At 56.6% G+C, this 57,108-nt stretch carries 58 protein-coding genes and 1 pseudogene (2 of these 59 only partly in view); 20 read left to right on the top strand and 39 right to left on the bottom strand.

Annotation, left to right across the window (positions count from 1 at the left end):
* Positions 1-779, top strand: partial view of a LacI family transcriptional regulator gene (locus ASF69_RS18525; protein ID WP_062589906.1) — the 3' portion only. It extends 283 nt beyond the left edge of the window; the window shows 779 of its 1,062 coding nt (coding positions 284-1,062); its start codon lies beyond the left edge, outside the window; the stop codon is at positions 777-779.
* A gap of 46 nt (positions 780-825) precedes the next feature.
* On the opposite strand, the gene eno is transcribed toward ASF69_RS18525, so the two are convergent.
* The 3 genes from eno to ASF69_RS18540 form a co-directional block, all read right to left on the bottom strand.
* Complete coding sequence (gene eno, locus ASF69_RS18530; RefSeq protein WP_062589671.1) at positions 826-2,100, bottom strand: phosphopyruvate hydratase; 1,275 nt, start codon at positions 2,098-2,100, stop codon at positions 826-828.
* A 224-nt stretch (positions 2,101-2,324) separates the two neighbouring features.
* A complete protein-coding gene (gene kdsA, locus ASF69_RS18535) occupies positions 2,325-3,173 on the bottom strand; it encodes a 3-deoxy-8-phosphooctulonate synthase (protein ID WP_062589672.1) in 849 nt (282 codons plus the stop codon).
* 2 nt (positions 3,174-3,175) lie between these two features.
* Entirely contained in the window at positions 3,176-4,048 is an 873-nt protein-coding gene (locus ASF69_RS18540; protein WP_062589673.1) for a VOC family protein, read from the bottom strand.
* A 197-nt stretch (positions 4,049-4,245) separates the two neighbouring features.
* On the opposite strand from ASF69_RS18540, the gene lexA reads away from it, so the two are divergent.
* Both lexA and ASF69_RS18550 read left to right on the top strand, forming a co-directional pair.
* Positions 4,246-4,962 (top strand): transcriptional repressor LexA, encoded by a 717-nt coding sequence (gene lexA, locus ASF69_RS18545; RefSeq protein WP_062589674.1) that lies wholly within the window; start codon positions 4,246-4,248, stop codon positions 4,960-4,962.
* A gap of 393 nt (positions 4,963-5,355) precedes the next feature.
* Positions 5,356-6,042, top strand: a pseudogene (locus tag ASF69_RS18550) (glutathione S-transferase family protein).
* A gap of 23 nt (positions 6,043-6,065) precedes the next feature.
* On the opposite strand, the gene ASF69_RS18555 reads toward ASF69_RS18550, so the two are convergent.
* Positions 6,066-8,549 carry a ComEC/Rec2 family competence protein gene (locus ASF69_RS18555; protein WP_244475516.1) on the bottom strand — a complete coding sequence of 828 codons (2,484 nt, stop codon included), beginning with the start codon at positions 8,547-8,549 and terminating at the stop codon, positions 6,066-6,068.
* 261 nt (positions 8,550-8,810) lie between these two features.
* Here ASF69_RS18555 and gltA point away from each other — a divergent pair, with 261 nt between their 5' ends.
* Both gltA and ASF69_RS18565 read left to right on the top strand, forming a co-directional pair.
* Positions 8,811-10,100, top strand: coding sequence for a citrate synthase (gltA, locus tag ASF69_RS18560; RefSeq protein WP_062589675.1), 1,290 nt, complete (start codon positions 8,811-8,813; stop codon positions 10,098-10,100).
* Positions 10,101-10,207: 107 nt separating this feature from the next.
* Positions 10,208-10,561 carry a cupin domain-containing protein gene (locus tag ASF69_RS18565; RefSeq protein WP_062589908.1) on the top strand — a complete coding sequence of 118 codons (354 nt, stop codon included), beginning with the start codon at positions 10,208-10,210 and terminating at the stop codon, positions 10,559-10,561.
* Between the two features lie 8 nt (positions 10,562-10,569).
* On the opposite strand, the gene ASF69_RS18570 is transcribed toward ASF69_RS18565, so the two are convergent.
* The 19 genes from ASF69_RS18570 to ASF69_RS18660 form a co-directional block, all read right to left on the bottom strand.
* Complete coding sequence (locus ASF69_RS18570; protein WP_062589677.1) at positions 10,570-11,301, bottom strand: amino acid ABC transporter ATP-binding protein; 732 nt, start codon at positions 11,299-11,301, stop codon at positions 10,570-10,572.
* Positions 11,279-11,938 carry an amino acid ABC transporter permease gene (locus ASF69_RS18575; protein ID WP_062589678.1) on the bottom strand — a complete coding sequence of 220 codons (660 nt, stop codon included), beginning with the start codon at positions 11,936-11,938 and terminating at the stop codon, positions 11,279-11,281. The genes ASF69_RS18570 and ASF69_RS18575 overlap by 23 nt, the downstream gene beginning before the upstream one ends.
* Positions 11,935-12,606 carry an amino acid ABC transporter permease gene (locus tag ASF69_RS18580; RefSeq protein WP_062589680.1) on the bottom strand — a complete coding sequence of 224 codons (672 nt, stop codon included), beginning with the start codon at positions 12,604-12,606 and terminating at the stop codon, positions 11,935-11,937. Before ASF69_RS18580 ends, ASF69_RS18575 begins: the two co-directional genes overlap by 4 nt.
* Before the next feature lie 71 nt (positions 12,607-12,677).
* Positions 12,678-13,463, bottom strand: a complete 786-nt coding sequence (locus ASF69_RS18585) for a transporter substrate-binding domain-containing protein (RefSeq protein ID WP_062589682.1) — start codon at positions 13,461-13,463, stop codon at positions 12,678-12,680.
* A gap of 10 nt (positions 13,464-13,473) precedes the next feature.
* Positions 13,474-14,178 carry a GntR family transcriptional regulator gene (locus ASF69_RS18590; protein WP_062589685.1) on the bottom strand — a complete coding sequence of 235 codons (705 nt, stop codon included), beginning with the start codon at positions 14,176-14,178 and terminating at the stop codon, positions 13,474-13,476.
* A gap of 148 nt (positions 14,179-14,326) precedes the next feature.
* A complete protein-coding gene (lpxB, locus tag ASF69_RS18595; RefSeq protein ID WP_062589687.1) occupies positions 14,327-15,520 on the bottom strand; it encodes a lipid-A-disaccharide synthase in 1,194 nt (397 codons plus the stop codon).
* Position 15,521: 1 nt separating this feature from the next.
* On the bottom strand, positions 15,522-16,382 hold the full coding sequence (locus tag ASF69_RS18600) for an LpxI family protein (RefSeq protein ID WP_062589689.1): 861 nt from the start codon (positions 16,380-16,382) through the stop codon (positions 15,522-15,524).
* A gap of 3 nt (positions 16,383-16,385) precedes the next feature.
* A complete protein-coding gene (gene lpxA / locus ASF69_RS18605; RefSeq protein ID WP_062589691.1) occupies positions 16,386-17,198 on the bottom strand; it encodes an acyl-ACP--UDP-N-acetylglucosamine O-acyltransferase in 813 nt (270 codons plus the stop codon).
* Entirely contained in the window at positions 17,195-17,662 is a 468-nt protein-coding gene (gene fabZ, locus ASF69_RS18610) for a 3-hydroxyacyl-ACP dehydratase FabZ (RefSeq protein WP_062589693.1), read from the bottom strand. Before fabZ ends, lpxA begins: the two co-directional genes overlap by 4 nt.
* Complete coding sequence (gene lpxD / locus ASF69_RS18615; protein WP_062589696.1) at positions 17,655-18,719, bottom strand: UDP-3-O-(3-hydroxymyristoyl)glucosamine N-acyltransferase; 1,065 nt, start codon at positions 18,717-18,719, stop codon at positions 17,655-17,657. The genes fabZ and lpxD overlap by 8 nt, the downstream gene beginning before the upstream one ends.
* Before the next feature lie 49 nt (positions 18,720-18,768).
* The gene (gene bamA, locus ASF69_RS18620) at positions 18,769-21,093 is read right to left on the bottom strand and encodes an outer membrane protein assembly factor BamA (protein WP_062589698.1); all 2,325 of its coding nucleotides are present in this window, start codon (positions 21,091-21,093) and stop codon (positions 18,769-18,771) included.
* Between the two features lie 200 nt (positions 21,094-21,293).
* Positions 21,294-22,427: an RIP metalloprotease RseP gene (gene rseP, locus ASF69_RS18625; RefSeq protein ID WP_062589701.1), complete on the bottom strand. Its 1,134-nt coding sequence runs from the start codon at positions 22,425-22,427 to the stop codon at positions 21,294-21,296.
* Positions 22,428-22,450: 23 nt separating this feature from the next.
* A complete protein-coding gene (locus ASF69_RS18630; RefSeq protein WP_062589703.1) occupies positions 22,451-23,284 on the bottom strand; it encodes a phosphatidate cytidylyltransferase in 834 nt (277 codons plus the stop codon).
* Positions 23,284-24,027 carry an isoprenyl transferase gene (locus ASF69_RS18635; protein WP_062589705.1) on the bottom strand — a complete coding sequence of 248 codons (744 nt, stop codon included), beginning with the start codon at positions 24,025-24,027 and terminating at the stop codon, positions 23,284-23,286. Before ASF69_RS18635 ends, ASF69_RS18630 begins: the two co-directional genes overlap by 1 nt.
* 62 nt (positions 24,028-24,089) lie before the next feature.
* On the bottom strand, positions 24,090-24,647 hold the full coding sequence (gene frr / locus ASF69_RS18640) for a ribosome recycling factor (protein ID WP_062589707.1): 558 nt from the start codon (positions 24,645-24,647) through the stop codon (positions 24,090-24,092).
* Positions 24,648-24,711: 64 nt separating this feature from the next.
* Complete coding sequence (gene pyrH, locus ASF69_RS18645) at positions 24,712-25,434, bottom strand: UMP kinase (RefSeq protein WP_062589909.1); 723 nt, start codon at positions 25,432-25,434, stop codon at positions 24,712-24,714.
* A 195-nt stretch (positions 25,435-25,629) separates the two neighbouring features.
* Entirely contained in the window at positions 25,630-26,556 is a 927-nt protein-coding gene (gene tsf, locus ASF69_RS18650; protein WP_062589709.1) for a translation elongation factor Ts, read from the bottom strand.
* Positions 26,557-26,807: 251 nt separating this feature from the next.
* On the bottom strand, positions 26,808-27,575 hold the full coding sequence (gene rpsB / locus ASF69_RS18655; RefSeq protein ID WP_062589711.1) for a 30S ribosomal protein S2: 768 nt from the start codon (positions 27,573-27,575) through the stop codon (positions 26,808-26,810).
* Between the two features lie 195 nt (positions 27,576-27,770).
* Complete coding sequence (locus ASF69_RS18660; RefSeq protein ID WP_062589712.1) at positions 27,771-28,613, bottom strand: cell envelope integrity EipB family protein; 843 nt, start codon at positions 28,611-28,613, stop codon at positions 27,771-27,773.
* A gap of 115 nt (positions 28,614-28,728) precedes the next feature.
* On the opposite strand from ASF69_RS18660, the gene ASF69_RS18665 reads away from it, so the two are divergent.
* From ASF69_RS18665 to ASF69_RS18680, 4 genes are read left to right on the top strand one after another with little or no spacing between them, the layout of a single operon-like run.
* The gene (locus ASF69_RS18665) at positions 28,729-29,199 is read left to right on the top strand and encodes a RidA family protein (RefSeq protein ID WP_062589714.1); all 471 of its coding nucleotides are present in this window, start codon (positions 28,729-28,731) and stop codon (positions 29,197-29,199) included.
* Positions 29,196-29,936, top strand: coding sequence for a glycerophosphodiester phosphodiesterase (locus ASF69_RS18670; RefSeq protein WP_062589717.1), 741 nt, complete (start codon positions 29,196-29,198; stop codon positions 29,934-29,936). Before ASF69_RS18665 ends, ASF69_RS18670 begins: the two co-directional genes overlap by 4 nt.
* Positions 29,933-31,123 (top strand): GNAT family N-acetyltransferase, encoded by a 1,191-nt coding sequence (locus ASF69_RS18675; protein WP_062589719.1) that lies wholly within the window; start codon positions 29,933-29,935, stop codon positions 31,121-31,123. Before ASF69_RS18670 ends, ASF69_RS18675 begins: the two co-directional genes overlap by 4 nt.
* Before the next feature lie 27 nt (positions 31,124-31,150).
* Positions 31,151-31,567, top strand: coding sequence for an HIT family protein (locus tag ASF69_RS18680; RefSeq protein WP_062589721.1), 417 nt, complete (start codon positions 31,151-31,153; stop codon positions 31,565-31,567).
* A gap of 30 nt (positions 31,568-31,597) precedes the next feature.
* Here ASF69_RS18680 and ASF69_RS18685 read toward each other — a convergent pair whose 3' ends face one another.
* The 7 genes from ASF69_RS18685 to ASF69_RS18715 form a co-directional block, all read right to left on the bottom strand.
* Entirely contained in the window at positions 31,598-32,545 is a 948-nt protein-coding gene (locus ASF69_RS18685) for a phosphatase PAP2 family protein (protein WP_062589722.1), read from the bottom strand.
* Between the two features lie 61 nt (positions 32,546-32,606).
* Positions 32,607-32,954, bottom strand: coding sequence for an AzlD domain-containing protein (locus tag ASF69_RS18690; protein ID WP_062589723.1), 348 nt, complete (start codon positions 32,952-32,954; stop codon positions 32,607-32,609).
* Positions 32,951-33,703 carry an AzlC family ABC transporter permease gene (locus ASF69_RS18695; protein WP_062589724.1) on the bottom strand — a complete coding sequence of 251 codons (753 nt, stop codon included), beginning with the start codon at positions 33,701-33,703 and terminating at the stop codon, positions 32,951-32,953. Before ASF69_RS18695 ends, ASF69_RS18690 begins: the two co-directional genes overlap by 4 nt.
* Before the next feature lie 73 nt (positions 33,704-33,776).
* Entirely contained in the window at positions 33,777-36,275 is a 2,499-nt protein-coding gene (gene clpA, locus ASF69_RS18700; protein WP_062589725.1) for an ATP-dependent Clp protease ATP-binding subunit ClpA, read from the bottom strand.
* A gap of 10 nt (positions 36,276-36,285) precedes the next feature.
* Entirely contained in the window at positions 36,286-36,639 is a 354-nt protein-coding gene (gene clpS / locus ASF69_RS18705) for an ATP-dependent Clp protease adapter ClpS (protein ID WP_062589726.1), read from the bottom strand.
* A 183-nt stretch (positions 36,640-36,822) separates the two neighbouring features.
* The gene (locus ASF69_RS18710) at positions 36,823-37,467 is read right to left on the bottom strand and encodes a helix-turn-helix transcriptional regulator (RefSeq protein WP_062589727.1); all 645 of its coding nucleotides are present in this window, start codon (positions 37,465-37,467) and stop codon (positions 36,823-36,825) included.
* A gap of 163 nt (positions 37,468-37,630) precedes the next feature.
* On the bottom strand, positions 37,631-40,225 hold the full coding sequence (locus ASF69_RS18715; RefSeq protein ID WP_062589728.1) for a PAS domain-containing sensor histidine kinase: 2,595 nt from the start codon (positions 40,223-40,225) through the stop codon (positions 37,631-37,633).
* Positions 40,226-40,580: 355 nt separating this feature from the next.
* Between ASF69_RS18715 and ASF69_RS18720 the strand changes: the two genes are divergently transcribed.
* The 3 genes from ASF69_RS18720 to ASF69_RS18730 all read left to right on the top strand — a co-directional run bounded on the left by ASF69_RS18720 (position 40,581) and on the right by ASF69_RS18730 (position 44,192).
* The gene (locus tag ASF69_RS18720; protein ID WP_062589729.1) at positions 40,581-41,831 is read left to right on the top strand and encodes a flagellar biosynthetic protein FliO; all 1,251 of its coding nucleotides are present in this window, start codon (positions 40,581-40,583) and stop codon (positions 41,829-41,831) included.
* Between the two features lie 251 nt (positions 41,832-42,082).
* Positions 42,083-42,979: a DMT family transporter gene (locus ASF69_RS18725; RefSeq protein WP_062589730.1), complete on the top strand. Its 897-nt coding sequence runs from the start codon at positions 42,083-42,085 to the stop codon at positions 42,977-42,979.
* Between the two features lie 85 nt (positions 42,980-43,064).
* Positions 43,065-44,192 (top strand): S-(hydroxymethyl)glutathione dehydrogenase/class III alcohol dehydrogenase, encoded by a 1,128-nt coding sequence (locus ASF69_RS18730; RefSeq protein WP_062589731.1) that lies wholly within the window; start codon positions 43,065-43,067, stop codon positions 44,190-44,192.
* A 185-nt stretch (positions 44,193-44,377) separates the two neighbouring features.
* Here the strand turns inward: ASF69_RS18730 and ASF69_RS18735 are convergent, their stop codons facing one another.
* From ASF69_RS18735 to ASF69_RS23175, 7 genes are all read right to left on the bottom strand, one after another.
* Complete coding sequence (locus ASF69_RS18735) at positions 44,378-45,529, bottom strand: aminodeoxychorismate synthase component I (protein ID WP_062589910.1); 1,152 nt, start codon at positions 45,527-45,529, stop codon at positions 44,378-44,380.
* Between the two features lie 21 nt (positions 45,530-45,550).
* Complete coding sequence (gene tgt / locus ASF69_RS18740; RefSeq protein ID WP_062589732.1) at positions 45,551-46,681, bottom strand: tRNA guanosine(34) transglycosylase Tgt; 1,131 nt, start codon at positions 46,679-46,681, stop codon at positions 45,551-45,553.
* Positions 46,681-47,763, bottom strand: coding sequence for a tRNA preQ1(34) S-adenosylmethionine ribosyltransferase-isomerase QueA (gene queA / locus ASF69_RS18745; RefSeq protein WP_062589733.1), 1,083 nt, complete (start codon positions 47,761-47,763; stop codon positions 46,681-46,683). The genes tgt and queA overlap by 1 nt, the downstream gene beginning before the upstream one ends.
* Positions 47,764-47,838: 75 nt before the next feature.
* Positions 47,839-48,348, bottom strand: a complete 510-nt coding sequence (locus ASF69_RS18750) for a peptidylprolyl isomerase (protein ID WP_062589734.1) — start codon at positions 48,346-48,348, stop codon at positions 47,839-47,841.
* A gap of 34 nt (positions 48,349-48,382) precedes the next feature.
* Positions 48,383-48,952, bottom strand: coding sequence for a peptidylprolyl isomerase (locus ASF69_RS18755; RefSeq protein ID WP_062589735.1), 570 nt, complete (start codon positions 48,950-48,952; stop codon positions 48,383-48,385).
* Positions 48,953-48,980: 28 nt separating this feature from the next.
* Positions 48,981-49,475 carry a pantetheine-phosphate adenylyltransferase gene (gene coaD, locus ASF69_RS18760; RefSeq protein WP_062589736.1) on the bottom strand — a complete coding sequence of 165 codons (495 nt, stop codon included), beginning with the start codon at positions 49,473-49,475 and terminating at the stop codon, positions 48,981-48,983.
* 141 nt (positions 49,476-49,616) lie between these two features.
* Positions 49,617-49,778 carry a hypothetical protein gene (locus tag ASF69_RS23175; protein WP_156462114.1) on the bottom strand — a complete coding sequence of 54 codons (162 nt, stop codon included), beginning with the start codon at positions 49,776-49,778 and terminating at the stop codon, positions 49,617-49,619.
* Between the two features lie 99 nt (positions 49,779-49,877).
* Between ASF69_RS23175 and ASF69_RS18765 the strand changes: the two genes are divergently transcribed.
* The 7 genes from ASF69_RS18765 (at position 49,878) to glp (ending at position 55,997) form a co-directional block, all read left to right on the top strand.
* Positions 49,878-50,057: a hypothetical protein gene (locus tag ASF69_RS18765; protein WP_062589737.1), complete on the top strand. Its 180-nt coding sequence runs from the start codon at positions 49,878-49,880 to the stop codon at positions 50,055-50,057.
* Positions 50,058-50,098: 41 nt separating this feature from the next.
* On the top strand, positions 50,099-50,233 hold the full coding sequence (locus tag ASF69_RS23775) for a hypothetical protein (protein WP_280136393.1): 135 nt from the start codon (positions 50,099-50,101) through the stop codon (positions 50,231-50,233).
* A gap of 236 nt (positions 50,234-50,469) precedes the next feature.
* A complete protein-coding gene (locus ASF69_RS18770) occupies positions 50,470-52,362 on the top strand; it encodes a peptidylprolyl isomerase (protein ID WP_062589738.1) in 1,893 nt (630 codons plus the stop codon).
* 25 nt (positions 52,363-52,387) lie between these two features.
* The gene (gene trpD, locus ASF69_RS18775) at positions 52,388-53,401 is read left to right on the top strand and encodes an anthranilate phosphoribosyltransferase (protein WP_062589739.1); all 1,014 of its coding nucleotides are present in this window, start codon (positions 52,388-52,390) and stop codon (positions 53,399-53,401) included.
* Between the two features lie 9 nt (positions 53,402-53,410).
* Positions 53,411-54,226 (top strand): indole-3-glycerol phosphate synthase TrpC, encoded by an 816-nt coding sequence (gene trpC / locus ASF69_RS18780; RefSeq protein ID WP_062589740.1) that lies wholly within the window; start codon positions 53,411-53,413, stop codon positions 54,224-54,226.
* Entirely contained in the window at positions 54,223-54,705 is a 483-nt protein-coding gene (gene moaC / locus ASF69_RS18785; RefSeq protein ID WP_062589741.1) for a cyclic pyranopterin monophosphate synthase MoaC, read from the top strand. Before trpC ends, moaC begins: the two co-directional genes overlap by 4 nt.
* Positions 54,706-54,782: 77 nt before the next feature.
* The gene (gene glp, locus ASF69_RS18790) at positions 54,783-55,997 is read left to right on the top strand and encodes a gephyrin-like molybdotransferase Glp (protein ID WP_062589742.1); all 1,215 of its coding nucleotides are present in this window, start codon (positions 54,783-54,785) and stop codon (positions 55,995-55,997) included.
* 35 nt (positions 55,998-56,032) lie between these two features.
* Here the strand turns inward: glp and ASF69_RS18795 are convergent, their stop codons facing one another.
* Positions 56,033-56,503: a hypothetical protein gene (locus tag ASF69_RS18795; RefSeq protein WP_062589744.1), complete on the bottom strand. Its 471-nt coding sequence runs from the start codon at positions 56,501-56,503 to the stop codon at positions 56,033-56,035.
* Between the two features lie 88 nt (positions 56,504-56,591).
* Entirely contained in the window at positions 56,592-56,924 is a 333-nt protein-coding gene (locus ASF69_RS18800) for an EthD domain-containing protein (RefSeq protein WP_062589745.1), read from the bottom strand.
* 100 nt (positions 56,925-57,024) lie between these two features.
* Here ASF69_RS18800 and ASF69_RS18805 point away from each other — a divergent pair, with 100 nt between their 5' ends.
* Positions 57,025-57,108 carry the start of an AraC family transcriptional regulator gene (locus tag ASF69_RS18805; RefSeq protein WP_062589746.1) on the top strand. The gene runs 822 nt beyond the window's last position, so only the first 84 of its 906 coding nucleotides appear in the window; its start codon is at positions 57,025-57,027; its stop codon lies off the right edge, out of view.

The following is a 57,108-nucleotide window of genomic DNA, read 5'->3' on the forward strand; positions in this document are numbered from 1 at the left end:
CGCAGATGGTGTTCGGAATCACGGAGGTTCTGTCCGCTACGCAGTATCATCTTGTGGTGACGCCACACACCCATGCCAAAGATCCAATGATTCCGATCCGCTACATCCTCGATACCGGATCGGCGGATGGTGTGATCATTTCAAAAATGCAGCCGGACGATCCACGCGTTCGTTTCATGACGGAGCGGAATATGCCGTTTGCCGCCCACGGGCGCACCGACATGGGCATCGAGCATCCCTATCATGACTTCGACAACGAGGCCTACACCTACGAGGCGGTGAAGCGTCTGGCACAGTGCGGACGCAAGCACATCGCGGTGCTTTTGCCGGCAAGGCAGTTTTCTTATCACGACTTTGCACGTCGAGGCTTCGACCGTGGTCTGCGGGAATTTGGCCTCACGGAATTTCCACTGAACGGTATCATCAGCAATGATACGCCGCTGGACCAGATCAAGGAAATCAGCCGGGCGCTGATGAGCGGCAGCGATTTTCCGGATGGTTTGGTGTCGATCAGCGGTACATCGACCATTGCCTTTGTTGCCGGGGTGGAAGAGGCGGGCAAGAGCATCGGCAAGGATATCGACTTGGTATCCAAACAATCGGCCGACTTCCTGAACTGGTTGCGCCCGGAAATCCACACGATGAATGAAGACATAAAGCTTGCCGGGCGTGAACTCGCCAAGGCGCTACTGGGCCGAATCGAAGGAAAGTCACCGACGGTTCTGCAAAGCCTCAGCCAACCGGTATGGTCCTTCCGCGCGCCGAAGTTCGGCAAATAAAAAAGGCCAGCGTCACCGCTGGCCTTTCCAATCTAATGATCAGCTATCAGCCGCGCAGGATCGAACGTCCGGCATAGGCAGCCTGCGGACCCAGCATTTCTTCGATGCGGATCAACTGGTTGTACTTGGCCAGGCGGTCAGAGCGGGAAAGCGAGCCCGTCTTGATCTGTCCGCAATTTGTCGCAACCGACAGATCCGCAATCGTCGAATCTTCTGTTTCGCCGGAGCGGTGAGACATGACCGCCGTGTAGCCTGCCTTGTGGGCGGTTTCGACGGCATCCAGCGTTTCCGTCAGCGAGCCGATCTGGTTGACCTTGACGAGGATGGAGTTTGCAACGCCCATCTTGATGCCATCGCGCAGACGTGCGGAGTTCGTTACGAAAAGGTCGTCGCCGACGAGCTGAACCTTGGAGCCGATCTTGTCGGTGAGGTACTTCCAGCCGTCCCAGTCGTCTTCGGCCATGCCGTCTTCGATGGAGATGATCGGATATCTGCCAGCCAGTTCAGCGAGGTAGTCCGCCATGGCTTCCGGCTCGAGCGTGCGGCCCTCGCCTTCCATCTCATACTTGCCGTTCTTGAAGAACTCGGTGGATGCGCAGTCCAGCGCAAGCGCCACATCGTCGCCTGGCTTGTAACCGGCTTTTTCGACGGACTTCATGATGAAGTCGAGGGCTTCCGGTGCGCTCTTGAGTCCAGGAGCGAAACCGCCTTCGTCACCCACATTGGTGTTGTGGCCCTGTGCTGCCAGTTCCTTTTTGAGAACGTGGAAGATTTCAGCACCGATGCGAACGGCGTCACGGATGCTTTCCGCGCCAACCGGCATGATCATGAATTCCTGGAAGTCGATCGGGTTATCGGCGTGTGCGCCGCCGTTGATGATGTTCATCATCGGTACTGGCAGAAGATGGGCGTTCGGGCCACCGACATAACGATAAAGCGGCAGACCGGTTGTTTCGGCAGCAGCTTTGGCAACGGCCAGCGAAACGCCGAGAATGGCGTTGGCGCCGAGGCGGGACTTGTTCGGTGTGCCATCGAGCGCAATCAGCGTCTGGTCGATGTGGATCTGGCTTTCTGCGTCGAAACCGCCCAGCGCGTCGAAGATTTCCGTATTGACGGCTTCGACGGCCTTTTCAACGCCCTTACCGAGATAGCGCTTGCCGCCATCACGCAGTTCTACGGCTTCGTGCGCGCCTGTCGATGCGCCCGATGGAACTGCCGCACGACCGAAAGAGCCGTCTTCCAGATAGACATCGACTTCAACGGTAGGATTGCCGCGGCTGTCGAGAATCTCGCGTGCGATGATATCGGTAATGGCTGTCATGATCTCTCCCTTGGGACTGGAACAGGATTTTCCGCTGCCTGTCTTAGAGCGCATCCCGAAGACTGTGAAGCGCTTTTCCGACAGGTGAGCGATAAACAGAGCGACTGGTTAGCGACTCAATTTGAATTCTTCTGCCGCTGTTAGACGACGCACAAGAATTTACAATGATGGCCCACGTCTCCAGAGGCCGACTTTTCATAAAAATCGATTAAGGCCAAAAGCCGTCAGGCTGCCTTGGCAATGTCATCGAAAGCCAGCAGCTTTTCCAAAAGCTTTGGCATGTCTTTCAGGTGCACCATGTTTGGCCCGTCAGACGGCGCGTTGTCTGGATCTTCGTGCGTTTCAACGAAAAGACCGGCAACACCGACAGCGATAGCCGCCCTAGCCAGCGTTTCGACAAACTCCCGCTGGCCGCCGCTTGAGCCACCCTGCCCGCCCGGCTGCTGCACGGAATGAGTCGCATCGAAGACGACAGGCGCGCCAAGCGATGCCATGATCGGAAGCGAACGCATGTCCGACACAAGCGTGTTGTAACCAAAGGATGCTCCGCGTTCGCACAGAAGGACGTTCGGATTGCCGCTGTCATTGAGCTTCGCCAGAACGTTTTTCATGTCCCACGGCGCCAGGAACTGACCCTTCTTCACGTTGACGACCCGGCCAGTCTTTGCTGCCGCAACGAGAAGATCCGTCTGGCGGCTGAGAAATGCCGGGATTTGCAGGATGTCGACAACCGGTGACACGATGCCGCATTGCTCTTCGGTGTGAATATCCGTGAGCACCGGAAAACCGAACTGCGCCTTGAGTTCTGCAAAAACTTCGAGCGCCTTGTCGATGCCGATGCCGCGCTGGCCGGATAGTGATGTGCGGTTTGCCTTGTCGAAAGATGATTTGTAGACCAGCCCGATGCCGAGCCTTCCGCACAGCTCCGCCATCGTTTCCGCAATCATGAAGGCATGGTCGCGGCTTTCCATCTGGCATGGCCCGGCAATGAGCGAGAACCGCTTAGTGTTGCTGAACGTAACCTGACCGGCACCTTCACCGACGACCACATTAAGATTGTTCTGGACGCTCATCTTCACTCCTCGAAGGCAAATATCGCGCCTTGACCGGGCGCTCGCTGAACCAGCAGTCGAGAGCCTTTGCGCGTGTATTCCACGCCATTAGCAGCAAGAAACGACTCTGTCACGGCGAGATCAGCGACAGCAAATGAGACTGCGGCGCCGAAAAGGCCAGGGATGCTCTCTTGCTCGGCCCCATCAAACTCTTCTGCAACCGTCTGCGCATGGGCGATGCGGATGACCGCGCCCGGCGTAAGAAAGCTGAGGTTTCCCGTTGAGTCGGCTGCTGCCGACACACCAAATGCTGCTTCCACCAATGGCGCAAAGGCGTCCGGTCGGTCTGAGCGCAGGGTTATTTCGCGCAGGCCAGTCGCTCCATTTTTGTGAGCTGTGAGGTCGGACCGTTTTGCGGAAAAAGCGTTGACGCGCTCACAGGTGAAGAAGAACAGATTTCCGTCATCCTTTTCTGCCGCAAAAGCCAGGCGAAAGCTCGCTTCAGATCGGCTTCCGTCCGGCAATGTTACCGGTCGACTGAACGAAAATGCGTCGCCGCCGGAAAGTCCAGCCTCAACGAAGCTATGATGATCAGCATCTGCGTCGTGCGTTTTTCCGGCGACTGCGGAAAACCCCTGCTGCCCGTATCGCTTTCGAAAGACTTCATCGCGTCGAACAAAGGCGTTGCCTTCTGCGCAAGCCCTGGAATATTGCGCGGCGTCTCCGATTGCCAGGGGTTCGAGATACTGCCCGTCTTCGAGAAAGACGCAGGCATTCTCGGTGCCGAAGGGGTGCCTTGCATCTGCAGCAACCGTAAAGCCCAGCGCCGAGAGACGCGCCCGTGCTTGTCCGAGGTCTGCAACGGGCATTACGATATGATCGATTTCACGCGCCATGAGGGGTCCTTCCGCTTCGTCGGCATGGGCATTCCACTGTTGCAAGCCGAACGTTTTATGGCCGGGCGAGATAATGGATGTAAATTGTCACAAGCACACTGATTTTTAAGGGATTGCAGAACACATATGGAACATATAGTGTTCGTTCTGTATTTGTTTCGCGAATCTTCGCCTCGAATCTCTAAGGGTGTTACTCCATGCTCACGCGCAAACAGCAGGAATTGCTACTGTTCATTCATGAGAGAATGAAAGAGTCTGGCGTGCCGCCTTCCTTCGATGAGATGAAGGACGCACTTGATCTGGCATCGAAATCAGGAATCCACCGCCTGATCACAGCGCTCGAAGAGCGCGGCTTTATTCGTCGGCTACCGAATCGGGCGCGTGCGCTTGAAGTCATCAAGCTGCCTGAGTCCTATACGCCTGCTAGCAAGCCTCAACGTGGCTTCTCGCCGAGCGTCATCGAAGGTAGCCTCGGCAAAACCAAACCGGCTGAACCAGCAGCCCTGCCCGTCGCGTCGAATGATTCGAACTCGGTCAGCGTCCCTGTCATGGGCCGTATCGCCGCGGGTGTTCCCATTTCGGCCATTCAGAACAACACACATGACGTTGTTGTGCCAATCGACATGATTGGTGCGGGCGAACATTACGCGCTTGAAGTCAAAGGCGATTCGATGATCGAAGCCGGCATTTTCGATGGCGACACGGTCATTATCCGCGATGTCAGCACGGCAAATCCGGGAGATATCATCGTTGCATTGGTGGATGACGAAGAAGCGACATTGAAGCGCTTTCGTCGCAAGGGCGCGTCAATTGCGCTTGAGGCAGCGAACCCTGCCTATGAGACCCGGATTTTTGGACCGGACCGCGTCAAAATTCAGGGCAAGCTCGTCGGCCTTATTCGCCGCTATCACTGACCGGTGACTTTTCCTATGTCTAGAGGTGGCGGTCGCCCTCGGCCGCTGCCCTTTGCAATGCCTGTCTAGAGAAAACATTTGCGGACATTGAACTCCTGTCCGATATCAACAGGTCTTGGACACCAGAAGCGCCGCTTTTTGCGCCTCTATATGTAGCTGGCTCACTAGTTTTAGTTTGCGTGTGGACGTTCGTCACGTCGCGAGCCTGAAGCTGGGCATTGCTCTTACCGGTTTAGCCATTCTCGCAGTCGACTGGCTGGCAATCGTGCTGTCCAGCGTCGCGCACCCTCCTGCATGACACATCAAATAATTTGAAGAGGCCTATCTTCAAAACGGTCTGTATCAAAAGGCTCGTCTCAGCTAGCACGGGAGTTCGTAACGGAGGGCAGCCATATGTACGATCTTTATATAGCCAACAAGAATTACTCCTCTTGGTCGTTGCGTCCATGGGTGTTGATGCGGACGCTGGACATCGGTTTCAAAGAAAGCCTTTTTCCTTTCGGCAATTCAGCGAAGGACTTCTCAACCTTTTCGCCCACTGCCAAAGTTCCCTGCCTTGTTGATGGTGATTTCACCGTATGGGATTCGCTCGCCATTGCGGAATATCTGGCTGAAAGAAATAGCGGTGTTTGGGCAGACAATGCTGCCGCTCGCGCGTGGTCTCGATCAGCAGCTGCGGAAATGCACTCGGGTTTCCAGGCGCTGCGCAACGAGCATCCCATGAGTGTCGGCCTTCGCATTCGCCCAGCTTCCATCAGCGGATCGCTGCAACAGGACATCGCGCGTATCGACGCTCTCTGGTAGCAGGGTCTGAAGTCCTTTGGTGGCCCATTCCTGGCGGGTAGCACGTTCACGGCCGTGGATGCATTCTTCTGCCCGGTCGCTTTCCGCTTTCAGACATACGGAACAGTGCTTTCTGCGGAGTCCACGGAGTACAGGGACCGTCTTCTCTCACTGCCTGCAATGCAGGAGTGGCAAGAGGCGGCGCTTCTGGAGACATGGCGCGACGGCGATCATGAGGAAGAGGCGAAGGCAGTCGGAGAGATATTGGCGGATCTTCGTATGTCAGGGAATTCGTAAGCGGCGGGTGTCGTTCACAGGTTTCATCGCTCGGCGGAAAGCAATGCAGCGATATGCTCTGGCAAGGTGGCGTCATAGGTCTTGCTGCGCCACTGGTAGCTGCGGTGAGCGGTCCACGGTCGCTCGATGCCGTCCAATGCCGCTTTGGCGCTGTAGCGGGGGGATCCCTCCCCGCCAAACCAGATTTCCATCGAGCCGGTGCGCCGCAACGTATCGCCTGTAATAAGCAGCGCACCTGATCGGCAGGCTGGAAACGGCACTCCCCGGCTTGTCACCACTATGTCAGCGAGATCACAGGCGGCTCCCGTCAATAATGAGTTGGATAGGACCGCAATGCTAACGCCTTTTTGGGATTTCAACGCGCACCACAGATCCTTGCGGCATGTAAAGCGTTGCGTGCCTGCAAGCGCCGTCTTCATTTCAGCCAGCGCCTGGGTTTTGTCCACCTCGCTTAGCCGGGAGCGGGAAGCCGGCTGGCTTTCAAGCTCCTGGGTGTCTCCATCCGCCTGCCTCGCCGTGTCCAGCAGATGCGGAGCAACATGCTCCATCGTCAGTGGGACCGCCCTCTCCCATTGATCATAGATGAAGCCCGACGCGCGGGCCTTGGTCGTCGCAACCGCGTCATTGGATAAAAGCGCAATGAGCGAACCGTCCTCGAAAATCAACAGGTCGGGCTTCGTACTACAGCGCTCGGTTCCAAGCATAATGAGCCCTGCCGCGATGAATGGCACGCCAATCAGTGCCAGTCGTGTTCGAAGGAGCGAAAGAAGCAGAAATCCAATGGTTGAAATGGTGAGAAACCAGGGATGTTGCCGGCCGATGGTTGCGTCCCCACCCCAGCTCGAGACCGTCTTGGCAATCTCGATGACAATCTCCATGCCATAGCCCATTATCTTCAGGAATGGGCCATCCAGGCCGAAAGGCATGAGCAGCATTCCAGCGAGCCCGAACGGCATGACAATAAGCGACATGACCGGCATTGCAGCAAGGTTCGCGGCAAGGCCATAGGTTGTGATGCGGTGGAAATGTTCAATCGAGTAGACCGCAGTCGAAAGGCCGCCGATAAAGGATGTCAAAGCGACGCCTCCGACAACCGCCGCCGATTTCGTTGTCAGCGTCAGCCACCATGGGGGATTGGTTATCGAGAGGCTGTCCTCCTTGTTTCGCCACCGGCTCCAAAAGGAGTAGGCGGAAACGAGCGCGAGCGTCGCGGCGAAGGACATCTGGAAACTTGGCCCCATCACCTCGTGCGGGGAAAGCACCACGATTATCAAAGCGGAGAGCGCCACATTTCGAAGGCTGATGGACGGCCGGTCGACCAGAACCGCAATCAGCATGATCGACATCATCAACCATGCTCTTTCCGCTGAAACGGCAAAGCCGGATATAAGGTAATAGGCAAACGTCATGAGAAGTGCCGCAAAGGCGGATATCTTCTTGACCGGCCAGCGTTGGGAAAATCCCGGAAAGACGCTGAACACCGTGCGCATTCCGACAAAGAAAATGCCGGCAGCCAGCGCCATGTTCAGTCCGGAGATTGCGACGATATGAGCGAGGCCTGAAACCCGCAGTGCCTCCATGGTCTCGCCCGAGATCGCCCGCCGCTCATCGGTTACGATGGACGCCGCAAACGCTCCCGCATCACCCGGTATGAGGTACCGAATGCGCTGGGCGATATCGCTGCGTAATTCATAAAGCCATTCTCCCGCAATCTTGGCTGGGCCCGATGCAGGCACCGCAGATGGATCTGCGCTGACGCGTTGCGGCGGCCCATAGAAAAACCCAGTTGCGCCGATTCCCTCGAAGAATGAGGCGAAGGCAAAATCATTCAGCCCTGGCAAGGCGGGACCGGATGGTGGCGAGAGGCGCGCCGTGCCCGTAATTGTTTCGCCGATTTCAGCCGCCTGATGGCGGCTTCGGGCCACGAGTGACACTCGAGCGGGCGGACGAGACAGGGTGGGGTTTGACGTCGATGTCAGTGCCAAGACGTAGCGCCAGTTTCCGCGCGCGTCCAGTTCACGCCGCTCGACCGTGCCTTTGACCAGTGTCGTGACGGGCGTATCGAGAATGATTGTGGCGCTGCGCTGGGTGTCCCAATCGGCAAGGACCATGCCCAGCAGAAGCAGTGCAACGGTTTTCAGAAAAATGGAGGTGGCACCCGGCCTATGGTAAAGGGCGGCAGCTGATATCATGACGCAAAGAGTTGCGATCAACAGCGGCAGAGACGGTGGCGTGGCTGGCAGGCAGAACCAGAATGCGGCGCCAGCGGCAATAAGAACGGGGACGAAAAGAAATCCTCCGCGATATGCGCGTTCCTCTTCGATGCACCGCAAATACCAATGTTTAAACCTGGTCTGCAAACTGTCCTTTTGGGGAGTGACCGGCCCCTGCCCCACCAGTGCGCCTCGCGAGACATGCAGCGGCAATAGCAAGGCATCGAGCTCCGTTTGCGCAACGAAGTCCGTTTCCCGGTTACGGAAAAGCTTGTTCTCTTCTCTCTGGTTCAACCCCCGGCGCCCCTTGCCGCAAGGGTTCTAGTTTGCAACCCTGGAAGGCATATTGCAACATCTTGCGCGATTAAGGAAGCATTGACCTAGAGTGAAACACTTTGCCGTAGAAATGCTTCATTTTGGGATATTGCCGTGTCGCAATGCACAATTTGCTCGTTCGATAGCTTGGCTTTGTCGCAAGGATCATATAGCTAAATCGCTGACGCTTAACTGGCTGATGCGTCACCCCGCATCGCCTGCATATTTCGGAGGTATGGTATGACGGAAAATAGCGCGACAGTGACCCTCGGCGACACCAAAGTCGATCTTCCTGTACGAGAAGGCACGATCGGTCCCAAGGTCGTTGATATCGGAACGCTTTACAAGCACACCGGCACCTTTACCTACGATCCCGGCTTTACATCAACTGCATCGTGCGAATCCAAGATCACCTACATCGACGGCGACGAAGGCGTTTTGCTGCACCGCGGCTACCCTATCGAACAGCTGGCCGAACAGGGCGACTTCCTTGAAACCTGCTATCTGCTGCTCTACGGCGAACTGCCAACAACCGCACAGAAGAAGGATTTCGACACACGCGTTACGCGCCACACCATGGTGCATGAGCAGATGAGCCGCTTCTTCACCGGCTATCGCCGCGACGCTCACCCGATGGCCGTCATGTGCGGTACAGTCGGCGCGCTGTCTGCTTTCTATCACGACTCCACCGACATCACCGATCCGCATCAGCGCATGGTCGCTTCGCTGCGTATGATCGCCAAGATGCCGACGATTGCCGCCATGGCCTATAAGTACCACATCGGCCAGCCATTCGTTTACCCGAAGAACGATCTGGATTACGCATCCAACTTCCTCAACATGTGCTTTGCCGTACCCTGCGAAGACTACAAGGTCGATCCGGTACTGGCCCGCGCAATGGACCGCATCTTCATCCTCCATGCCGACCATGAGCAGAACGCGTCGACCTCGACTGTTCGTCTTGCAGGCTCTTCGGGTGCTAACCCGTTCGCATGTATCGCAGCCGGTATCGCCTGCCTCTGGGGACCTGCCCACGGCGGTGCTAACGAAGCTGCGCTCAACATGCTCAATGAAATCGGCTCCGTTGACCGCATTCCTGAGTACATTGCCCGCGCCAAGGACAAGAACGATCCGTTCCGTCTGATGGGCTTTGGCCACCGCGTGTACAAGAACTACGATCCGCGCGCCAAGATCATGCAGAAGACCATGTACGAAGTGCTGGAAGCCACTGGCAACCAGGACGATCCAATCATGCAGGTTGCCCTGGAGCTGGAAAAGATCGCGCTTTCAGACCCTTATTTCGTCGAAAAGAAGCTCTACCCGAATGTCGACTTCTATTCTGGCATTACGCTGAAGGCGCTCGGCTTCCCCACAACCATGTTCACCGTTCTCTTCGCTCTCGCCCGCACCGTCGGCTGGATCGCACAGTGGAACGAAATGATCGAAGACCCGCAGCAGCGCATCGGCCGCCCACGCCAGCTCTACACCGGTGCTGCAAAGCGCGACTATACACCAGTCTCCAAGCGTTAAGCTTATAAACAAAGAACGAAAAAAGCCGGGTCAACACCCGGCTTTTTTATTGATTGCCATTTGCTGCCTTGCCATCCTCGGAAAGACGTGAGTTGGGAGGAAAGATGATGAAAAAGCCTATAACTATGCTGGACAGGTCAGTCTGGAGCGAAGGCGACGATTTCTGGCAAGGAGAGTTTGAAGGGCGCACCTTCGGAACGAACGCTTCCGTCATGTTCTACACGGTGAATGAAGTGGGCAAAGGCACGGGACTGCACAAACACCCTTATGATGAAATCTTCATCATGCGGCAGGGCAATGCACTCTTTACAATTGGAGATCAGGAAATCCGCGCCTCGGCCGGACAGGTCCTGTTCGGGCCTGCAAATATTCCCCACAAATATGTCAACCTAGGGCCTGGACCGTTAGAAACGCTCGATATCCATGTCAGCGACGTTTTCATCCAGGAAAATCTGGACTAAACCCACTTTCAATGCGCCGCAACGCCCAAGAACTGCTTGAGCTCCGGCGTCTTCGGCGATGAAAACACCTCTTCCGGCGGGCCGATTTCATGGACTTTGCCTTCGTGCATGAAGACCACGCGTGAGCAGACGTCGCGGGCGAATTTCATCTCATGCGTGACCATGACCAGTGTCATGCCTTCTGCTGCAAGTTCCCGCACCACCGCCAACACTTCGGCTACCAGTTCCGGGTCGAGCGCGGAGGTGATTTCGTCGCAGAGAAGCGCCGTTGGCTGCATGGCGAGTGCGCGAGCAATCGCCACACGTTGCTGCTGCCCGCCCGAGAGTTCGTCAGGGTAAGCATCGAATTTATGGGCAAGGCCGACGCGTTCGAGCATCTTGCGCGCCAGCATTTCTGCCTCGGCCTTCGGCGTTTTCTTGACGACTGTTTGCGAGAGCATGACGTTGCCGCCGACCGTCAGGTGCGGGAAGAGATTGAATTGCTGGAAGATCATGCCGACTTTCAGCCGGAGCGCTTTCAGGTGAAGTTCGTCGTCTAGAAACTGCGCGCCAGCCACGGAGATGGCACCGGCTGAAATGGTCTCCAAACCGTTGATGCAACGCAGCAGGGTCGATTTTCCCGAGCCGCTCTTGCCGATGATCGCAATGACCTCACCCGGCTCGATATCGAGGTTGATGCCTTTCAGCACCTCGTTCGTGCCATAGCTCTTGCGGACTTCAGTGATTTCGATGAGCGACATTAAGCTTCCTTTCGAGAATCTGGCTGCTTTTCGACAACGGCCAGCAAAGCGCGAAATAAATGAGGGCAACGAGGCCATAGACAGTGAAGGGTTGGAAGGTTGCGTTGGTAACGACGGTCCCCGCCTTGGAAAGCTCCACGAAGCCGATGATCGAGGTTACGGCAGTGCCCTTGATGATCTGCACGGCAAAGCCGACGGTGGGCGGAATTGCAACGCGCATGGCCTGTGGCAGAATGACATATCGCATCTGCTGCAACCGCCCCATGCCGAGGCTTGCAGACGCCTCCCACTGTCCTTTGGAAACCGCCTCGACACAGCCGCGCCATATCTCCGTCAGGAAGGCTGCGGCCCACAAGATGAGCGTCAAACCTGCGGCGAGCCACGAAGGCACGTCGATCCCAAGAAGCCCCAGACCGAAAAAGGCGATGAACAGCTGCATCAAAAGCGGCGTGCCTTGAAACAGCTCGACATAATATTTGGAAAATGTCCGTAGCGATTTCTTTTTTGAAATGCGCATGAACAGCAGAAGAAGACCAACAGCGGCGCCGCCAATGAAGGAGACGAGCGACAGCAGCACCGTCCAGCGGGTTGCCAGCAGCAGGTTGCGCAGAATATCCCAGGTCGAAAACTCGATCATCTTGCGCTCCTTCTTGGAAAAACGAAGCCGCCGATGACGAGCAGAATCTGACGCAGCAGAATGGCCAGCCCCAGATAAATCACGGTCGAGACCATATAGGCTTCAAAGGCGCGGAATGTGCGTGACTGGATGTAGTTGGCAGCAAAGGTCAAATCCTCCGCCGCAATTTGCGACACCACCGACGAGCCAAGCATGACAATGACCACCTGTGACGACAAGGCCGGCCAGATGCGTTGTAGCGAGGGCACGAGCACCACGTGTCGGAATGTTTCGAACCGGCTCATGGCGAGGCTCGCCCCCGCCTCGAACTGTCCCTTTGGCGTTGCCTGAGTGCCAGCGCGGATAATCTCACAACTATAGGCGCCGAGGTTGACGACCATGGCAATATTGGCCGCGGTCAGTTCCGTCAGCTGCAGGCCCAGTGATGGCAGGCCAAAAAAGATGAAAAAAAGCTGGATCAGAAAGGGCGTGTTGCGGATCAGTTCCACATAAAGCGCAACGGGCGGCCGTAGCCATGTTGGCCCCAGGGCACGCACCCAAGCGCAGAAAATGCCGAGCGCAATGCCAAGAACGCCGCCGACTGCAATCAGTTGAAGCGTGATGAGCACGCCCTTCACGATGGCCGGATAATATTCGAGAAGCCAGCCGAACTCGAAAGTGTAATTCACAATGGTTCCCTTCCCTGAAAAACCAAGGGACCGCGTCCCGCCACATCGCGGGACGCGAATTCAAAATGCGTTTAAATATCCTTTGGCAGGTCGGTTTTCAGCCATTTCTGGGCAATCGCATTGAGGCTTCCATCAGCCTTGGCGGCAGCAATGATTGCATTGACCTTTTCCAGAAGAGCTGGCTGCTCCTTGTTCAGGCCAATGAAGCACGGTGAGTTCTTGATGAGGAACTTGAGTTCCGGCCGCTTTGGCGGGTTCTTTTCCAGGATAGCCGCTGCAACCACGTTGCCTGTCGCCACTGTTTCGACCTGGCCGGAAAGGAAGGCCGAGATGGTGCCGTTATTGTCTTCGTACCGCTTGATGGTCGTGTCTGAAGGCGCGATCTTGGTCAGCTCAAGATCTTCCACCGCTCCGCGCGTGACGCCGATCGTTTTTCCTGCGAGGTCTTCTGCCTTTTCGATCTTGACGCTATCAGGTGCAAAAACACCGTTGAAGAATGGGGCATAGGCAGAAGAGAAGTCGATGACCTTTTCACGATCAGGGTTTTTGCCCAGGCTGGAAATGACAAGGTCAACCTTGTTGGTCTGCAGATAGGGAATGCGGTTGGCACTGGTCACCGGCACCAATTCTACCTTCACCCCCATTTTCTCTGCGATCAGAGTGGCAACATCAATATCGTAACCACGCGGTGCCATGTCCACGCCAACGCTACCGAAGGGCGGGAAGTCCTGCGGAACGGCAACGCGGATGGCGCCGCGTGAAGTGATATCGGTCATGGCATCCGCCAGTACCGGTGCGGAAAAACCTGCGCCGAGGACGAGAGTGATGGCAGCGAAAAATGCACGTCTGTTGAACATCTTAAATCTCCTATGAAGTTGCATGAAGTGGCGGAAGTGAAAGGGAGTTACGAAGGTCCGAGTGGCGATCTTGCTGCCGTGTCAGGTCGAGGCCGGTCTCGACCTCATCCAGATGCGTTACGGCAAGCTCCGATGCTCTGAGAAAATCACCCGCATCCATGGCCTCAAAAATGCGGCAGTGGCCTTCATGGGATTGGGCAGCGTGAAAATCTGATTGATAGAGCATGCAAATCAGGATTGTGCGTGCGGTCAGATCACGCAAGAGATCGATGATGATGTCGTTTCCGGCGATTTCGGCGATGCGAATATGAAAATCGCCCATGAGGCATGTCAGCCTCTGGCGGTCAGCCACCGCCATTGCCTGCTTTTCCTCATTCAAATGATCAATGAGGATCTGTCGCCCATCTGGCGGGAGCACGGTCATGTTGCGCAAAAGGCCGCATTCAATGACACGGCGGGCTTTGTAGACCCGCAAGGCCTCCTCAGCCGAAGGTTCTACCACAAACCAGCCCCGTCGCGGGCTTGACCGAACCACACCGCGGGTCACAAGTCGCATCATCGCTTCGCGAATCTTGGTGCGCGAAACTCCGTATATTTCAGCAAGCTGATTTTCACCAAGGCGCGTACCCGGGCGAATGCGCGCAGACAGGATGCCGGACACTATGGCAGATTCTATCGCGCTTTGATCGGTTTCGAATGTATGTCTATCTTGCATACAAGAGTGATACGCAAGCGGCGTGCCACTTTACCGACTGGCTGCAATGCCAATCAAATCATGCATAGAAATAAGTCGCACAAAGCTGGCTGATTAATTTTTAGCCAGTCACGAATTTCGTCAGCGATTAGATTTTATGCTGTGCCGTTTATCGGGCGCCAGCGCGCTCTGACTTCTGCTGGTAAACCGCAAGCAGAATGTCCGCGCCAGTTTCGCCCGGGGGGCGCGGCGTGCGCAGGCGATCCTGAACGCAGGCGAAGCCTTCAAGCATAGCGCGCCGTTGCAGCGTATCGGACGACAGGCGCTCGATCCAGCGCAGCATGGACCCTGCCCTGACCACTTCATTGAAATATTCAGGCACAACCACGTAATCGGCAATGAGATTGGGTAACGCACCTGTCCAGGTTTTCACACGCTTGCTCAGCATGGTGAAAATCCAGTCGGTTTTGTAAACGGAAACGACCGGCACGTTGGCGAGCGCGAGTTCGAGAATGACGGTACCGGAAGCTGCAATTGCCGCGTCCGCTTCGGCAAAAGATCGCCACTTGAATGCCGCGTCCGTGCCGATCTGCGGACGGATATGCTCGGGCCATGACGCCGCGAGTTCGCGAATGCGCGCTTCCTGTCGAGGAACAGTTGGAAGTACGAAGCGTGCAGGGCCATTTCGCTCGACAAATGCCGCAGCGGTTTCCCTGAAGGGCTCCATCAAACGCGTTGTTTCTGTTGAGCGGGAACCGGGAAGCAGAAGAATGGTGCGTTGTTCGCCGGTCTGCGGGAGCGCGCGCGCGGCACGCTGTTCCCTTGCCGCCAAAACGTTTGCGTCCACGCTCAGGCGGTGTCCGACAAAGGTTGTGGGAGGTCCGCCAAGACGCTGCATGGCATCCGGTTCGAAGGGCAAGAGGGCAAGCACATGGTCGACATAGGAAAGCATTGCAGGCGCACGCTTTTCCTTCCACGCCCATACGCTGGGGCAGACGTAGTTTATGACTGTCAGATCCGGCAACGCCTTGCGGACGCGTTTGGCAACACGGTGCGTGAAATCCGGACTGTCGATAATCAGGAGTACATCCGGCCTGCCCGCGATGATGGCATCCGCAGTTTCCCGGATCCGCGCCAAAAGCTGCGGCAGCTTCTTGATGACCTGGGTAAAACCCATGATCGAAAGCTCGGAATAATCGAAAAGTGAGTTCAGGCCCTCGGCTGTCAGAGCTTCACCTCCAACACCCATCAACTCTATCCGCCCGGGATATTGCAGTTTGAGGGCTTTAACGAGGTCGGCACCCAGAAGGTCTCCAGAGACCTCTCCGGCAATTACGGCCAGTTTCAGAACGCCTTCTGCCACATCAACCTCCCGTTACGCCAAGATCGATGCCGCAGACGAAAAGCCCGGCTTCATCTGCAGCCCTCAGCATGGCTTCTCGATCCAGGACAAACGCCCTGCCCGCCTCTACCGCTATACCAGCCAACCCTGCCTTTGACGCATTTTCTATGGTCGAAGGGCCAATGGTTGGCAAATCAGCACGAATGTCCTGTTGCGGCTTGCATAATTTAACGAGAACGCCTTTTCGGCGGCTGGAAATTCTGCCTTCGGCACGCAATGCAGCCACGCGGGCGAGCATCCCATCGGTCCCTTCCACGCCTTCCAGAGCAACAATGCGTCCACCGACGCTGACAGCGCCCTGCCCCACATCCAGAGCGCCGAGCGCCAGCGCCGCCTTGGAGGCCCTGTCGATGTCCCTCCGATCATCCTCGCCGGGCGCAAGCGTGCCGAAAGCGCCGGTCGATGCCAGAAGCCCAGGAGCTATCTCGTGGGCGCCAATGACCCGCGCTCCCTGTGCTTCAATCAAGCCGATGACCATTTGCAGAACCGTATCATCGCCCCCCGACAGCAGGGTGCGAATAATCGACGGCATTTTGGCAATCATCTTGAGGTTGGGGCGGATCTCGCGCCATTCTGGCCGCCGCGATACGCCGCCGGACAGCACGACGCGGTCAATCCGTTGCGCCGCAAGCGCTTTTCCCAAAGATGCGACGTCGCCGACACTGATGGTAATGCTCTCAAATCCCGACCAGTCGAGATTTGTGTCATCCTTCAGGCGAATGATGAAGGGCGTTTCACCGGCCTGTCGGGCAGCCTCCGCTACATAGTAAGGGAGAAATCCGCTGCCCGCGATGATGGCCAGTCGCCCCGCACCCCGTGACACGGATTACTTGCCTCGATTAGGCGATGAAATCGCCCGTTCATTTGCGGCGGCGATAAAATCGATGATTTCGAGTGCCTGTGGGCAATCCAGATAGCTCTCACGAATGGAGGCAGCGTTTGCACGCACATTGCCTTCGCTTTCGAAGATCTGCTTGTAAGCGCGGCGAACCTTGTGCATCTCAGCGCGCTCTATGCCAGCGCGGGTCATGCCAACAATATTCAACCCGCTCAGGATTCCCGGATTTCCATTCAACATGCCATAGGGAATGACATCGTAGCTGACAGCGGAAAGGCCGCCGATAAAGGCCTGTCGGCCGACGCGTGTGAACTGGTGAACAGCCGAGCCGCCTCCAAGAATGGCGCGGTCCTCAATCGTCACATGGCCCGCCAGCATGACATTGTTGGAGAGGATGATGTTGTTGCCCAGGCGGCAGTCATGCGCCACATGTGCGTAAGCCAGAAACAGGTTGTTGTTTCCGACGATTGTCGTGCCGCCATGTTCCACCGTGCCGGTGTTCATGGTGACGCCTTCACGAATGGTGCAATTCTCGCCTATCACAAGCGTCGTATCGACCGCACTGTGATGCGCGCTCTGCGAGTCACCACCGATGACCGCAGATGGCCAGATCTGCGTTCCCTTGCCTACCGTGGTGCATCCCAGAACAACCACATGGCTGACCAGCTTTACACTATCATGCAAAGTGACTTTTGGCCCTACGTGGCAAAACGGACCGACGACGACATTCTCACCGATAACGGCGCCGTCCTCGATGAATGACATCGGATGTATCTGGGCCGAGGCCGCGATTGTGCTCATTGCTGATCCTCAGGGATCATCATGGCACCGATGTCTGCTTCGGCAACCAGAACACCGTCCACCTTGGCATCGCAGTGGAATTTCCAGACATTGCCGCGCTGACGCTGCTTGACGACGTAGATTTCCAGCCTGTCGCCCGGAATGACCGGCTTGCGGAAACGGGCATTGTCGATTGTCATGAAATAGACGAGATGACCGCCATCACCCTGCTTGCGCGCGCAGATCGCACCGGCTGTCTGCGCCATTGCTTCCACGATGAGAACGCCCGGCATGATGGGGCGATCAGGGAAATGACCTGTGAAATGTGGTTCGTTGACGGTGACGTTCTTGATACCGGTTGCAGAATTATCGGCGTCGATATCGATGATCTTGTCGATCAGCAAAAACGGATAACGATGCGGCAGCAGCTTCATCACCTCTAGGATGTCAGCCGCGCCAAGCGTCGTCTTTGTCTCTTCAGACATTCTTCTCTCCTGTCTTCTTGTCTCGCTCTTCTGCGCGCGCAAGCAACTCAGCCATGTCACGCAGGAAATGTTTCAACGGTCTCGCGGGAACGCCACCGTATTTTGCGCCCGCAGGCACATCCGCGACAACGCCGCTCATAGCGGCGATCTGTGCGCCGTCCCCAATGGTGATGTGGCCATTGATCCCGCAGGCACCGCCAATCATCACGCCATCGCCAATGCGCGTGCTACCTGCAATCCCGACCTTGCTGACAATGCCGCAGTGACGCCCGATGCGGACGTTGTGGCCGATCTGCACCTGATTGTCGATCTTCGTGCCTTCACCGATAACAGTGTCATCCATCGTGCCACGGTCGACTGTGGTGTTTGCACCGATTTCAACATGATCCTGAATGATGACCCGGCCGATCTGAACAATTTTGATCATGCCGCGTGGGCCGGGCGCGTAACCGAAACCATCCTGCCCGATACGCGCACCGTTGTGGATGATAACGCTATTGCCGACCAGTGCTGACAGAATGCTGGCGCCACCAGCAATCGTGCAATCACGGCCAATCTGCACATTCGCACCAATGATAGCGCCCGGGCCGATGCGTGAACCCGCACCGATATGAGCGTTTGCGCCGATGACCGCAAGCGGTTCCACTACAACGCCTGCTTCAAGCTTCGCAGATGGGTCGATATGGGCAGCCGACGAAATCTGTGAAGCGCCATCGAGAATGGCAGATGGCTTCATCGCAGATTCGTGAAGAAGCGCTCCGGCTTGCGCGAACACCGTGTGAGGATTTTTTGAAATGAGGGCAGGAATATGCGCAGGCACCAAGCCCTTGAGCGCCTCATCGCAAATGATCGCCGCCGCCTCGCAGGTCAGCAATTCCTCACGGTTTTTCCGCGAAAGAATGTAGCAGAGCTGATCTGACTTTGCGCGATAAACGGGGGCAATTGATCGCACAAGGCGATCGCCAGCGGTCTCATCAGAAAGTTCCGCCCCAAGGCGGTCCGCGATATCTTTCAATCGCATACCATCATGGGGCGGAAAAAAGGCGTTATACTCCATCAAACGGATACTCCAGAACGTTCAAACTTGCAGTTCTGGACTGCCGATATCAGAAAGTGTTGGACATGCCAAACCGGAAATTCTGCACTTCGTCGTAGTCTTCCTTCATGAAGGGCACTGCGTAGTCTACGCGCAAAGGACCAAATGGCGATGCCCACATGATGCCGATACCGGCCGATGCACGGATCGAGCTGTCATCCTGCACTCCACTGCTGTTGGCAACCTTGTTTCCATACAGCGTGCCAGCATCCACGAAGCCGGCAAGGCGAAGACCAAAGTCTTCAGGAACGCCTGGCATAGGAGCAGTCACTTCAGCAGAAGCAGCGAAGTAGGTCGTGCCACCGATCGAATCGTCACCGATACGTGGACCGATGCCATCATTCTCGAAACCACGGATCACGCGGCCACCGATCTTGAACTGATCAAACACAAGGAGGTTGTCGCCAGTGGGGACGACATAACCAGCCTGCCCCGTCAACGAACCGATGATATCGTATTCGTCAGAAAGCGTATGATAGTAGCGAGCCTTCGCATAGATCTTGTAGTATTCCGAGTCGCCGCCAAGCCCTGCAAACTCGTTTGTCAATGCAGCCTGCCAGCCATCACGCGGCATGTTGCGGTCGTCAAGCGTGTTGTAAGCCAGCGTATTCGAAATGCTCGACTGAACCCACTTACCATTATTCTGATCGATAAGATCGACATATGGTTGAGCTAGGTTTGCCTGATAATCGCCTTCGCCATCGTATTTAATCTGCTTGTACGTGTATTTGAACGTCGTTGCGAGATTCTCGGTGATTGGCGCAGTTACGCGAAGCGCAAAGCCCTGCTCGTCGTAGTCATAGTAGTCTTCGCTCGAGCTCTGGCTCTTGAACAGGTCGAAACCAGCAGCAAGGCGATAGCCGAGGAAGTAAGGCTCGGTGAAGGACAGGTTGTAGCTGCGTGCATCGTCCTGGCCTGCGCCAGCTGCGATACGGATGTACTGGCCGCGACCGAGGAAGTTCTTTTCTTCGATGGACGCTTCAAGCAGCGCACCGTCGTTCTGAGAGTATCCAGCGCCGATACCGAACGAACCGGTTGCCTGATCTTCCACGTCAACAACGATCACGACGCGGTCAGGCGCGCTGCCCTGCGATGTGCCGATGTTTACCTTGGAGAAGTAGCCGAGTGCCTCAAGGCGACGCTTGGCAGCTGTAATGATCGTCTGGTTGAATGCATCGCCTTCGCTGATGTCGAATTCGCGACGGATGACATAGTCACGCGTACGGGTGTTACCGCGAATTTCGATGCGCTCGACATATGCGCGCTCGCCTTGATCAACGATGTAGGTGACGCCAATCGTGTTGCCGTTCATGTCACGGTCGCCACGTGGCGTTACGCGAGCAAATGGATAGCCCTCTGCAGCCACGCGCTTGGAAATGGCTTCCATGCTCTGCTGAACTTCCTTGGCGCTGTAGTTGGAGCCAGGACGCGTATCGACCAGAGTCTGCAGCTCGTTGCCATCGACGCCAGGCACTGTGGACTCAACACCCACGTTGCCGAATGCGTAACGCTGACCTTCGTCAACATTGATCGTGATTGTGTATTCGTTGGTTGCCTCGTCAAGAACGGCATTCGAGCCGGTCACGCGGAAGTCGGCATAACCACGGTTATAGTAGAACTGGCGCAGCGCTTCTTCATCAGCGCGCAGCTTGTCCTCATTGTAGACATCCTTGCGTGTCAGGAACGACAGCATGTTGGATTTCTTCGTGTTGATGACGGCAGCAAGGCGACCATCGCTGTAGGCATTGTTGCCGACGAAATCGATACGCGCAATCTTCGTGCGTTCACCTTCGTTGATGACGAAAGCGAGGTTCACACGTCCCTGACCAACGGGAACGACCTGAGTCGTCACCTGAATGTCGCTACGGCCGATGGCTGCGTATGCTTCCTTGATACGGGCGATATCGGACGTAACGATCGTCTGATCGTATGGGCCGAGAGACTGTGTCTGGACGATGCCCTGGAGCTTGTCATCCTTAATCTTGCGGTTGCCGTTGAACACGACCTGATTGACGAGGTTGTTTTCACTAACCGTCACGACCAGGGTGCTGCCGGAAACATTCATGCTGACATTGGAAAAGTAACCGGTCGCGTAAAGGCGCTTTACCGATTCATCGATATCAGCGTTGGAAAAGTTACGACCTGGAGCAATGGTGATATTGGAACGTACAGCATCCGCGCCGGAGCGCTCAGCGCCACGAACATCGATCCTGCTGATCACCGCCGCATATGCCACGCTGGAAGAAGCAACCACTCCCAGAGCCGCAACCGAAGAAACACCAGCAGACAGCGCAACCGCCGACACCGCGTTCAAAAATCTTGAACCAGCCTTCATTTTCTAATCTTACCTTTTCCCGTTGTCCCTCAGCGGGCAAAACCCGACTCCGGCCATCTGCGTCGTTTTACCTGCTTTTCCTCTACAAGCAAGCCCGACCGTTAATTTCTGTTTACTTCGCGAAGCACCGTGGCTCAATCGCCACTTTGGCTTCAAAACAAGGTAAACGCCCTCTTAAAAAAACAGCTTAAAACCCCTCTTTAGCCGATCAAGCTGCTGATATCATTCCACGTCGCAAAAACCATCAAACTGAAAATCATTGCCAATCCGATCCGGAAAGCGACTTCCTGTGCCCCTGCGCCCAACGGTCTGCCCCTCACCGCTTCAATAGCGTAGAACACAAGATGTCCCCCGTCCAGAATCGGGACCGGCATGAGATTGAGAAGGCCAATCGAGACAGAAAGCAAGGCCGCAAGTTGTATAACCGCACCAAATCCGAGGCTAGCCATCTGTCCTGACGCCTGTGCGACCCTCACCGGCCCGCCTAGCTGGTCCGCATTCATGCGTCCAGTGACGAGATTGCCGATATAGGCAAACGTCCCTGTCACGACATGGCCGGTCTCGCGCACGCCTTCAACCAGCGCCTCGGTAGGAGAATAGGTGACATGCCGGAAGTTGCCGCGCGTCTGGTCGGTGACAATACCGATGATCCCCAGCTCCATCTTGTTACCGAACTGGTCCGTCGTCTCGGTGCGGGTCGGCACCATCGGCAAGGAGAGCTCCTGCCCGTTCCGCTCCACCGTGACTGTAATCGGCGTTCCTGGGCGAACTGCCACGTAACGTCGAACATCGTCGAATGTCTTGACGGCTTCGCCATCAATGGAAACGAGACGGTCGCCCGGCACGATACCAGCTGTCTGCGCCGCACTGTTTTCACGCACCTCAGCAACGATCGGATCTGAGATCATGCGACCATAGGTGCCGAACAAGGCCGCAAAGATCAGGATCGCAAGGAGAAAATTGGCAATGGGGCCGGCTGCGACGGTGGCTGCTCTTTTCCACAGCTTTGCACCGGCCAGCGTTTGGGCCCGCTCCTCCAGCGACAAGCCAGCAAGGCCATCGCTATCGGGCTTGCTGGATACATCCTCATCCCCGAAGAACTTGACGTAACCACCGAGCGGTATCGCGGAAATCTTCCAGCGGGTTCCGTGCTTGTCGGTAAAGCCGATAAGTTCCGGGCCAAAGCCGATCGAAAAAGCTGTGGATCGAATGCCGCACCAGCGACCTACGAGATAGTGGCCCATCTCGTGGACGAAAACGAGCAGAGAAAGTACGAGAACGAACGGCACTATGTAACCGGTCAAGAACCCAACCGTTGCCGTTACCATATCCATAATTTCCCAGCCTTTCGCTTGTGTCAGAACCCCGGCACGATACCGCCGCCAGACCCTGGCACATCACCCGTTATCGCCGCGTGAACGACAGCAATGAGGAATACGGTAAAGCAGGCAAAAACAAGACCGTCAACCCGGTCCATAACGCCGCCATGGCCCGGGATGAGATTGCTCGAATCCTTCACCTTGAAACGCCGTTTGATGAAGGACTCAAAAAGGTCGCCGATCTGGCTGAAAATGGACAGCACGAGAGCCAGGGCGATGATGACGATGCTGATGCGCCCATGATAGATCGCAGCCACCGTTGAACCCGCAATCACGCCGAAAAACGTGCCTCCGGCAGCACCCGACCAGGTTTTGCCTGGCGAAATGGATGGAGCAAGCTTGGGACCGCCCACAGCACGACCGACAAAATAGGCGAGAATGTCCGTTGCCCAGACAATCGCGAAGATAAACACCGTGGCAACAAAGCCGGTCAGTTCTTCGCTGCGGATTGCCGCAAGAGAAATGCCACTCAGCCCTGCATAGATGATGCCGCCGACGAGCCACCAGTTCTTTCCACGAAGAACCGGGAAAAGTGCTGCGGTGATTGCAAAACCGGACAGAAGCGGCAGATCAAGCGAAGACTCCCCGAAGATGGTGTTTCCGCTCATGACAGCGACGGCAAACCAACCCCACGCGTAACCTGTCGGATTGCTGTCCGCCAGCTTGGTGATGGTGCTCCATTCGTAATAGATGAGCAGCGCAAGCAGGCCTGCAACGACGCGGAACATCATGCCGCCATACCAGGTAGCCGCCAGTATGACTGCCGCAAGCACAATGGCGGAAATGATCCGCAGCTTTAATTCGCGGCTCATCAGACGCCTGCCAGAGCGACTTGGCCGGAAAGACCGCCAAATCTGCGATCGCGAGCCATGTACTGATCAATCGCCACAAAAAACGTATCGCGCGAAAAGTCAGGCCAGTAGTCGGGGATGAAAATAAACTCGGAATAGGCGGCTTGCCAAAGAAGGAAATTCGAGAGGCGTTCTTCACCGCTTGTACGGATGATCAGGTCAGGATCTGGAATACCGTTCGTATCCAGTCTGGCTGTGATCGCGTCCGGCGTGATCGAGCTAGCGTCCAGCTTCCCCTCGGCCACATCCCTGGCCAAAGAAGCGGCTGCGCGCGCAATTTCATCACGAGATCCGTAATTGAAAGCGATGATCAGGGTCAGCGCGGTGTTGTCGCGTGTCATCTGCTCGGCTTCGAGCAGCAGGTTCCTGATGTCCTCTTTCAGACCTTCCCGGTCGCCGATGATGCGTACCCGCACGTTTTCCTTGTGCAGATCCGCCAGATCGCGACGGATGAAGGCCTTGAGCAGGCCCAGCAGATCGCTCACCTCTGATTCAGGCCTGCGCCAGTTCTCGGAGGAAAAAGCAAAGAGCGTAAGATATTTCAGGCCGCACTCGCCCGCAGCCCTGACTGTCGTGCGCACGGCTTCGACGCCACGTCTGTGGCCCATGATGCGGGGAAGACCGCGCTGCTTGGCCCAACGCCCGTTGCCATCCATGATGATGGCAACATGCTCGGGTAATGAGGAACGTGTAATGTCGGACATCTCGATCCAGTTTTAAGCAGCGCGTGACAATGATGAAAATCTTACAGCAGAGCGACCGCCAGTTATACCTGCATGATTTCCTTTTCCTTCTCTGCAAGCAAGCGATCAATATCTGAAATCGTGTCGTCCGTCATTTTCTGAACCTTGTCGGACTGTGCGCGGCTCTCATCCTGGCCGATGTCGCCATCCTTTTCGGCTTTTTTCAGGCCGTCCATACCATCGCGGCGAACGTGACGGATGGCAACCTTAGCCTTCTCCGCATAATCGTGAGCGACCTTCACAAGCGACTTGCGGCGCTCTTCGTTAAGCTCAGGCAGAGGGATGCGAAGGTTCTGGCCGTCGACGATAGGGTTGAGGCCGAGGTTGGACTCGCGGATCGCACGATCGACCGCGCCTACCATCGATTTGTCCCAGATGTTGACGCCCAGCATACGCGCTTCAGGCACGGTAATGTTGGCGACCTGCGAAAGCGGCACGCGCGAACCATAGGCGTCGACTGTAACCGGGTCCAGAATGTTGGCGGACGCGCGGCCCGTGCGCAGCGATGCGATGTCGCTCTTGAACGCATTGATAGCACCATCCATGCGGCGCTTGATATCGTTGAGGTCAATACCACTCATTTTCATACTCCATCAATTTGGCCGTTACGGCCACTGTCACAGCGCGGGATGAACGCCCCGTCAATTACTTGTCGTGCACGATGGTCTTGCGACCGCCACCGGTCAATATTGCCGCAAAGCCGCCCTTTTCGTGGATCGAGAAAACGATGATCGGAATGTGGTTCTCACGTGCCAGGGCAACAGCGGCCACGTCCATCACGGCAAGGCCCTTGCCCAGAACTTCGGAATGCGTCAGCTCATCAAAGCGGGTGGCGTGAGGATCTTTCTTAGGGTCGGCGGAATAGATGCCGTCTACCTGTGTGCCCTTGAAGATTGCTTCAGCGCCCATTTCGGCCGCGCGCAGTGCCGCCGCAGAGTCGGTTGTAAAGAATGGATTTCCTGTCCCGCCAGCAAAAATCACCACCCGCCCCTGCGCCAGATGCGACAGGGTTGCGCGCTGCGAGAAGCTCTCACAGATTTCCGGCATGGCAATAGCCGAGAGGACGACGGTGTCGATGTCCAGCTTGCGCAGCGATGTCGCCAGCGCCAGCGCGTTGATAACGGTCGCCAGCATGCCCATGTGGTCGCCGGTAACGCGGTCACCGCCCTTTGAGGCTACGGCAACGCCACGGAAAATGTTGCCGCCACCGACAACGACGCCAACCTCGACGCCCATTGCCCGTGCTTCGGCAATGTCGGAGGCGATGCGGTCAGCGACGGCGACGTCGATCCCGAAACCCTGATCGCCCATGAGGGCTTCGCCCGACGCCTTGAGCAGAACACGTTTATAAAGCGGCTTGGAAGACATCATGACTCCTTAAAGCATGTCACGCAAAGGCACGTGGCTGTTCGCAATGACGACACGCGAAAACTAGAGAGAAATCGCAAGCCTGCCAAATCCGCAGGATTGGCACGCATTGCGAGATATACCGGAACGCGGATACACGAAGGGCACCGCGTTGTCACGCGATGCCCCGTAGTTTTCCCAAACAGGATGAAGAGATCAGCCCTTGGCGACCGCAGCAACTTCAGCAGCGAAGTCGCTTTCTTCCTTTTCGATGCCTTCGCCGAGCAGCAGGCGAGCCATGCCGACGACTTCGATCTTGGCGCCAGCTTCCTTTTCGGCTTCCTTGACAGCGTCGCCAACCGTGATGTCAGGGTTGATGACGAAAGCCTGCGACAGAAGAGCAACTTCTTCGAAGAACTTGCGCATACGGCCATCAACCATCTTTTCGATGATGGCTTCTGGCTTGCCGGATTCGCGGGCCTGTTCGATGAATACGTTGCGCTCGCGTTCTGCAACTGCGGCGTCAACTTCTTCAGCGCGGATGGCGAGCGGGTTGGTCGCAGCAATGTGCATGGCAACCTGGCGACCGATGGATGTCAGAACAGCCTTGTCGCCTTCGGACTTCAGCGCAACGAGAACGCCGAGCTTGCCGATGCCGTCGCCAGCAGCGTTGTGAACGTAGGTGGCAACAACGCCGTGCTCGACTTCGAGGAGAGCAGAGCGACGCAGCGTCATGTTTTCACCGATGGTCGCGATTGCGTCCTTGATGGTGTCTGCAACGGTCTTGCCGGTTGCCGGATAGGTTGCTGCTGCAACAGCGTCAACCGAGCCATCCGTGGTCAGGGCAACGGAAGCAACGCCGCGAACGATATCCTGGAAGGCATCGTTACGAGCAACGAAGTCGGTTTCGGAGTTGATTTCAACAACAACAGCCTTGTGGCCGGCAGAAGCGATACCAACGAGACCTTCGGCAGCCGTACGGCCGGACTTCTTGTCAGCCTTTGCGATACCCTTGGCGCGCAGCCAGTCGATTGCAGCTTCCATGTCGCCGCCGGTTTCAGCCAGCGCCTTTTTGCAATCCATCATGCCTGCGCCGGACTTCTCGCGCAGTTCCTTTACCATTGCGGCTGTGATTTCGCTCATTGTGTGCCTCTTGTCGGTTCGTCGGTCACGGCGCGATTGCGGCCCGACCGAAATCGGAATTTGGGAACGAATGTACCCGGAACTGTGACAGGCTGATGAAACAGCCACCACGAAGTTTCAAAATCGCGCCCATGCCGTGCGGCTGGCGCGATTTAAACAAACAAGGCCGTCGAACTTGTTTGAGTCCAGAACGGCCTTGTCAGATCCTGATAGAGAAGGCGGCATCTTCAATGCCGCCCGGTGGCCAACGATCAGGCGCCAGCCTCGTCCTGCAGTGCAGGCTCGATCGGAGCTTCTTCGGAAGCGCCGATGTCGCGGCCCGAAGCGCCCTGCTGACGAGCGATACCGTCGATGGCTGCACGAGCAATCAGGTCGCAATAGAGCGAGATTGCGCGCGATGCGTCGTCGTTACCTGGGATCGGGTAGTCGATCTGGTCCGGGTCGCAGTTGCTGTCGATGATTGCAACGACTGGAATGCCAAGACGCTTGGCTTCTTCAATCGCAATCTTTTCCTTGTTGGTGTCGATGATGAACATCAGGTCCGGAACGCCGCCCATATCGCGGATACCGCCGAGAGCCTTTTCAAGCTTTTCGCGTTCGCGCTCAAGGTTCAGGCGTTCCTTCTTGGAGTAGCCGGAAGCGTCGGAGTTGAGGATTTCGTCGACCTTGCGCAGGCGCTGGATCGAGTTCGAAATCGTCTTCCAGTTGGTCATCATGCCGCCGAGCCAACGCGAGTTGACGTAGTACTGAGCGGAGCGCTTTGCGCTGTCTGCGATGATTTCAGAAGCCTGACGCTTCGTGCCGACGAACAGAACGCGACCGCCACGGGCAACCGTGTCAGACACGACCTGAAGGGCGCGCGACAGCAAAGGAACTGTCTGTGCCAGGTCGATGATGTGGATGTTGCTGCGGTCGCCGAAGATGTACGGCTTCATCTTTGGGTTCCAGCGGTGTGTCTGGTGACCAAAGTGAACGCCAGCTTCCAGAAGCTGACGCATAGAGAAATCGGGCAATGCCATGCCTAGTTATCCTTTTCCGGTTGAACCCCCGCGAAGCAAACAGCACCGTTTTAAGGCGGCACCACCGGGCGGAACGATCCGGATTTCTCCCGGAACATCCCAAGCTTCGCGTGTGGAATGGTGAGCCGCATACAGCCTGCGCCAAGGAAAAGCAAGCAATTATGCAAAAAATTACGAAATGCCGCGACGTGCCTTTTAGCGCATCGGCTTGTTTTCACAGCTTTCCGGCTGAAGAATATCGAGTTTGGCGAGTTTGCCGGTCAGGACGAAGTCGCCGTAATCCATGGTCAGATCGCGCGTGATTCCGTTTTCGTAAAGCTTGAACGACATGCGGTAGATTGGCAGCGAATCGGTACCGCTCTTGTCATTGTAATAGGCAATCGTCACTGGCCAGAACGGTGTCTTGGCGAAGTCACCCGCCTTGCCTGCATCCACGTCGCCATCGGCGGGCGCCTGCTGCTTGCCGACAAGCGTTGAGGTGATCAGGCTTTCGTCGCCATCATCGGAGCCATCGAAAACGCGGGATTCGAAGATGCGCTTTCCAAGCTTTGCGTTCTCGATGACCTGATACATATGCTCGGTGGGAAACTCGCCTGCTGCGAGATCGATTTTCCTTGGGTCCGGCTTTTTCAGATCGATCGTCATGGCACCGTTTGCGTCTTCCGCAGAACCGGTGACTTCCTTGTCCAGCTTGTCGTCGGTGAAAGACTTGGTTTCGAAGGTAAACTTCTTGGAGTCGACATCTTCGAAGGTCGTCGTCTGCTGGTCGGTCAGCCTTACGGTGTCGCCGGTGTTGATCTGGGTTACGAACCGGAAGTCGGTCTTGTAGCCCTTGCAGGAGGAACCGGTGAACTCGTAGACCATGCGGCCCGTCATTCCCTCGATGCCGGAACGGTCGGAGGCATCCTTCAATTCCAGATCGTAGACAGCCCTGTGGGAAATGAGATTGGGAACTGAGGCAGGCACGGCACTTGCGGCACCCGGCAAGACGAAAACGACGCCGGAAGCAAAAGCAGCAGCAAGGTTCCTGACAAACATTCAATATCTCCTGTTGGACTCACCGCTCATATTGTACAAGCAACAGCCCGGCTTTTGGACATCATGATCTGTCTGCCGGATTTTTGAAAGATTTACAACAAAAGCGGAGACGAAAATGTCGGATGCCATCGAAGCTCGCCTGAAAGACCTGGGCTACACCCTGCCCGCTGCTGCAGCACCCGCTGCAAACTATGTTCCCTTCACCATCAGCGGCAATCTGCTCTACATTTCGGGTCAATTGCCGATGGAATCCGGCAAGATTGCGGTAACAGGCCATGTCGGGCGCGATGTGGATGTGGCAACGGCACAGCGCGCTGCTGAACTCTGTGCCGTCAACATCCTCGCTCAGGTCAAGGCCGCCCTCGGCGGTGACCTCTCAAAGGTGCGCCGTGTGCTGAAGCTGAACGGCTTCGTCGCCTCCGTACCCGAGTTCACAGAGCAGCATCTCGTCATCAATGGCGCGTCGAACCTGATCGCCAATGTGCTCGGTGATGCAGGCAAGCACGCGCGTGCAGCGGTTGGCATGGCATCCCTGCCCTTTAATGCCGCCGTTGAAATCGATGCCATCGTGGAAATCGAGCTATGACGTTGAAGCTGTCCTGGCTGACCGCGAACCCCGTCGCCCATCGCGGTTATCACGATCAGAACAAGGCCGTTTGGGAAAACACCCTGACGGCTTTCTCCCGCGCTATCGAAGCGGGCTTTGCCATTGAATGCGACCTGCAGTTGGCAGCGGACAGCGTGCCTGTCGTGTTCCACGACCACGAGATGTCCCGGCTGACGGGCATCAAGGGGGATGTGCGGGAAAAGACGGCGGGTGAGCTGGGCCTTTTGTCGGTCGGTCAGACGAAGGATCGTATTCCGACGCTCAAGCAGCTGCTTGCCCTTTGCGGCGGCAAGGTGCCGCTTGTGCTTGAACTCAAGGGTCGGGATGGCGAAGGTGTCGATGATGGCTTTGCAGAGGCCGTGCTGGAAACGCTTGAGGGTTATGAAGGCGACGTTGCCCTGATGAGTTTCGATCATCACCTTTTGCGAGACCTGAAGGCGGCAGGCTCGCCTTGGCCTATCGGCTTGACGGCGGAAGGGGCACAGCCCGAGGACTTTTTCAAGCACGACGAGGCCATGCAGATCGGCGTCGATTTCATCTCCTATGCATGGGCGCATTTGCCGAACAGCTTTATCGAGGCACAAAGAAAACTCGGTATTCCTGTCATTACATGGACGGTAAGGGATGAAATCGGCCGTGCGACCACCTATAAATATGCAGACCAGATGACGTTCGAAGGTTTCGACCCAAGAGAAAGCGTACCAGCCGGCGCATGAGCGATGAATATTCCATTCGCGTAGAAAGGTCCTTCAAGGACATTGATCCGGAAAGCTGGAACATGCTTTCCGGAACTTCAAAGAACACGCGAAAAGAATTCTATAATCCGTTCATTTCTCATGCTTTTCTCTCATCACTAGAAGAGTCTGGATCCGCTACATCCAAGACCGGCTGGCGTGGTCATCACCTGCTTTTGGAAAATGGTGATGGGCGGCTGACCGGTGCCATTCCGGCCTATCTCAAAAGCCATAGCCAGGGCGAATACGTCTTCGACCACGGCTGGGCCGATGCACTTGAGCGTGCAGGCGGCAATTATTATCCAAAGCTGCAATGTGCCGTGCCCTTTACGCCCGCAACCGGTCCGCGGCTGTTGACCAATGGCATCGATGATGCAGCTTTCCGTCAGGTTCTGGCCTCCGGGCTGAGGCAGGTCACGGAAAAGATCGGCGTATCCTCTTCGCATGTCACTTTTGCCACCGACGACGATATGGAGGCGCTGGCAGATGAGGGATTTCTCGCCCGTGCCGACCAGCAATTCCATTTCATAAATAACGGATATCGGGATCACGCGGATTTTCTGGATGCGCTTTCGTCCCGCAAGCGCAAGGGCCTGAAAAAAGAACGCCGCGCGGCGCTGGAAAACGGAATCGAGATCGACTGGCTGACCGGTCGGGATCTGACCGAGGATATCTGGGACCAGTTCTACCGATTCTATATGGATACAGGCAGCCGCAAATGGGGCCGTCCTTATCTCACCCGCGCCTTTTATTCCTTGATTGGCGAGCGCATGGCCGACGATATTCTCCTCGTCATGGCGCGGCGCGAGGGGCGGTATATTGCCGGAGCCATCAACTTTATCGGTGGAGAGGCCATCTACGGCAGGCACTGGGGCTGCATCGAGGATCACCCCTTTCTTCATTTCGAGGTCTGCTATCATCAGGCCATCGATTTCGCTCTTTCAAAGGGCCTGAAGCGCGTTGAGGCTGGCGCACAGGGGGAGCACAAGCTTGCCCGTGGATACACACCGGTGACGACCCATTCGGCGCATTTCATCACCCATCCGGGCTTGCGCCGCGCCATCGCCGACTATCTGGAGCGGGAACGAAATGAAGTCGAGCAGATTGGCGATTATCTTGATGAGCACAGCCCGTTTCGAAAGGGTGAGCGCCCTGAGGCGGACGATTAAGCAAGTTTTCAGACGAGGAGGCATTTCATGACCTACGACACAAACAACATCTTCGCCAAGATCCTGCGTGGCGAGATCCCATCGGTGAAGGTTTACGAGGACGACGACACTCTGGCATTCATGGATGTCATGCCGCAGGCGCCGGGCCATCTGCTGGTCGTTCCCAAGGCCGGTTCGCGCAATCTGCTGGATGCTGATCCTGCTGTGTTGGCGAAAACGATTGCTGTCGTTCAAAAACTGGCTGTCGCCGCCAAGGAAGCTTTTGATGCGGATGGTGTCTACATCGCGCAGTTCAACGAGGCAGCCGCAGGCCAGACCGTGTTTCACCTTCACTTCCACATCGTCCCACGCAAGGATGGTGAGCCGCTGAAGCCGCACAGCGGTGCAATGGCGGATACTGACCTTTTGAAGTCACAGGCGGAAAAGATCAAAGCCGCACTCTAAGGTGCTCTCAAGGGCGGCCCGCCCCAAGGCTCAATCGGCGGCGAGCTCTGCGCCGTTCGATTTCAGATTGGCGGGCATTTTCTTGTCGTCCAGCCTTTCAACGATGTACCGCGATATCGGGAGCGTGATTGCAAAGCAGATCATGCCCCCGAAAATATCCACGAGGTGGTGGCCACCCTGTATCAAGACTGCCGGTAACATCAGCGCATTCAGTGTGCCGAAAACAGCGATGAAGAAGGAGTGCCTTGGAACGAAGAAGACTGACATCAGCGCCATAAAGATATGAAATGACGGGAAGCCGATTAGTCCAAGAATATTCCTTGGTGAGAGATAGGCGACACCCTCCCGCCCCAGGCGCATAAGCTCTTGCCCGTAGGCCGGATCCACGGCCAGAGGAATGGCGGCGATGACTTCGGGCGTTAAATCGTGGTACGCTTTTGCGCCGAAGGTTGGAAAGAAAATCCAGAAGCAGATACTCAGCAAGGCGCCGATGCTTCCCGTGAGAAGAAACCAATGCAGTGCCCGCCGTTTGCCGGTAAATCCCAGAACGATGATCGTGACAAGCAGTTGCGGCAGTGACGTTAGATAGACGTAATGCAGAGCCGTACCCACCAGCGGGTATTGAGAAATCCACGTCACAATGTCTGGCCAGCTATAGCCCAAGGCGTTATCGGCACGCATGAGCATTTCGTCGATTGGTTCGAAGCTGATTGGTAGAAACATGTAGTTGAAGACCGAGGCCGCGATGGTGAAGAGAATGTAGAGACCTGATGCGGTCAGTACATCTCCAAGACCAGCTTCCCTCCCCCTCAGCCGATAGAACTGCCCGAGGGCCAACGGTATCAACCCCATAATGGCGCTGAAAAAATATCCGCCTACATCAAGGTAAATTGACTTTTGATAAATCCAGAAAACATCGAAAACGAGTAGTGCGATTATTGTCGTAAATATCAGTTTCTCTATCGGCAAAAATATCATCGATTTTATCGATTCGGACCGAGTGACGCTAAGAAATCATCTCTACGGTCTCAAGAAATACTCAATAATACATTAAGTATCCCATGCCCATTGCGAGTATTAGCAAGGGTGCAGCTACGCCGATGAAGACTTTCTGTCCACTTGCAAGAAACACAACGAAGCCAATCAGTGCGGCGCCTATCCGTAACCACATCGGTGTATCCGCCAGTGTACCGGTGGGAAAGACGATCAGCTTGGCTGTGACAGCCATGACCAGCGCGGTGGCAACTGCCCTGACCCAGTTGAGAGTTTCGGACCCTTCCTTCAAACGGTTGCCGGCGAGTACGCCGAGCCAGCGCCAGATATCGGTCGCAATCCAGCCGGCCAAGGCGATGAAGAGATAGGGTGCCCACCAGTTGTCGGCCATCATGCTTCGCCCTCGCCTGCAGAGGCCTTCTCACGGCGAAGCCAGAAACGATCGAAGAGATAGGCCAAGGTGCCTCCGCCAAGGCCCGCATAGAGGATGTCGAATTCAGGTTCTATGACTGCAAAAAGCGGGCCTGCGATAATGCCGACCACGAAAGCGATCTTGACAACGCTCTGCTTGGCCGAGGCCCATATTGACGAAACGAAATAGACGGGCGTCAGAAAAAACAGAATGCCAGCGATGATGGGTGGAAAAGCGGCCACGACGCCGTAACAGACTGCAACAATCGTCGCGCTGACCGCAGTCAGGGTCATTCCAAAGCCCGCGAACCAGGCAACACGTGCCTCGCGCGGGACTTTGCTCAAGTTCTGGGTGGCGAACACCCATGCGGTAATGGCCACGAAGTGTGACAGGAACAGAAGAAGCCATGTGGGGGTCTTCGCCGTGCGCATTTCCGGCACAATGGAAGCGACCATGGGCATCATCCGGATTGATGACAGGGTGACCACCAGAAAACAGGTCGCAAGCCCCGCGCCGCTCGTCATCGCTCCAATCAAAATCATCTTGGCGGGCAAGGCCCAGATGGAAAGCGTCATAAACACGGCTTCGCTGCGAGTGATACCCGATTCCAAAGCAAACGCACTGAAACCGATGAATGACGTCATGAGAATGAGTGCAGGCAAAGAAAATATGCCCTTCATGCCCCTGACGAACCAAAGGTAATGGGGCTCCACTGCGTGTTCTGGGGGCATATCTCAATCCGGTATCGACATAACAATGTGCCGGGCACTTGGCCCGGCACATACTGACTGCGTAGTAGAAGATTTACTTCTTTTTAGGCACCTTTGGCACCGTATTTGTCTTGCGACGGGGCTTGGCATCCTCTTCGGTCTTCGTGGCTTCCACCACGACGACCTCGGCCTCTTCCACCTTTGCCGTCTTCGTCTTTCCCTTGGACTTGCCGGGCGACTTGGCGGCCTTGAGTTCAGCCTCGGGCTTGGGCTTTACGGGCGCCGTCTCCGGCATAACGTCAAGCTTGAGACTTTTGGTGCCATCGTCCTTCTTGCCTATGGTGACGCTGACGACGCCGCCCTTCTTGAGTTTGCCAAACAGGATCTCATTGGCCAGCGGCTTCTTGATGTGCTCCTGAATGACGCGACCAAGCGGACGCGCTCCCATTTTCTCGTCGTAGCCCTTCTCTGCGAGCCACGCGATTGCGTCCTCGTGCAGATCGAAAGTGACATTGCGCTCGGACAACTGGGTCTCAAGCTGCATGACGAACTTCTGGACCACCTTGTGAATAACGGCAGTTGGAAGCGGCGAGAATGGAATGATCGCATCCAGACGGTTGCGGAATTCCGGTGTGAACAGGCGGTTGAGTGCCTCCTCGTCTTCGCCGGTGCGCTTGGAAGAGCCGAAACCGATTGCCGATTTCGCCATTTCCGACGCGCCCGCATTGGTCGTCATGATCAGGATGACGTTGCGGAAGTCGATCTTCTTGCCGTTATGATCCGTCAGCGAGCCGTGATCCATGACCTGCAACAGAATGTTGTAGATATCGGGATGCGCCTTCTCGATCTCGTCCAGCAACACCACGCAATGCGGATGCTGATCGACGCCATCAGTCAGAAGACCGCCCTGGTCGAAGCCGACATAGCCGGGAGGTGCACCGAGCAGACGCGAGACGGTGTGCCGTTCCATGTATTCCGACATGTCGAAACGCAGCATTTCCACGCCGAGCGAGGCAGCAAGCTGCTTGGCAACCTCGGTCTTGCCGACGCCCGTGGGGCCGGAAAAGACATAGGAACCAATCGGCTTGTTGGGCTCGCGAAGGCCTGCACGTGCCAGCTTGATCGCGGTGGACAGAGCCTCGATGGCAATGTCCTGACCGTAAACGACCGAGCGCAGTTCCTTTTCAAGATTGGCGAGAACCATCTCGTCATCCTTGGAAACCGTCTTGGCAGGAATACGTGCCATTGTCGCAATCGTCACTTCGATTTCTTTTTCCGTGATCAGCTTGCGGCGCTTCGAAGCGGGCAGCAACATCTGTGCCGCACCGGTTTCATCGATCACATCGATCGCCTTGTCGGGCAGCTTGCGGTCCGAAATGTAACGCGCAGAAAGCTCAACCGCCGCCTTGATCGCTTCGTTGGAATAACGCAGGTGGTGGTAGTTTTCATAATAGGGCTTGAGGCCCTTCATGATTTCGATTGCGTCTTCGATAGAAGGCTCGTTGACGTCGATCTTCTGGAAACGACGGACAAGGGCCCGGTCCTTTTCAAAGAACTGGCGGTATTCCTTGTAGGTGGTCGAGCCGATGCAACGGATCGCGCCTGACGACAAGGCAGGCTTCAAGAGATTCGAAGCATCCATCGCGCCGCCGGACGTCGCACCGGCACCGATCACCGTATGAATTTCATCGATGAACAGAACAGCGCCCGGAAAATCTTCCAGTTCCTTGACGACCTGCTTGAGGCGCTCTTCGAAGTCGCCGCGGTAGCGCGTGCCAGCCAGAAGCGTGCCCATATCAAGCGAGAAGATCGTGTCGTTCTTCAACGCTTCCGGAACCTTGCCCTCAACGATCCGCTTTGCGAGACCTTCAGCGATGGCAGTCTTGCCCACACCCGGATCACCCACGTAGAGCGGGTTGTTCTTGGAGCGACGGCAAAGGACCTGAATGGTTCGGTTGACCTCGGCATGACGACCGATCAATGGATCGATCTTGCCGCCCTTGGCCTTCTCATTCAGATTGACGCAATAGGCCTTCAGCGCCTCCTGCTGCTTCTTGGGCGCGGAACTGTCTTCTTCCGAGCCATTACGAGCGGGCTTGGCCTCATTCTCCGGCTCGTCTGCGCCACGCGGTGTGCGTGTCTGGGATGTACCGGGACGCTTGCCAATGCCGTGGGAGATATAGTTGACGGCGTCGTACCGTGTCATCTCCTGCTCCTGCAGGAAATAGGCGGCATGGCTCTCCCGTTCGGCGAAGATGGCAACGAGGACGTTGGCGCCCGTTACTTCTTCACGACCGGAAGACTGAACATGAATAACCGCTCTCTGGATGACGCGCTGGAAACCCGAGGTTGGTTTGGAATCCTCGTCGTAGCCTGTGACAAGGTTGGACAGTTCGTTGTCGACGTAATCGACAACAGTCTTGCGCAAGGCGTCGAGATCGACGTTGCACGCGCCCATGACTGCGGCCGCATCTGCATCTTCGATCAGGGCCAGCAACAGGTGCTCAAGCGTCGCATATTCGTGGTGACGCTCATTTGCAAAGGTCAATGCCTGATGCAGCGCCTTCTCTAGACTGGGGGAAAAAGTTGGCACGTTGCGATCCTCATTTCTTTTCCATGACGCATTGCAGCGGATGCTGGTGCTGTCGGGCGAAATCCATGACCTGACTTACTTTTGTCTCTGCGACCTCATATGTAAACACCCCGCATTCGCCGACACCGTGTTGGTGTACATGCAACATGATGCGGGTTGCCCCTTCCCTGTCCTTCTGGAAAAAACGCTCCAGAATGTGAATGACGAATTCCATGGGAGTATAGTCGTCGTTCAGCAAAAGAACACGGTAGAGATTGGGCTTTTTTGTCTTCGGTTTGGTGCGGGTAATAACAGACGTTCCGCGGTTCGCACCGCCGTCTTCCCCTTCACCCTCGCCCTGCATGTAGATCGACTTAGCGATCATCTTTCATCATTCTCCAGATCGCACTCGCACCGGTCTTTTAGGGTTGCGAGCAGGAATTTCGCTCACCTTTATTTAGGTCGTTCGTCAGTGATTTTAAGCCCCCTGCAACGCACTGCAATCACTAATCCGTTCGCGAGCACCAAAAGTGTGGGAGAAAACCTTCCCCCGGCATTGGCGGTGAGCCTAGAGGTCCAGTCGTCTCCGCAGCGATACCGCAACAGCATGTTCGATATTGGCGACCTCCATTTTTCTGCAGATCGAGTCCATGATGTATTTGATCGTTCTGCTGGAAAGCGCGACCTTAGCGCCAATTGCCTCCAGACTTTCACCCTCGGCGGCCATCAGGAGAATCTGCCGCTCCAGATCCGTCAGGGGCTGCAGCGCCTCGGTGCGGGCGTGGCCAATGAGAGCAAGCTGCTCATGCGCATGAACCATGAAGACATTGAGTCGCTCGACCTCGTCCACATCCAGATGCGGCCTGTCACCCGCAAAACCGATAAGGCGCGGCGCACCGGAAATGCCCAAAGCCGGAAAGCTGACGCCTCTGATGTGCGAATGCGCGCGGAACGCGGCCACAACCGCAGTTGCCAATACACATTGCTCCTCGAGTTCTTCCATATCCCAGCGCAGCGGGCCAAGAGTGCCTGGCTTTTGCATCAGGAGCCGCGTCGCAAAGCCGGAAAGACCCTCTTCCAACATGAAGATGAGCGATGCGTCTATATTGAATGGGAACAGGGCCGACACCGGCTCTGCCTCCTCAAGACGCGACATGTCGAGGACATAATAGCAGCGAAAGCCAAAGGACGCCTGAATGTCGGATAGGACCACGCCGACTTCATCCAGCGTTTTCGCAACTCTAATCCTGCTGATCAGGTCCCTGGAAATTTTGCGCCTCTACCGAAAAGGAGAATTCACCATTCCGCCGATGATACTCCCGGGAGGTTACCAGAACATTCTGAACAGTGAAATTCAGTCGTTCATGAAGAACCGATCAATTTTCATCATCCAGCATTTCCCGCACGGCGACGGCAAGCTGCTTCAGCGAAAAAGGCTTCGGCAAGAAGCCGAATTTGGCATCGGCGGGAAGATTTTTGGCAAAGGCATCTTCCGCATAGCCGGACACGAAAATGAACTTCATGTCTGGATAGGTCTTGCGAAGCTCCCGCAGCAGGGAAGGTCCATCCATCTCAGGCATGACGACATCGGATACGACGATGTCGACCTTGCCTTCAAGTTCCTCCAGCACCTCAAGTGCCTCCGTACCGGAACCGGCCTCGTGGACGGTGTATCCACGCGTCTCCAGCATACGCTTTCCACCGCGACGAACGGCTTCCTCATCTTCGACGAGAAGAACGACGGCGGATTTTCCGGTCAGGTCTAGCGGTTCTTCTTTTGCCACTTCTTTTGCAGCGGCAGCATCGGAAGCAGCCTGTGCGGCCTCGCCTTCCAGCGGCGGTGCGACTTCGATGATGTGGCGCGGCAGGAATATGCGGAAAGCCGTCCCCCGGCCAACTTCAGAGTCGGGGTAGATATAGCCGCCCGACTGCTTGACGATGCCGTAGACCATCGAAAGGCCAAGACCGGTTCCCTTGCCGACTTCCTTTGTCGTGAAGAAGGGCTCGAAAATCTTGTCCATGATTTCGGGTGGAATACCTGTGCCCGTATCGGCAACCTCAATCATGACCAGATCTTCGGAAGGAAGATCGGAACGGCCGAGCGCGACAACCTCATCGGCGGGCATGTTGCGCGTGATAATCTTGATCTTGCCGCCCTGCGGCATCGCATCACGTGCATTGACGCACAGATTGATGAGAACCTGTTCGAACTGCGAAAGATCGGTTTTGACCGGCCATAGATCGCGGCCATAATCGACCTCGAGTTTCACATTCGTTCCGGAGATAAGGCGATCGACCAGCATTCGCAGATCGCCGATGACGTCCGTCAGGTTCAACACGGCCGGGCGCATGGTCTGCTTGCGCGAGAAGGCCAGAAGCTGGCGCACGAGGACCGCCGCGCGGTTGGCGTTGCGCTTGATTTCCATGAGATCGGCGAAGCTGGCATCTGCCGGACGTGCCTGTAGCAACAGGTGATCGGAAGACAGCAGGATGGCCGTAAGCACGTTGTTGAAGTCGTGCGCAATACCGCCTGCGAGCGTTCCCACGGCATTCATCTTCTGCGTCTGCGCCATCTGGGTCTCGAGCGCCTTCTGCTCGGTCACCTCGATTGCGTAGACAATTGCGACTTCCTCCGGTGCCTCGTCATCCTGATCGATGACGGCATGGACATAGAAACGGAAGTGTCGCGTCTCGTCCGTTGGGTGGCGGCTGTCGAAGGGGGCAATGTCGCCCTGCCGGTCCTTGGCAGCATCGATGGCCTCAAGAAGCTTCGGCTTGTCGCTATCCAGCAGCACGGCATCAAGTACCACGCCGCCGTCGATATCGTCCCGGCCAACGACGCCTGAAAACAGCTTGAGGAACGGCGCATTGGTCCGCAAAATACGACGTTCGCCGTCCAGCGAAGCGATCGCCATCGGCGTATTGTTGAAGAAGCGGGTGAAGCGCATGGCAGATGCGGATTCGGCGTTAGCCTTACCCTTTGAGCGCATGAGAACGATTGTGCGGCTTTCCCCCGGCGCGCCATCGCGTGTTGCGGTTACCTGATGCACGAGCCTTGCAGGCATGCTCTGGCCATTGACCCGGCGCATGTCGAGATCGAGCATTTCCGTTCGATTGGTGCCCGCATGGGGTTGCACAGATTCAATGAGGGCCATGCCCTCACCCGCAACAAGATCGGAAACCGTAAGCGAGCCGGGCGAGAACTGCGCGAGATCGATTCCAAGCCATTCCGAAAGCGTAGCGTTCAGGTAGACAACCTCGCCTCGCTTGCCAGCCGAGAAGAAACCCGCAGGGGCGTGGTCGAGATAGTCGATTGCGTTTTGCAATTCGCGGAAAAACCGCTCCTGATCTTCGCGCTCGGTCGTGATGTCGGCAATCTGGAAGACGTGAAGATCGTTATTATTGGCGTCCTTGAGAAGGCGAGCCTTCAGGCGGTACCAGTGCGGTCCGGATTGAGACGTATTGGCACTCAAAGGCTTCAAGAGACGAAATTCTTCGTAGCCGTCCTTGCCTTCGCGCAATCCGTTGATGAGCCGGTAGAGAGCTTCCGTCGACTCCCGGTCACGGGACAGAAGCGTTTCGAGGCTCTGTATATCCGTTGCCTTCTTGGCGCCGGTCATCTGGCAATAGGTTGCGTTTGCGTAGACCAGGCGTCCCTTTGGATCCGTAATCAGCGTACCGTCCGGGTGGGACGACAGGAACCGGCGTGCCATGCCATCGGACTGCGATTGCGGCATGACCTCGATGAAGCCGATGGCGGACGAGACGAGAAAGAAAATCCCCAGCATCGCGAGAACGCCGAGTATGCCAAGGACGACTTCATTTTCGAGCGAATTTTTGAAGAAGACGAATCCGACGGCTGCGGCAACGAGAACGAGAGCTAGCAGAAGTATGCGCAAGAGCGTGCCGGATCGGGCGCGCCTGTCCACCAAGGGGAAATCATTTTCGCTGGCTTGGCTGACCTTGGTCATCGAGGCTCTAACCCTTGCAGTTTTGGCAATTCTTCTAAACCCGAAGACAAATGCTCCGGACGGAATCGCTTTTGTCTATCTCTTGTAGCAATTCGGTGAAATATCAAAAAGCTCCGCCCCTCATAAACCTTTGCCAATACACAGCGAATGCACTGCATTTCGCACGATATGACGCCTTGCGTGGCACCTTTGCCACGTGGATACGGGCGGGAATGTGAAAGCTGGGGTCAAATTGGTGGCCTGGTGTCGATAAAACTTGTGCTTGGCGCAAAAAAATCGTCTTTTCGCCGCAAACTCTTTCAAAAATTCTGATGCGGCAATCATTTGCCCGGGAAATACCAAAGGGACTGGATAAATGATGGACGATTTTATCGGCACTTACGGCAACAACCTGATTGTTGCTGTCGTAGGTGTCGGCGTGGCACTTCTGGCTCTGGCGATTGTTCTGTGGCTCGTTCGCAGGCGTGGCGGCTCCTCGCCCTTCATTCGCGGTGGAAAAAATCGTCAGCCCCGCTTGCAGGTTCTCGATGCGACCGCTGTCGACGCGCGGCGCAGGCTGGTCCTCGTGCGTCGTGACAATGTCGAACACCTCGTCATGATTGGTGGCCCGACGGATGTGGTCATCGAAAGCGGCATCGGCGCCATTCCCATTTTGAGAGATGTGCGCGATCCCCAGGAAGCGATGCTGCAATCCCTGTCGTCCGAGCGGGCACTTGCATCGGGCCGCGTAAAGGCTCTTTCCCCGGATCGTGATCAGGAGGTGCGACCAGCGCCCACCATGACCGCATCCGCCCCTGCGCCCCAGCCAGAGCCAAGACCCGTAGCAGCGCCAGTCGCAGCCCCGGCCCCGGCCCCAGCTTCGGCTCCATCACCAGCTCCTGCTCCCGCATCTCCACCTCCTGTACCTGCACCGGCCATGGCGCCAAGGCAAGCTGCACCCGTTGCGCCACCACAAAGACCTCGGCCCGAGCCCGTCGCTCCTCCTGCTCCCGCCCAAGCCTCCGTGCGTCCTGCTCCGGCAGCACCCCAGGCCTCCGCCTCCATTGTGCCGCCCGCCAGGTCTTTCTCCAAGGAAGCCAGCACGCTTGATATTTCTCCAGTCGTGCCAGCGGTCACAGCCGCGTCGCTTCAGGCAGAAACGGCCAGACCAGTCCAGACAGTCTCCGTCGAACAGAGCGAACCTGCGGCAGTGGCCCCTCCAAGCCCGTCGGCGGCACCTGAACCTGTTGCAATGAAGGAGCCGGTGATTGACGAGAGCAGCGCTGCGGACTTTCTTGCCGCAGCAAGAGAGCGGGTTCTGCCGACGTTTCGGACAGAAACGCCCGTCACCGCCACAGCGAGTGCTGCCAAGCCGGAGCCTCTTGCGCCCGATGAAAATGGTGCCGTGTTTGGCGACCAGCTGACGAGCGATTTCGAGAGTTTCCTCCAGGCGGAAATCGAGAAGAACAATACGGCCAGCGCACCATCCGTGAGCCTTGAGCCTGCGCGCCAGCAAATCGTGCCCGAGCCCGTCGCACCGGCGGTCGCAACCACACCGTCCGATGCCGATGTCCAAAAGGAAATGGCGCGCATCTTCGGTGAAATGGCCGTCACGAGAGACAAATGACGTCAAGGTAAGATCGTTCACCTGTCGACCGCGAGGAGCGGATTTGCCGCTCCTTGTAAAACGCTAACGCCTATAGTCCTCCCGGCATTGGTTTACTGCCGCTGACCACAGTGCTCGGTCACGACCTTGTTAATGGCGAAAGCAGCCTAGCCTCATGTTGCCAGTGGTCAACGAATCTGATGGATTGGCCATCAAGAACAAAAGGTGATCGCTTGAGCTCTACAATCACGAATGCAAGTGCATTGAAGGGCATGTTGATCATGGCCGGGTGCATGATCGTACTGCCGGTCATGGACGCGATCGCGAAATACATGGCGGTGTCGGAAGGGATGTCACCGGGTCAGGTCACCTTCTACCGGTTTTTCTTTCAGCTTGTGTGCACCCTGCCCTTGCTGATGATCATGTCTCCACGGGCTTTGCTCTCAGCCAAGCGTCCATGGCTCAACCTGCTGCGTGGCGTCCTGCATGCGGCGGCAAGTCTCGCCTTCTTTGCTGCGGTCAAATACATGCCGCTCGCGGACGTTTTTGCGATCTATTTCGTAGAACCTTTCCTGCTCACCATGATGTCGGCATTCTTTCTGGGCGAGAAAGTCGGCTGGATGCGCTGGACGGCGATTGCCGTGGGCTTTGTCGGCGCAATGATTGTCATTCAACCCAGCTTTGAGGTGTTTGGTTGGACTTCGCTTCTGCCGGTTGCCTGTGCATTCCTATTTACGCTTTACCTGTTCCTCAACCGTGCGCTTGGCGATGGCGACAGTCCGCTGGTCATGCAGACCATGGCCGGCATCGCGGGTGCCGTGTTCATGGGCGTGACACTCTTGATCGGCCACGCCGCAGGCGATGAGAACTTCGAGATGGCGCTACCCGGCTGGGGGCATGGCCTTGTCCTTCTTATCCTGCTCGGCTCTATCTCCGGCTATATGCACCTCCTCGTCGTCAAGGCGTTCCGTCTTGCGCCCGTTTCCCTTCTGGCGCCTTTCCAGTATTTCGAGATCATATCGGCCACCATATTGGGCTACATGCTGTTTTCAGATTTCCCCACAGCATCCAAGTGGATAGGTATCGTCATTATCGTGGCATCCGGCCTTTTCATCATCTGGCGGGAACGCAGGGCCGCAAGCAGGATTGCCGAGGTGCCGGAAGTTTGACGATTCCGGGGAACTGCCCTTGTCCCTGCAGCTTAGGTGGGGCAAAAGTCTTTCGACATTACTGATATAGAGATGGAGACGAAAAATGGACGTTCGCGCCGCAGTCGCTGTGCAGGCAGGCAAGCCTCTGGAAATCATGACAGTCCAGCTCGAAGGTCCGCGTGCGGGCGAAGTGCTGATCGAAATCAAGGCGACCGGTCTTTGCCACACGGACGATTTCACCCTCTCGGGTGCGGACCCGGAAGGCCTGTTCCCCGCCATTCTCGGTCACGAAGGCGCGGGCATCGTTGTTGATGTCGGTCCCGGCGTCACCTCGGTCAAAAAGGGAGACCATGTCATTCCGCTCTACACGCCGGAGTGCCGTGAGTGCCCGTCCTGCCTGTCGCGCAAGACCAATCTGTGCACCGCCATCCGCTCCACGCAGGGACAGGGCGTGATGCCAGACGGCACCAGCCGCTTTTCCATCGGCAAGGACAAGATCCATCACTACATGGGCTGCTCGACCTTCGCGAATTACACCGTTTTGCCTGAGATTGCTGTCGCCAAGATCAACCCGGATGCACCTTTCGATAAGGTTTGCTACATCGGTTGCGGCGTAACCACCGGCATTGGTGCGGTCATCAACACCGCCAAGGTCGAGATCGGTTCCACGGCCATTGTCTTTGGTCTGGGTGGAATCGGCCTCAACGTCATTCAGGGTCTTCGTCTTGCAGGCGCCGACATGATCATCGGTGTCGATCTCAACAATGACAAGAAGGCATGGGGCGAAAAATTCGGCATGACCCACTTCGTCAACCCGAAGGATGCGGGCGACGATATCGTGCCCTACCTCGTCAATCTGACGAAGCGCGGCGCTGATCAGATTGGTGGGGCGGACTACACATTCGATTGCACGGGCAATACGAAGGTCATGCGTCAGGCGCTTGAATCCTCGCATCGCGGCTGGGGCAAGTCTGTCGTCATCGGTGTAGCAGGTGCCGGGCAGGAAATATCGACCCGCCCGTTCCAGCTCGTTACCGGACGCACCTGGATGGGCACGGCATTCGGCGGCGCGCGTGGACGGACCGATGTCCCCAAGATCGTTGACTGGTACATGGACGGCAAGATTGAGATCGACCCGATGATCACCCACACGATGCCGCTTGAAGACATCAACAAGGGCTTCGAGATGATGCATTCCGGTGAGAGCATTCGCGGCGTCGTCGTTTATTGATTGATTGATCAATCAAAATTCCCTCGGCGTTATCCGCCGGGGGACATCGGTTCCTGACCGCATGTTGGGGGCGCAGGCAGGTGTGGCGGAACTTGTTTGTCCACTCAATCAAAGCTTATTGCTGTGACCTCAGCCGCCATTAAATGACGCGGCCGCCTCGCCTTCCGATACTGATGTCGTTTTCTTTACCCCAGACGCACATCGCCTGTCGCGAACTTCGCCTTTAACAGGCACTCATCATATTCCGCGTCAGCCGTCGAATCGAAGACAATACCTCCGCCAACGTTGAATGTTGCCTTGCCGCCTTCAAATAGGGTGATCGTGCGGATGGCCACGGAAAAGCGCATGTCACCATCAGGTGAAATCATGCCGATGGCACCGCAATAGACATTGCGTGGTCCAGCTTCGAGATCGTGAAGAATTTCCATCGCCCGCATTTTCGGCGCGCCGGTGACCGATCCGCAGGGAAACAGTGCAGAGAAAATATCCGCGATTGTCAAATCCGGCAGCAGCCGTGCACGCACGTGGCTGACCATCTGATGGACGGTCGGGTAGGTTTCGATTTCGAACAGCTTCGGCACATCAAGCGTGCCGACTTCTGCAATGCGGGAAACATCATTGCGCAACAGGTCGACAATCATCCGGTTTTCAGCGAGCGTCTTTTCGTCACTCAACATTCCCGCGACGAGATCGGCATCCTGGGCCGGAGACGCCCCTCGCCTGATCGTCCCCTTCATAGGGTGCGTTTCGATCCAGCCATCGCTAAGCGCGAAGAACAGTTCCGGCGAGCGTGAGAGGATCGCAGGTCCGCCAAGATTGACGAGCGCCCCATATTTCACAGGTTGCCGCTCAATCATCGACCAGAACGCGGTAAGGATATCGCCGGTCCAATGCGCCTCGATGGGCATCGTCAGATTGGCCTGGTAGCAATCGCCCTGCCGCAGATGCTGATGTAGCCTTGCAAAGCACGTTCGGTATTCCTCCAGCGTCCAGCCGGGCTTGAAGTCGCTCAGGAAATTTCCTGTCCCTGTAGGTGCAACAGAAGGCGTTGCTCTTCCAGCCTCCTTAGCGGGCGCTGCAAACACGCCGAAATTCAACAAGGGCACATCACGCACAGGACCAACGCGCGGCGTGAGCTTTTTCTCGAACAGATAGCCAGCCTCGTAGGACATATATCCGGCAAGATATTTCCCCTCCGAACGCGCTTTTTCCATTCGGGCAAGGGCCGGGAAAAACTCCTCGGGCTCCTTCGCGACGATAATGTCTTCCGGCTCGGCAAACAACGTCACCGAACCGGTCGTGTCATCACGAAAAAGCACATAAGGCGCGTTCAGCAAATCCATTCAGTCCCCGAGGCGTCAGATGGGATCGATATCGCCCTTTGCCCACATCTCGATGGTTTCGGCGTAGAAATCCGCAAATCGACCTTCTTCGATGGATTTGCGGATACCCTGCATCAATTCCTGATAATGAGCCAGATTATGCCAGGAAAGCAGCATCCCACCCAGCGCCTCGTTTGAACGGGCAAGATGATGCAGATAGGCGCGGGAATAATCGCGCGATGCCGGGCAATTGGACTGCTCGTCCAGTGGCCGCATGTCTTCGGCATGACGGGCGTTGCGGATGTTCACGCGTCCGCGGCGGGTAAAGGCTAGGCCGTGGCGTCCCGAGCGGGTGGGCATGACGCAGTCGAACATATCGATGCCGCGCGCGACAGACTTCAGAATGTCGTCAGGCGTTCCCACGCCCATGAGATAGCGTGGCTTCTCCGTTGGTAGTACCGGCAGAGTGATGTCGAGCATGCCGAGCATCACCTCCTGCGGCTCTCCCACAGCCAGACCGCCCACGGCATAACCCTTGAGGTCCATCTGCTTCAGGCCTTCTGCCGAGCGTATGCGAAGATCCGGCTGGTCGCCACCCTGCACGATGCCGAACATGGCCTTGCCGGGCTGCTCGCCAAAGGCCACACGGCAACGCTCTGCCCAACGCAGCGACATTTCCATGGCGCGCTCGATTTCCTTGCGCTCGGCCGGCAGCGCTATGCACTCATCGAGCTGCATCTGGATATCCGAATCGAGCATCCCCTGAATCTCGATCGAACGTTCCGGTGACATGTGGTGTAACGAGCCATCCACGTGGCTTTTGAAGGTCACACCTTTTTCGTCCAGCTTGCGCAGACCGGAAAGCGACATGACCTGAAAGCCGCCGCTGTCGGTGAGGATGGGGTGTGGCCAGCGGATCAATTCGTGCAGTCCGCCGAGTCGTTGAACGCGCTCCGGGCCGGGCCGCAGCATCAGGTGATAGGTGTTGCCAAGAATAATATCAGCGCCCAGCTCCCGCACCTGATCCAGATACATGGCCTTGACGGTTCCGACCGTACCGACCGGCATGAAGGCCGGTGTGCGGATAACGCCGCGCGGCATTGCGACTTCCCCAAGGCGCGCGCCGCCACTGGTTGCTTTCAAGGTAAAGGTGAAGTTCTCGTGCATCAGTTTTTCCGGAAAAGGAGGCTGGAGTCGCCATAGGAATAGAAGCGGTAGCCTGTTGCGATGGCGTGAGCATAGGCCGCGCGCATTGTTTCCAGTCCGCAGAACGCCGAAACCAGCATGAACAGCGTGGATTTCGGCAGGTGAAAATTCGTCATCAGCACATCCACCGCCTTGAAGCGGTAGCCGGGCGTAATGAAAATACCGGTTGGACCGGACCAGGGCATGACCTGCCCGTCATCGCCAGCTGCACTTTCAATCAGGCGCAGCGATGTCGTGCCCACGCAGACAATGCGTCCGCCCCGGGCTTTGACGGCATTCAGTCGGGCCGCTGTCTCCTCCGAAACATAGCCGATTTCGAGGTGCATCTTGTGCTCCTCCGTGTCATCGGCCTTGACGGGAAGGAACGTGCCAGCACCGACATGCAAGGTCACGAAGTGTCGCTCGATCCCGGCCTTGTCCAGTGCCGCGAAAAGATCGGGCGTGAAATGCAGACCTGCGGTCGGCGCAGCCACGGCACCTTTTTCGCGGGCATAGATGGTCTGATAGTCGGTCTGGTCCTGTTCGTCTTCAGGGCGCTTGGCGGCGATGTAAGGCGGAAGCGGAATGTGCCCGACAGATGCGATGGCCTCATCCAGAACCGGGCCACTCACATCGAACAGAAGAGTGATCTCGCCTTCCTCGCCTTTTTCCTCCACCGTCGCTTCCAGATATGCAAGGCCGCAGGCGTTATCGCGCTCATATCCGAAGCGGATGCGGTCACCCTGCTTTATGCGCTTGCCGGGCCGCGCAAAAGCTTTCCACCGGCTGGCGTCGGCACGCATATGCAAGGTAGCAGACACCGCTGTTTCAGGCGCCCCTTCGCGAAGCCGAACGCCTTCCAGCTGCGCGGGAATCACGCGCGTATCATTGAACACAAGCGCATCGCCCGACTTCAGGAACGAGGGCAGTTCGAAAACACGGTGATCGGCCATCAGCTCTGCATTCGGATCGACCACGAGAAAGCGTGCACTATCGCGCGGACTGGCCGGGCGGAGCGCAATATTTTCTTCAGGAAGGTCGAAATCGAACAGGTCTACACGCATTTCTGGGGCTCTCGAAAATATCAAAACCCGCCCCGCAGTTGCCTGCGAGACGGGCCCGACGTCCTTATCCTATGCTCAGGCTGCGGAAGCAAGCCGGATGGATACGATGGAATCAGGATCCTTCACAGGCTCACCGCGCTTGACCTTGTCGATGGCTTCCATGCCTTCGATGACCTGGCCCCAGACAGTGTACTGCTTGTTCAGCCATGGGCTGTCCGTAAAGCAGATGAAGAACTGCGAGTTGGCCGAGTTCGGGCTCTGCGAACGGGCCATGGAGCAGGTGCCACGCACGTGCGGAATGGCAGAAAACTCAGCCTGCAGGTCCGGCTTTTCAGAGCCACCCATGCCAGCACGGGCAGGATTGAAGCTCTCGGAGCCCTTTTTGCCGAACTTCACGTCGCCCGTCTGCGCCATGAAATCGGAGATGACGCGGTGGAACACGACGCCATCGTAAGCCTGTTCAGAAACCAGTTCCTTGATGCGTGCAACGTGGCCGGGAGCCACTTCAGGCAGAAGCTGGATGACGACCTTGCCGGTCGTTGTTTCCATGATGAGGGTGTTTTCCGGATCTTTGATCTCGGCCATGATATCTCTCCTTTTTGGGGCTCGTCCGCCCGGTTTACTTCTTGCCGACAGTGACTTTGACCATGCGGTCAGGATCGGAAACTTCGCCGTTACCGCCCTGGCCCTTCTTGATCTTGTCAACAAATTCCATGCCGGAAACGACCTTGCCGACAACGGTGTACTGGCCGTTCAGGAATGCGCCCTGATCGAACATGATAAAGAATTGCGAATTGGCGGAATTCGGGTTCTGCGAACGCGCCATGCCCACGGTTCCACGTTCGAACGGAACCTTGGAGAATTCTGCAGGCAGGTCAGGCAGGTCGGATCCACCCGTACCAGCGCGCTGGGCGGTATAGCCCTTGTTCATATTGCCGTACTGCACATCGCCGGTCTGCGCCATGAAGCCGGGAATGACGCGGTGGAAGGCCACGTTGTCATAGGCACCCTTCTGCGCCAGCGTCTTGATCTGTGCGACATGCTTCGGCGCGACATCAGGCATCAGCTCTATGACAACCGGACCGTCTTTCAACTGAATGGTCAGGAATTCGGCAGCAGATGCGAATGTGCTGGCGGCAATGGCGCTGACGAACATGGCGCCAGCGAAGGCAAATCGAAGCAGTTTCATTGGATTGGCTCCAGAATAATTGCTGAGACTATTGTTTCAGCTTGCTGTTGAGGGCTTCAAGAACGGCTTTCGGCACGAACGCCTCCACATTTCCACCCATTGCGGCGATCTGCCGAACCAATGTGGCGGTAATGGGCCGGGAAGCCGTGCCGGCGGGTAGAAAAACCGTCTGAATATCGGCCGCCATTTGTCTGTTCATGCCGGCCATCTGCATTTCGTAGTCGAGATCGGTGCCATCCCGCAGCCCGCGAACCAGAAGCGAAGCGCCGTGCTCCCGTGCCGCATCTACCACCAGATTGGCAAAGGAAACGACTCGCAGGCGACCAGTTGCATCCGGCAAAACATCCTGCAGCGAGCGGCGAATGAGTTCTGCCCGCTCATCGAATGTGAACATCGGAGCCTTGCCCGGGTGGATGCCGATCGCAACGATAACCTCTGATGCCACGTTCAAAGACTGAATCAGGACATCCAGATGTCCGTTCGTCATCGGATCGAAAGACCCGGGGTAAAAGGCAATCGTCATATCGCTCTCGATACTTAACGTTGGTTGTGCCGCCTTTTGTCATGGAAGGCCGGTCTTCGCAAGACCTGAGGCTGCAAGGCAAGGCAGCACGCATGAACACGAGGTGAATGCACCATTCAGCACAGCTTCAACGCACACCGTCTATTCATACATCATCGCATCGCAGACGGCGACATGCCGAACGGAGACGGAAATGCTGGTATTCATGATGGTCCTGACAATCGCGACATCCTTCGTCGTCGAATATGTTTTCATGGATTGACGTGAACTGCCGATTTCCTGAACGCCAGATGAACGAAGCATTCAACAACGCTTCAGAGGCGCGATGCTAATCGATTTTTAACATTAACGCGGAACCGGATCACCAGTCACGCGTTCAAATCGCAGTAAAGGAACGGACACATGTTTATCAAAGAAAAACAGTCTACTTCGGCGAAAATCGGCGTTATCAGCACAGCCTGGACAATGTTGGTTATCGCAATGGTAGCAATGACGTTCAGCCTTTACGGTCAAAAGCCTGAACAGAACGGCCCAGAATTTCCTCAGCTTACGTCCCGCACGCAGTATATGAATTACTATTGATCTGGCGGGAGTGAAATACTCATCGCATTCGGAGTTACGCCATGCTTACTTTCTTGACACTTCTTGCAGCACTCATAAGCGTCATGTTCGTGGCATCGGTTGTTTCGGTCATCACCGAATCCCGGAAAGAAGATGAGGATTTCCGCGTTGCTATGGAGCGCAACAAGGCGTTCTGACGCAGCGCTGCACAGACCTCAGTGTCGATGGTTTCAGAAGCCGCCTCTAGTAAGGCGGCTTTATTGTTTTTGCCTCAGGGAAACATCCCATTCAGCCGAAGGTGAAGAAACTCACGCCATCGTTTGAACCGCCACGTTATTTAACCTGAATTTAGCCTTCAATTTCAAAGTGGATTGATTTAAGGAAGCCCCACAGACCCGGCGTAACGGGCGAATATTGTGAGGTTTGCATAACGATGCTCGATTCCCTGAGAAGTGCTTCTCGAACTCTGGCGGCAAAGATCCTTCTTTTGCTTCTTGTCGTTTCCTTCGGCGTGTGGGGCGTTTCCGCATCTCTGGTCTCGACGAATTCGCACGCCGTAATGACAGTGGGCGACCAGACGGTTACGCCGAATGAATTTCGCTTTGCCTATCAAAGGCAGCTGGCGGATGTGGGCCGCCAGTTCGGCACGCGTCTGACCACGGAACAGGCGAAGGCATTCGGCATCGATCGTCAGGTTTTCAGCCAGCTGGCAGCAGGAGCAGCGCTGGATGAGCTTGCATCGGAAATGAATCTCGGGCTTTCAGAAGATCGTCTGGCGACGCTGATTGCGGAAGACCCCGCCTTCAAGTCTCCGAACGGCCAGTTCGACCGCGCCCTCTTCAGCCAGAGGCTTCGCGGCGCTGGCTTCAATGAAGATGACTATGTAAAGGAGCGCAGCAAGGTTGCCGTCCGAGGCCAGATCGTGGACGCGATTTCCGATGGCTTCACGCCACCTCAGGTGCTGGTCAATGCTCTTAAGCAGTACCGCGACGAACAGCGTTCAATCGAATATGTGCTTCTGTCCAACGCGAATATCGACCCTGTGAAGGCCCCGGGCGATGATGTGTTGGCAGCCTGGTTCGAAAAGAACAAGGCCAATTACCGCGCTCCGGAATATCGCAAGTTCACCTATGTGAAGCTTGAGCCTTCCGATATTGCCGACCAGGCCGCGATAACCGATCAGCAGATTTCCGATTATTATGACGGTCACAAGGACAGCTTCCGCACGGCAGGCCGCCGCACGATTGAGCAGCTGACATTCGCGGACAAGGAAATGGCTGAGGCAGCAGCAGCCCAGATACGTGCGGGCACGACCACCTATGATCAGGTCGTCAAGGATCAGGGCAAGCGCCCTGAAGATGTAACACTGGGTGAGTTCACCAAGGATACGGTTCCTGACCCGTCGGTCGCCGAGGCAGCCTTCGCCATTCAGAAAGATGGTGGCGTGTCGCAGGTTCTCGATGGTGCCTTTGGGCCGGTCATCCTGCGTGTCACCGGCATCAAGAACGAGAGCATGAAGACCCTCGATGAAGCGCGCGAGGAAATCCGCACCAATCTTGCCACGACAGCAGCTGCTGAAGAGCTGAACAATGTTCACGACCGCTATGAGGATCTTCGCGGCGGTGGATCTTCGCTCTCCGACGCGGCAACACAGCTCAAGCTGAAGCCTGTCACCGTCAACGCCATCGACGCCAATGGCGAAGACGACAAGGGCAATGCGGTGGAAGGCCTGCCGACCCCCGCTCTGCTGACCGAAGTCTTCAAGGCTGAGCAAGGCGTCGACGCCCCTGCGGTCAACATCGGCCGCGATGGTTATGTCTGGTTCGATCTTCAGCAGGTGACAGCCCCGCGCGATCGCACTCTGAGCGAAGTCAAGGACCAGGTCGTTGCAGACTGGACTGCCGAGCAGCAGCGCACGGCGCTGGCCGCCAAGGCCGACGAACTCAAGGCACGCGCTGAAAAAGGCGAGACATTGGCTGCGATTGCGGGCGAAATGGGTCTTGCTGTTGAAACCAAGATGGGCCTTCGCCGCACCAGCGAAGACGCATTGCTTGGCCAGCAGGCGGTTGCCGCCGTGTTTGCAGGCGCAAACGGTCTGGTCGGCACGGCTCCTGATACGGAAGGCTCCAGCCGCGTTCTGTTCAAGGTCACAGAGGTCAACACCACGGGTTCAACCGACGCACTGGACAACAACGACCAGCAGTTGACCGCTATGGCGACGGCTGCCGGTGACGATATGCTTGATCAGATGGTCAGCCGTCTTCAGAATGATTATGGTGTGACCATCAATCAGGCTCTGGCAGACCAGGCCATGACTGCATTCTAAGCCGCATTCCGGGGGACGAGACGAGATGGCCGAGCTAAAGCCGCTGATTGCGAAAGTTGCCAATGGAGAAAGTCTTGATCGGGACGAAGCCCGGCAGGCATTCGACATTCTGATGTCCGGTGAGGCAACACCATCGCAGGTCGGCGGCTTTCTCATGGCGCTTCGCGTTCGCGGAGAAACGGTCAACGAAATCGCAGGCGCCGTTTCTTCCATGCGCTCGCGCATGTTGCCGGTCACCGCTCCCGCCGATGCCATGGACATTGTCGGCACAGGCGGCGATGGGCTGGGCACCTACAACATCTCGACCCTCGCCTCCATTATTGTGGCAGGTGCCGGCGTTCCCGTCGCCAAACATGGCAACCGCGCCTTAAGTTCAAAGTCGGGTACGGCGGATGCGCTTTCTGTGCTCGGCGTCAAACTCGACATCGAGCCGGAACTGATCAGCCGCTGCGTTGCTGAAGCCGGTCTCGGCTTCATGTTCGCGCAGCGCCATCACTCTTCCATGCGCCATGTGAACCCGAGTCGGGTCGAGCTTGGCACACGAACGATCTTCAATCTCCTTGGCCCGCTTTCCAACCCCGCTGGCGTGAAGAAGCAGTTGCTCGGCGTCTTTGCCCCGCACTGGCTCGTTCCTCTGGCTGAAGTGCTGCGTGATCTTGGATCAGAAAGCGTTTGGGTTGTCCATGGTGACGGGCTTGACGAAATAACCACCACGGGCACGACGCAGGTTGCGGCGCTGGAGGGTGGCAAGATCAGAAGCTTCGAGTTAACGCCTGCCGATTTTGGCGTCGAAGCGGTGAAAATCGATGACCTCAAGGGAGGCGACGGCGTTACCAATGCCGCGGCCTTGCGCGAGGTCCTTGGCGGACGCCGGAATCCCTATCGCGATGTTTCACTCTGCAACGCGGCAGCCTCTCTGGTCGTCGCTGGCAAAGCCGAAACGCTTGCCGATGGTATGAAGATCGCAAGCGCCTCGCTGGACGAAGGCAGAGCGGCAGCAGCCCTGGACCGGCTGATTGCCGTTTCGAACGAAGAGTAAGGCAAGGCCATGAGCGACATTCTGAAAAAGATCGAAGTCTACAAGCTTGAAGAAATTGCGGCTGCGAAAGCCAGGGTCTCGCTTGATGATCTGAAAGCCATCGCAGCGGACCAGACGGCGCCGCGCGGCTTTTACAACGCCTTGAAACGTCGCCAATCTGAAGGCAGCTTCGGGCTCATCGCCGAAATCAAGAAGGCGAGCCCTTCCAAGGGTCTTATCCGTTCTGATTTCGACCCGCCGTCGCTTGCAAAAGCCTATGAAGAGGGTGGTGCCGCCTGCCTTTCCGTTCTGACGGATACGCCTAGCTTTCAGGGTGCGCCGGAGTTCCTGACGGCTGCCCGCAATGCCTGCGCCCTGCCCGCTTTGCGCAAGGATTTCATGTTCGATATTTATCAGGTGCATGAAGCCCGCGCCTGGGGAGCTGATTGCATCCTGCTCATCATGGCATCGCTTTCCGACGATGAGGCCAAGCGGCTGGAAGACGAAGCCTTTGCTCTCGGTATGGATGTGCTGGTGGAAGTGCATGACGAGGAAGAGACCGAACGGGCGCTGAAACTCGCCTCCCCGCTGCTGGGCATCAACAATCGCAATCTGCGTACATTCGAGGTCAGTCTCGATGTCAGTGAACGACTGGCTGCCATGGTGCCTGCCGATAAGCTACTGGTGGGTGAAAGCGGCATATTCACCTATGATGATTGCATCCGCCTTCAAAAATCAGCCATCACGACCTTCCTTGTCGGCGAAAGCCTGATGCGTAAGGATGATGTCACCGCAGCCACGCGCGCACTGCTTACAGGTCGCACCGATAGTCTGGCTGCCGAATGAGCTCGGATCAGAAGCTCACCCATATCGGCGCGTCTGGCGAGGCGCATATGGTCGATGTTGGCGACAAGGCAGAAACGACGCGTGTGGCGGTGGCCGAAGGTTTTGTCAGGATGAAGCCGGAGACGCTGGCGCTGATCCTCGAAGGCAATGCCAAGAAGGGTGATATCATTGGCACGGCCCGCCTCGCTGGGATCATGGCTGCAAAGCAGACCGCAAATCTCATTCCGCTCTGCCACCCCCTGATGCTGACGAAGGTTACGGTGGATATTACCGAAGATGACGCCCTGCCCGGCCTGCGCGTGCAAGCCACTGTCAAATTGACGGGCAAGACCGGCGTCGAAATGGAGGCACTGACAGCCGTATCCGTTGCGTGTCTGACCATCTACGATATGGCGAAGGCCGCCGACAAGGGTATGGAAATCAGCTCCATCCGCCTTCTTGAAAAGACCGGTGGCAAATCCGGGCACTTCAAGGCGTAAGACAACCGACCAATGTGTAAGGGTCCGGCGCTGGTGGCGGATAAAGCTCACCCCGTGGCCCGGGAAGAGGAAACGCCATGAAACCCCTCCTACCTGTCGCGGACGCGCAAGCGCGTTTACTAGACGCCGCAACACCGGTTACAGACGTAGACATGGTCTCTCTGGACCTTGCGGATCAGCGTGTACTCGCGCAGGATCTCCACGCCCGCCTCACCCAGCCTCCCTTTCATTCCTCGGCAATGGATGGCTACGCGTTAAGGGCAACCGACGCGCCGCAGATCGGCTCCGTTCTGACAGTCATTGGAGAATCAGCGGCTGGCCACGCCTTTGAGGGGCGTGTGGCTGAAGGTCAGGCCGTGCGTATCTTCACGGGCGCGCCGGTGCCTGAAGGGGCGGACGCGGTTATCATACAGGAAGATGCCGAGGTGCTGGGCGCCAGGCAAATCCGCACCGCATTCCAAGTCACCAAGGGGCGACATGTTCGCCCACGCGGACAGGACTTTGTCGAAGGCGAAACGGTCCTCAAGGCCGGAACGGAACTTACCTTTACCGATATTACGCTCGCCGCCGCCATGAACCATGCCGCACTGCCCGTCTATCGCAAACCCCTCGTCGCCATTCTCGCCACCGGTGATGAACTCGTGCCCCCCGGTGGCGCGCCCAATCCGGCGCAGATCATTGCCTCCAACACATTTGGCGTGGCAGCACTGGCGCGCAAGGCGGGCGCGACAGTCCTCGATCTCGGGATCGTGGTGGATGATGAAGCCCTCATCCGCGCAGCCATCGACAAGGCCATCGTCGCGAAAGCCGACGTCCTCGTCACGCTCGGCGGCGCATCGGTCGGCGATCATGATCTGGTCCAGGCAGCCCTCAAAGCACAGGGAATGGAACTGGATTTCTGGCGCATCGCCATGCGCCCCGGCAAGCCGCTGATGGTCGGTTCAATTGGTAACATGCAGGTCCTTGGCCTACCCGGCAACCCGGTCGCCAGCCTCGTCTGCAGTCTGCTTTTTCTGGAACCCCTCCTCCACAAACTCAGCCACCGTAAACCCACGTCACGCGAAACCACCGCCTTAACCGCTACCACGCTCAAGGCCAACGACCAGCGCCAGGACTATCTTCGCGCCCGCATCACTGGCCAGGAAGACGGCAAACCCACGGTCGAAGCCTTCACGAAGCAGGATTCCTCCATGATGAATATCATGGCACAGTCAGATTGCCTGATCGTGCGCGCACCGTTTGCGCAGCAGTTGGGGGTTGGTGGCGAGTGCGTGGTGGTGAGGTTGAGGTAAGCGGACATGCCAAAGAGGCCATGAAAGATCCGGGTTCATTCGCCACCTTGAGAGCCGTTGGTGGGCCGTTTGACGCGTTGCTCCTCGATGAAGGCGAGATAGGCCCGTTGTTCACCTTCGAAGCCTTGTGGACCATACAATTCTTCAATGCGGGAAAACACGTAAAAGGCCCTTTCCAAGTCCCCGAGTTTGTACATAGCTTCGCCCTCTTGCATTAGGACATAATGATCTTCGTGGTTGGGGTCATCGTACATCTGCGCCATGATTTCGACCCACTTCTGGCAACTCTTTTTGTCGCCGAGGTCGGCATAGTCCACGACAAAACCTGCCGACAGGCTCTGCCCGTAATAATCCCAGGCCTCCTTAGGCTCCGGTATCAGGTCCCAAGCTTCCAGCGCAACGGAGAGAGACGACTGTAACGCTCCTGAGGCAAATAGCTTGGCGGAGCGCTCCAGCAGATTGTCGATGTCTGTACGGATCGTAACGTCGATCTGTGGCTTTCGCATTGGCGTCTTCCCGCGTGACGAGGCGATAGATGAGCAAGGCGCAGCCACCGCCGCAATAGACCGACTGCAGTCCTAGATGGATCGGCAGTTAAACAACGACAAGTTCTTCGCAGATGATACGTTGTGCCGTCGATATATCAATGAAGTTGATATGGTCGCGATCGACCTTCGTGCGGAAATTTTCGCAGAAATAGAGCGTGTCGATATCTTCGAGTTTTTCGAACCACGCCTCTACCAGCGCGTCAAAACTTGGTTCCGGCCAGTTGGGTGCATGTGTTGGAAAAGAGACGACGAACCGTTTGATGAGCTTTGCTTCGGGAATGGCGAAGAGGATTGGCGCGTGAACGTCACGGCGATATGCCCGAAACTCCTCAACGCTCATTCCCTGTTTCCGCTTGAACGTGATTGCTATCTTTATCATTACAAACCTCAGCTTCCTAAATGACAGGAAGATTGGTAGCAGCTAGACAAAGGGACGATCTATAATCGTTCATCCCTAGTTTATCCGAGATTGTCCCCAAATGCTGAGCGATCCCCTCTCCGAAATCCTGTCCTTTCTCAAGGCACGCACGTACGTCGCAGGCGGCTACGATTTCGGCGGCGAC

The organism is Rhizobium sp. Leaf311, from assembly GCF_001423445.1.
Taxonomy (GTDB): Bacteria; Pseudomonadota; Alphaproteobacteria; order Rhizobiales; family Rhizobiaceae; genus Agrobacterium.

Coding starts and splice junctions, on each gene's coding strand:
- ASF69_RS18660 (WP_062589712.1), bottom strand. CDS start 28,613: ATGTTTGTCAGGAACCTTGCTGCTGCTTTTGCTTCCGGCGTCGTTTTC.
- ASF69_RS23175 (WP_156462114.1), bottom strand. CDS start 49,778: ATGCTTCGTTCATCTGGCGTTCAGGAAATCGGCAGTTCACGTCAATCC.
- ASF69_RS18750 (WP_062589734.1), bottom strand. CDS start 48,348: ATGGCCGAGATCAAAGATCCGGAAAACACCCTCATCATGGAAACAACG.
- eno (WP_062589671.1), bottom strand. CDS start 2,100: ATGACAGCCATTACCGATATCATCGCACGCGAGATTCTCGACAGCCGC.
- ASF69_RS18585 (WP_062589682.1), bottom strand. CDS start 13,463: ATGTTCAACAGACGTGCATTTTTCGCTGCCATCACTCTCGTCCTCGGC.
- moaC (WP_062589741.1), top strand. CDS start 54,223: ATGAGCTCGGATCAGAAGCTCACCCATATCGGCGCGTCTGGCGAGGCG.
- fabZ (WP_062589693.1), bottom strand. CDS start 17,662: ATGTCTGAAGAGACAAAGACGACGCTTGGCGCGGCTGACATCCTAGAG.
- ASF69_RS18665 (WP_062589714.1), top strand. CDS start 28,729: ATGTCGGATGCCATCGAAGCTCGCCTGAAAGACCTGGGCTACACCCTG.
- coaD (WP_062589736.1), bottom strand. CDS start 49,475: ATGACGATTGCCTTTTACCCCGGGTCTTTCGATCCGATGACGAACGGA.
- clpS (WP_062589726.1), bottom strand. CDS start 36,639: ATGATCGCTAAGTCGATCTACATGCAGGGCGAGGGTGAAGGGGAAGAC.
- ASF69_RS18635 (WP_062589705.1), bottom strand. CDS start 24,027: ATGTCCGACATTACACGTTCCTCATTACCCGAGCATGTTGCCATCATC.
- kdsA (WP_062589672.1), bottom strand. CDS start 3,173: ATGAGCGTCCAGAACAATCTTAATGTGGTCGTCGGTGAAGGTGCCGGT.
- ASF69_RS18570 (WP_062589677.1), bottom strand. CDS start 11,301: ATGTCGCTCATCGAAATCACTGAAGTCCGCAAGAGCTATGGCACGAAC.
- ASF69_RS18795 (WP_062589744.1), bottom strand. CDS start 56,503: ATGCGAAAGCCACAGATCGACGTTACGATCCGTACAGACATCGACAAT.
- ASF69_RS18720 (WP_062589729.1), top strand. CDS start 40,581: ATGATGGACGATTTTATCGGCACTTACGGCAACAACCTGATTGTTGCT.
- tgt (WP_062589732.1), bottom strand. CDS start 46,681: ATGCACGAGAACTTCACCTTTACCTTGAAAGCAACCAGTGGCGGCGCG.
- ASF69_RS18675 (WP_062589719.1), top strand. CDS start 29,933: ATGAGCGATGAATATTCCATTCGCGTAGAAAGGTCCTTCAAGGACATT.
- ASF69_RS18590 (WP_062589685.1), bottom strand. CDS start 14,178: ATGCAAGATAGACATACATTCGAAACCGATCAAAGCGCGATAGAATCT.
- lexA (WP_062589674.1), top strand. CDS start 4,246: ATGCTCACGCGCAAACAGCAGGAATTGCTACTGTTCATTCATGAGAGA.
- pyrH (WP_062589909.1), bottom strand. CDS start 25,434: ATGTCTTCCAAGCCGCTTTATAAACGTGTTCTGCTCAAGGCGTCGGGC.
- ASF69_RS23775 (WP_280136393.1), top strand. CDS start 50,099: ATGCTTACTTTCTTGACACTTCTTGCAGCACTCATAAGCGTCATGTTC.
- ASF69_RS18770 (WP_062589738.1), top strand. CDS start 50,470: ATGCTCGATTCCCTGAGAAGTGCTTCTCGAACTCTGGCGGCAAAGATC.
- ASF69_RS18565 (WP_062589908.1), top strand. CDS start 10,208: ATGAAAAAGCCTATAACTATGCTGGACAGGTCAGTCTGGAGCGAAGGC.
- trpD (WP_062589739.1), top strand. CDS start 52,388: ATGGCCGAGCTAAAGCCGCTGATTGCGAAAGTTGCCAATGGAGAAAGT.
- ASF69_RS18800 (WP_062589745.1), bottom strand. CDS start 56,924: ATGATAAAGATAGCAATCACGTTCAAGCGGAAACAGGGAATGAGCGTT.
- bamA (WP_062589698.1), bottom strand. CDS start 21,093: ATGAAGGCTGGTTCAAGATTTTTGAACGCGGTGTCGGCGGTTGCGCTG.
- frr (WP_062589707.1), bottom strand. CDS start 24,647: ATGAGTGGTATTGACCTCAACGATATCAAGCGCCGCATGGATGGTGCT.
- rseP (WP_062589701.1), bottom strand. CDS start 22,427: ATGGATATGGTAACGGCAACGGTTGGGTTCTTGACCGGTTACATAGTG.
- ASF69_RS18690 (WP_062589723.1), bottom strand. CDS start 32,954: ATGATGGCCGACAACTGGTGGGCACCCTATCTCTTCATCGCCTTGGCC.
- trpC (WP_062589740.1), top strand. CDS start 53,411: ATGAGCGACATTCTGAAAAAGATCGAAGTCTACAAGCTTGAAGAAATT.
- glp (WP_062589742.1), top strand. CDS start 54,783: ATGAAACCCCTCCTACCTGTCGCGGACGCGCAAGCGCGTTTACTAGAC.
- queA (WP_062589733.1), bottom strand. CDS start 47,763: ATGCGTGTAGACCTGTTCGATTTCGACCTTCCTGAAGAAAATATTGCG.
- ASF69_RS18670 (WP_062589717.1), top strand. CDS start 29,196: ATGACGTTGAAGCTGTCCTGGCTGACCGCGAACCCCGTCGCCCATCGC.
- lpxA (WP_062589691.1), bottom strand. CDS start 17,198: ATGAGCACAATCGCGGCCTCGGCCCAGATACATCCGATGTCATTCATC.
- ASF69_RS18715 (WP_062589728.1), bottom strand. CDS start 40,225: ATGACCAAGGTCAGCCAAGCCAGCGAAAATGATTTCCCCTTGGTGGAC.
- ASF69_RS18680 (WP_062589721.1), top strand. CDS start 31,151: ATGACCTACGACACAAACAACATCTTCGCCAAGATCCTGCGTGGCGAG.
- ASF69_RS18755 (WP_062589735.1), bottom strand. CDS start 48,952: ATGAAACTGCTTCGATTTGCCTTCGCTGGCGCCATGTTCGTCAGCGCC.
- ASF69_RS18695 (WP_062589724.1), bottom strand. CDS start 33,703: ATGCCCCCAGAACACGCAGTGGAGCCCCATTACCTTTGGTTCGTCAGG.
- gltA (WP_062589675.1), top strand. CDS start 8,811: ATGACGGAAAATAGCGCGACAGTGACCCTCGGCGACACCAAAGTCGAT.
- ASF69_RS18630 (WP_062589703.1), bottom strand. CDS start 23,284: ATGAGCCGCGAATTAAAGCTGCGGATCATTTCCGCCATTGTGCTTGCG.
- ASF69_RS18685 (WP_062589722.1), bottom strand. CDS start 32,545: ATGATATTTTTGCCGATAGAGAAACTGATATTTACGACAATAATCGCA.
- lpxD (WP_062589696.1), bottom strand. CDS start 18,719: ATGGAGTATAACGCCTTTTTTCCGCCCCATGATGGTATGCGATTGAAA.
- ASF69_RS18730 (WP_062589731.1), top strand. CDS start 43,065: ATGGACGTTCGCGCCGCAGTCGCTGTGCAGGCAGGCAAGCCTCTGGAA.
- tsf (WP_062589709.1), bottom strand. CDS start 26,556: ATGAGCGAAATCACAGCCGCAATGGTAAAGGAACTGCGCGAGAAGTCC.
- rpsB (WP_062589711.1), bottom strand. CDS start 27,575: ATGGCATTGCCCGATTTCTCTATGCGTCAGCTTCTGGAAGCTGGCGTT.
- ASF69_RS18575 (WP_062589678.1), bottom strand. CDS start 11,938: ATGATCGAGTTTTCGACCTGGGATATTCTGCGCAACCTGCTGCTGGCA.
- ASF69_RS18725 (WP_062589730.1), top strand. CDS start 42,083: ATGTTGATCATGGCCGGGTGCATGATCGTACTGCCGGTCATGGACGCG.
- ASF69_RS18765 (WP_062589737.1), top strand. CDS start 49,878: ATGTTTATCAAAGAAAAACAGTCTACTTCGGCGAAAATCGGCGTTATC.
- ASF69_RS18540 (WP_062589673.1), bottom strand. CDS start 4,048: ATGGCGCGTGAAATCGATCATATCGTAATGCCCGTTGCAGACCTCGGA.